General features: G+C 62.7%; 55 protein-coding genes, 1 tRNA gene and 1 pseudogene (1 of these 57 cut by a window edge). 25 read left to right on the forward strand and 32 right to left on the reverse strand.

Annotated features, from left to right (window positions below; all coding sequences use genetic code 11):
• The first annotated feature begins 73 nt into the window (after positions 1 to 73).
• Both LB519_RS13300 and LB519_RS13305 read left to right on the forward strand, forming a co-directional pair.
• Entirely contained in the window at positions 74 to 1,195 is a 1,122-nt protein-coding gene (locus tag LB519_RS13300; RefSeq protein ID WP_127369901.1) for a carbohydrate ABC transporter permease, read from the forward strand.
• Between the two features lie 26 nt (positions 1,196 to 1,221).
• A complete protein-coding gene (locus LB519_RS13305) occupies positions 1,222 to 2,139 on the forward strand; it encodes a carbohydrate ABC transporter permease (RefSeq protein ID WP_013532185.1) in 918 nt (305 codons plus the stop codon).
• A gap of 50 nt (positions 2,140 to 2,189) precedes the next feature.
• On the opposite strand, the gene LB519_RS13310 is transcribed toward LB519_RS13305, so the two are convergent.
• Both LB519_RS13310 and LB519_RS13315 read right to left on the reverse strand, forming a co-directional pair.
• Complete coding sequence (locus LB519_RS13310; protein ID WP_063167792.1) at positions 2,190 to 2,933, reverse strand: creatininase family protein; 744 nt, start codon at positions 2,931 to 2,933, stop codon at positions 2,190 to 2,192.
• Between the two features lie 3 nt (positions 2,934 to 2,936).
• A complete protein-coding gene (locus LB519_RS13315) occupies positions 2,937 to 3,503 on the reverse strand; it encodes an SIS domain-containing protein (RefSeq protein ID WP_063171947.1) in 567 nt (188 codons plus the stop codon).
• 178 nt (positions 3,504 to 3,681) lie between these two features.
• Between LB519_RS13315 and LB519_RS13320 the strand changes: the two genes are divergently transcribed.
• Positions 3,682 to 4,704, forward strand: coding sequence for an aldo/keto reductase (locus LB519_RS13320; RefSeq protein WP_063167791.1), 1,023 nt, complete (start codon positions 3,682 to 3,684; stop codon positions 4,702 to 4,704).
• A 144-nt stretch (positions 4,705 to 4,848) separates the two neighbouring features.
• On the opposite strand, the gene LB519_RS13325 is transcribed toward LB519_RS13320, so the two are convergent.
• The 4 genes from LB519_RS13325 to clpP form a co-directional block, all read right to left on the reverse strand.
• Positions 4,849 to 5,121 (reverse strand): HU family DNA-binding protein, encoded by a 273-nt coding sequence (locus tag LB519_RS13325; protein WP_006201846.1) that lies wholly within the window; start codon positions 5,119 to 5,121, stop codon positions 4,849 to 4,851.
• 298 nt (positions 5,122 to 5,419) lie between these two features.
• Positions 5,420 to 7,831, reverse strand: coding sequence for an endopeptidase La (gene lon, locus LB519_RS13330; RefSeq protein ID WP_013532189.1), 2,412 nt, complete (start codon positions 7,829 to 7,831; stop codon positions 5,420 to 5,422).
• Positions 7,832 to 8,137: 306 nt separating this feature from the next.
• Positions 8,138 to 9,412, reverse strand: coding sequence for an ATP-dependent Clp protease ATP-binding subunit ClpX (gene clpX / locus LB519_RS13335; protein WP_013532190.1), 1,275 nt, complete (start codon positions 9,410 to 9,412; stop codon positions 8,138 to 8,140).
• A 297-nt stretch (positions 9,413 to 9,709) separates the two neighbouring features.
• Positions 9,710 to 10,339, reverse strand: a complete 630-nt coding sequence (clpP, locus tag LB519_RS13340) for an ATP-dependent Clp endopeptidase proteolytic subunit ClpP (RefSeq protein ID WP_013532191.1) — start codon at positions 10,337 to 10,339, stop codon at positions 9,710 to 9,712.
• Between the two features lie 338 nt (positions 10,340 to 10,677).
• Here clpP and LB519_RS13345 point away from each other — a divergent pair, with 338 nt between their 5' ends.
• Complete coding sequence (locus LB519_RS13345) at positions 10,678 to 11,268, forward strand: hypothetical protein (protein WP_024504594.1); 591 nt, start codon at positions 10,678 to 10,680, stop codon at positions 11,266 to 11,268.
• A 49-nt stretch (positions 11,269 to 11,317) separates the two neighbouring features.
• Positions 11,318 to 12,697, forward strand: a complete 1,380-nt coding sequence (locus LB519_RS13350) for a pyridoxal phosphate-dependent decarboxylase family protein (RefSeq protein WP_224620222.1) — start codon at positions 11,318 to 11,320, stop codon at positions 12,695 to 12,697.
• 25 nt (positions 12,698 to 12,722) lie between these two features.
• Here the strand turns inward: LB519_RS13350 and LB519_RS13355 are convergent, their stop codons facing one another.
• Positions 12,723 to 13,826 (reverse strand): NAD(P)/FAD-dependent oxidoreductase, encoded by a 1,104-nt coding sequence (locus tag LB519_RS13355; protein WP_224620223.1) that lies wholly within the window; start codon positions 13,824 to 13,826, stop codon positions 12,723 to 12,725.
• A 104-nt stretch (positions 13,827 to 13,930) separates the two neighbouring features.
• On the opposite strand from LB519_RS13355, the gene LB519_RS13360 reads away from it, so the two are divergent.
• Positions 13,931 to 15,181 (forward strand): cytochrome P450, encoded by a 1,251-nt coding sequence (locus LB519_RS13360; RefSeq protein ID WP_224620224.1) that lies wholly within the window; start codon positions 13,931 to 13,933, stop codon positions 15,179 to 15,181.
• 277 nt (positions 15,182 to 15,458) lie between these two features.
• Entirely contained in the window at positions 15,459 to 16,343 is an 885-nt protein-coding gene (locus LB519_RS13365) for a GyrI-like domain-containing protein (RefSeq protein WP_224620225.1), read from the forward strand.
• 54 nt (positions 16,344 to 16,397) lie between these two features.
• Here the strand turns inward: LB519_RS13365 and LB519_RS13370 are convergent, their stop codons facing one another.
• From LB519_RS13370 to LB519_RS13400, 7 genes are all read right to left on the reverse strand, one after another.
• Positions 16,398 to 16,748 (reverse strand): cupin domain-containing protein, encoded by a 351-nt coding sequence (locus LB519_RS13370; RefSeq protein ID WP_063167787.1) that lies wholly within the window; start codon positions 16,746 to 16,748, stop codon positions 16,398 to 16,400.
• 6 nt (positions 16,749 to 16,754) lie between these two features.
• Entirely contained in the window at positions 16,755 to 18,035 is a 1,281-nt protein-coding gene (locus LB519_RS13375) for an O-acetylhomoserine aminocarboxypropyltransferase (protein ID WP_224620226.1), read from the reverse strand.
• 226 nt (positions 18,036 to 18,261) lie between these two features.
• Positions 18,262 to 18,783 carry a CoA-binding protein gene (locus LB519_RS13380; RefSeq protein ID WP_013532199.1) on the reverse strand — a complete coding sequence of 174 codons (522 nt, stop codon included), beginning with the start codon at positions 18,781 to 18,783 and terminating at the stop codon, positions 18,262 to 18,264.
• Complete coding sequence (locus LB519_RS31310) at positions 18,770 to 19,534, reverse strand: GNAT family N-acetyltransferase (protein WP_224620227.1); 765 nt, start codon at positions 19,532 to 19,534, stop codon at positions 18,770 to 18,772. The genes LB519_RS13380 and LB519_RS31310 overlap by 14 nt, the downstream gene beginning before the upstream one ends.
• Positions 19,531 to 20,313 (reverse strand): AAA family ATPase, encoded by a 783-nt coding sequence (locus tag LB519_RS13390; RefSeq protein ID WP_224620228.1) that lies wholly within the window; start codon positions 20,311 to 20,313, stop codon positions 19,531 to 19,533. The genes LB519_RS31310 and LB519_RS13390 overlap by 4 nt, the downstream gene beginning before the upstream one ends.
• Positions 20,313 to 20,735 (reverse strand): VOC family protein, encoded by a 423-nt coding sequence (locus LB519_RS13395; RefSeq protein ID WP_224620229.1) that lies wholly within the window; start codon positions 20,733 to 20,735, stop codon positions 20,313 to 20,315. Before LB519_RS13395 ends, LB519_RS13390 begins: the two co-directional genes overlap by 1 nt.
• A 10-nt stretch (positions 20,736 to 20,745) precedes the next feature.
• The gene (locus LB519_RS13400; RefSeq protein WP_224620230.1) at positions 20,746 to 21,567 is read right to left on the reverse strand and encodes an enoyl-CoA hydratase; all 822 of its coding nucleotides are present in this window, start codon (positions 21,565 to 21,567) and stop codon (positions 20,746 to 20,748) included.
• A gap of 154 nt (positions 21,568 to 21,721) precedes the next feature.
• Between LB519_RS13400 and LB519_RS13405 the strand changes: the two genes are divergently transcribed.
• The 3 genes from LB519_RS13405 to rpsI all read left to right on the forward strand — a co-directional run bounded on the left by LB519_RS13405 (position 21,722) and on the right by rpsI (position 23,350).
• The gene (locus LB519_RS13405) at positions 21,722 to 22,186 is read left to right on the forward strand and encodes a PaaI family thioesterase (protein WP_027162402.1); all 465 of its coding nucleotides are present in this window, start codon (positions 21,722 to 21,724) and stop codon (positions 22,184 to 22,186) included.
• A gap of 215 nt (positions 22,187 to 22,401) precedes the next feature.
• Positions 22,402 to 22,866 carry a 50S ribosomal protein L13 gene (rplM, locus tag LB519_RS13410; protein ID WP_013532205.1) on the forward strand — a complete coding sequence of 155 codons (465 nt, stop codon included), beginning with the start codon at positions 22,402 to 22,404 and terminating at the stop codon, positions 22,864 to 22,866.
• Between the two features lies 1 nt (position 22,867).
• Entirely contained in the window at positions 22,868 to 23,350 is a 483-nt protein-coding gene (rpsI, locus tag LB519_RS13415; RefSeq protein WP_023810272.1) for a 30S ribosomal protein S9, read from the forward strand.
• Between the two features lie 192 nt (positions 23,351 to 23,542).
• Here rpsI and LB519_RS13420 read toward each other — a convergent pair whose 3' ends face one another.
• The gene (locus LB519_RS13420; RefSeq protein WP_224620231.1) at positions 23,543 to 24,442 is read right to left on the reverse strand and encodes a LysR family transcriptional regulator; all 900 of its coding nucleotides are present in this window, start codon (positions 24,440 to 24,442) and stop codon (positions 23,543 to 23,545) included.
• A gap of 91 nt (positions 24,443 to 24,533) precedes the next feature.
• On the opposite strand from LB519_RS13420, the gene LB519_RS13425 reads away from it, so the two are divergent.
• On the forward strand, positions 24,534 to 25,421 hold the full coding sequence (locus LB519_RS13425; protein WP_063171941.1) for an aldo/keto reductase family oxidoreductase: 888 nt from the start codon (positions 24,534 to 24,536) through the stop codon (positions 25,419 to 25,421).
• Positions 25,422 to 25,472: 51 nt separating this feature from the next.
• On the opposite strand, the gene LB519_RS13430 is transcribed toward LB519_RS13425, so the two are convergent.
• Both LB519_RS13430 and LB519_RS13435 read right to left on the reverse strand, forming a co-directional pair.
• Complete coding sequence (locus tag LB519_RS13430; protein ID WP_224620232.1) at positions 25,473 to 26,531, reverse strand: glycerophosphodiester phosphodiesterase family protein; 1,059 nt, start codon at positions 26,529 to 26,531, stop codon at positions 25,473 to 25,475.
• A 96-nt stretch (positions 26,532 to 26,627) separates the two neighbouring features.
• On the reverse strand, positions 26,628 to 27,836 hold the full coding sequence (locus LB519_RS13435) for an acyltransferase family protein (RefSeq protein WP_224620233.1): 1,209 nt from the start codon (positions 27,834 to 27,836) through the stop codon (positions 26,628 to 26,630).
• A gap of 123 nt (positions 27,837 to 27,959) precedes the next feature.
• Between LB519_RS13435 and speB the strand changes: the two genes are divergently transcribed.
• The 3 genes and pseudogenes from speB (at position 27,960) to LB519_RS13450 (ending at position 30,763) form a co-directional block, all read left to right on the forward strand.
• Positions 27,960 to 28,967 (forward strand): agmatinase, encoded by a 1,008-nt coding sequence (speB, locus tag LB519_RS13440; RefSeq protein WP_013532211.1) that lies wholly within the window; start codon positions 27,960 to 27,962, stop codon positions 28,965 to 28,967.
• Positions 28,968 to 28,997: 30 nt separating this feature from the next.
• A complete protein-coding gene (gene argC, locus LB519_RS13445; protein WP_013532212.1) occupies positions 28,998 to 29,924 on the forward strand; it encodes an N-acetyl-gamma-glutamyl-phosphate reductase in 927 nt (308 codons plus the stop codon).
• Positions 29,921 to 30,763: pseudogene (locus LB519_RS13450) on the forward strand (aminoglycoside phosphotransferase family protein). The gene argC and the pseudogene LB519_RS13450 overlap by 4 nt, the downstream one beginning before the upstream one ends.
• Positions 30,764 to 30,788: 25 nt before the next feature.
• Here LB519_RS13450 and LB519_RS13455 read toward each other — a convergent pair.
• On the reverse strand, positions 30,789 to 31,880 hold the full coding sequence (locus tag LB519_RS13455; protein WP_224620234.1) for a COX15/CtaA family protein: 1,092 nt from the start codon (positions 31,878 to 31,880) through the stop codon (positions 30,789 to 30,791).
• Between the two features lie 199 nt (positions 31,881 to 32,079).
• Between LB519_RS13455 and LB519_RS13460 the strand changes: the two genes are divergently transcribed.
• Positions 32,080 to 32,295: a DUF2842 domain-containing protein gene (locus LB519_RS13460; RefSeq protein WP_013532215.1), complete on the forward strand. Its 216-nt coding sequence runs from the start codon at positions 32,080 to 32,082 to the stop codon at positions 32,293 to 32,295.
• A gap of 15 nt (positions 32,296 to 32,310) precedes the next feature.
• Here the strand turns inward: LB519_RS13460 and LB519_RS13465 are convergent, their stop codons facing one another.
• Positions 32,311 to 33,369: a polysaccharide deacetylase family protein gene (locus tag LB519_RS13465; protein ID WP_224620235.1), complete on the reverse strand. Its 1,059-nt coding sequence runs from the start codon at positions 33,367 to 33,369 to the stop codon at positions 32,311 to 32,313.
• Between the two features lie 91 nt (positions 33,370 to 33,460).
• Between LB519_RS13465 and LB519_RS13470 the strand changes: the two genes are divergently transcribed.
• Together LB519_RS13470 and LB519_RS13475 are read left to right on the forward strand one after the other, a co-directional pair.
• On the forward strand, positions 33,461 to 34,684 hold the full coding sequence (locus tag LB519_RS13470) for a GNAT family N-acetyltransferase (RefSeq protein ID WP_224620236.1): 1,224 nt from the start codon (positions 33,461 to 33,463) through the stop codon (positions 34,682 to 34,684).
• A gap of 4 nt (positions 34,685 to 34,688) precedes the next feature.
• On the forward strand, positions 34,689 to 35,525 hold the full coding sequence (locus LB519_RS13475; protein ID WP_224620237.1) for a GNAT family N-acetyltransferase: 837 nt from the start codon (positions 34,689 to 34,691) through the stop codon (positions 35,523 to 35,525).
• A gap of 46 nt (positions 35,526 to 35,571) precedes the next feature.
• Here LB519_RS13475 and LB519_RS13480 read toward each other — a convergent pair whose 3' ends face one another.
• Positions 35,572 to 37,842, reverse strand: coding sequence for a GumC family protein (locus tag LB519_RS13480; protein ID WP_224620238.1), 2,271 nt, complete (start codon positions 37,840 to 37,842; stop codon positions 35,572 to 35,574).
• Between the two features lie 260 nt (positions 37,843 to 38,102).
• Here LB519_RS13480 and LB519_RS13485 point away from each other — a divergent pair, with 260 nt between their 5' ends.
• The 6 genes from LB519_RS13485 (at position 38,103) to LB519_RS13510 (ending at position 44,179) form a co-directional block, all read left to right on the forward strand.
• Complete coding sequence (locus tag LB519_RS13485; protein ID WP_013532220.1) at positions 38,103 to 38,666, forward strand: polysaccharide biosynthesis/export family protein; 564 nt, start codon at positions 38,103 to 38,105, stop codon at positions 38,664 to 38,666.
• A gap of 10 nt (positions 38,667 to 38,676) precedes the next feature.
• Positions 38,677 to 39,807 carry a glycosyltransferase family 4 protein gene (locus LB519_RS13490; RefSeq protein ID WP_127368454.1) on the forward strand — a complete coding sequence of 377 codons (1,131 nt, stop codon included), beginning with the start codon at positions 38,677 to 38,679 and terminating at the stop codon, positions 39,805 to 39,807.
• A 94-nt stretch (positions 39,808 to 39,901) separates the two neighbouring features.
• Positions 39,902 to 41,437, forward strand: a complete 1,536-nt coding sequence (locus LB519_RS13495; RefSeq protein WP_013532222.1) for an undecaprenyl-phosphate glucose phosphotransferase — start codon at positions 39,902 to 39,904, stop codon at positions 41,435 to 41,437.
• Entirely contained in the window at positions 41,434 to 42,705 is a 1,272-nt protein-coding gene (locus tag LB519_RS13500) for an O-antigen ligase family protein (RefSeq protein WP_224620239.1), read from the forward strand. Before LB519_RS13495 ends, LB519_RS13500 begins: the two co-directional genes overlap by 4 nt.
• A gap of 275 nt (positions 42,706 to 42,980) precedes the next feature.
• Positions 42,981 to 43,748 carry an outer membrane protein gene (locus LB519_RS13505; RefSeq protein WP_013532224.1) on the forward strand — a complete coding sequence of 256 codons (768 nt, stop codon included), beginning with the start codon at positions 42,981 to 42,983 and terminating at the stop codon, positions 43,746 to 43,748.
• A gap of 354 nt (positions 43,749 to 44,102) precedes the next feature.
• A tRNA-Pro gene (locus tag LB519_RS13510) sits at positions 44,103 to 44,179 on the forward strand.
• Positions 44,180 to 44,308: 129 nt separating this feature from the next.
• Here LB519_RS13510 and LB519_RS13515 read toward each other — a convergent pair.
• A complete protein-coding gene (locus tag LB519_RS13515) occupies positions 44,309 to 44,770 on the reverse strand; it encodes a YbaK/EbsC family protein (protein WP_224620240.1) in 462 nt (153 codons plus the stop codon).
• 187 nt (positions 44,771 to 44,957) lie between these two features.
• The gene (locus LB519_RS13520; RefSeq protein ID WP_224620241.1) at positions 44,958 to 45,542 is read right to left on the reverse strand and encodes a helix-turn-helix domain-containing protein; all 585 of its coding nucleotides are present in this window, start codon (positions 45,540 to 45,542) and stop codon (positions 44,958 to 44,960) included.
• On the opposite strand from LB519_RS13520, the gene LB519_RS13525 reads away from it, so the two are divergent.
• Positions 45,523 to 46,137, forward strand: a complete 615-nt coding sequence (locus LB519_RS13525; RefSeq protein ID WP_224620242.1) for a hypothetical protein — start codon at positions 45,523 to 45,525, stop codon at positions 46,135 to 46,137. The two genes, LB519_RS13520 and LB519_RS13525, sit on opposite strands and share 20 nt — an antisense overlap.
• A 536-nt stretch (positions 46,138 to 46,673) precedes the next feature.
• Here LB519_RS13525 and LB519_RS13530 read toward each other — a convergent pair.
• From LB519_RS13530 to LB519_RS13560, 7 genes are all read right to left on the reverse strand, one after another.
• Entirely contained in the window at positions 46,674 to 46,976 is a 303-nt protein-coding gene (locus LB519_RS13530; protein WP_013532229.1) for a hypothetical protein, read from the reverse strand.
• Positions 46,977 to 47,061: 85 nt separating this feature from the next.
• Positions 47,062 to 47,601, reverse strand: coding sequence for a MerR family transcriptional regulator (locus LB519_RS13535; protein WP_013532230.1), 540 nt, complete (start codon positions 47,599 to 47,601; stop codon positions 47,062 to 47,064).
• A 125-nt stretch (positions 47,602 to 47,726) separates the two neighbouring features.
• Positions 47,727 to 48,050: an integration host factor subunit alpha gene (locus LB519_RS13540; RefSeq protein ID WP_013532231.1), complete on the reverse strand. Its 324-nt coding sequence runs from the start codon at positions 48,048 to 48,050 to the stop codon at positions 47,727 to 47,729.
• Between the two features lie 103 nt (positions 48,051 to 48,153).
• Positions 48,154 to 49,125 carry a beta-ketoacyl-ACP synthase III gene (locus LB519_RS13545; RefSeq protein ID WP_024504674.1) on the reverse strand — a complete coding sequence of 324 codons (972 nt, stop codon included), beginning with the start codon at positions 49,123 to 49,125 and terminating at the stop codon, positions 48,154 to 48,156.
• A gap of 9 nt (positions 49,126 to 49,134) precedes the next feature.
• On the reverse strand, positions 49,135 to 50,205 hold the full coding sequence (gene plsX / locus LB519_RS13550) for a phosphate acyltransferase PlsX (RefSeq protein WP_024504675.1): 1,071 nt from the start codon (positions 50,203 to 50,205) through the stop codon (positions 49,135 to 49,137).
• Between the two features lie 112 nt (positions 50,206 to 50,317).
• Complete coding sequence (locus LB519_RS13555; RefSeq protein WP_027162417.1) at positions 50,318 to 50,866, reverse strand: YceD family protein; 549 nt, start codon at positions 50,864 to 50,866, stop codon at positions 50,318 to 50,320.
• On the reverse strand, positions 50,863 to 51,411 hold the full coding sequence (locus tag LB519_RS13560; protein ID WP_063167769.1) for a ubiquinol-cytochrome C chaperone family protein: 549 nt from the start codon (positions 51,409 to 51,411) through the stop codon (positions 50,863 to 50,865). The genes LB519_RS13555 and LB519_RS13560 overlap by 4 nt, the downstream gene beginning before the upstream one ends.
• Positions 51,412 to 51,525: 114 nt before the next feature.
• Here LB519_RS13560 and LB519_RS13565 point away from each other — a divergent pair, with 114 nt between their 5' ends.
• Positions 51,526 to 52,038 carry an outer membrane protein assembly factor BamE gene (locus LB519_RS13565; RefSeq protein WP_013532236.1) on the forward strand — a complete coding sequence of 171 codons (513 nt, stop codon included), beginning with the start codon at positions 51,526 to 51,528 and terminating at the stop codon, positions 52,036 to 52,038.
• Between the two features lie 272 nt (positions 52,039 to 52,310).
• On the opposite strand, the gene LB519_RS13570 is transcribed toward LB519_RS13565, so the two are convergent.
• The 3 genes from LB519_RS13570 to LB519_RS13580 form a co-directional block, all read right to left on the reverse strand.
• Positions 52,311 to 54,452: a sodium-translocating pyrophosphatase gene (locus LB519_RS13570; RefSeq protein WP_127365843.1), complete on the reverse strand. Its 2,142-nt coding sequence runs from the start codon at positions 54,450 to 54,452 to the stop codon at positions 52,311 to 52,313.
• Positions 54,453 to 54,691: 239 nt separating this feature from the next.
• Positions 54,692 to 55,441: an ABC transporter permease gene (locus LB519_RS13575; RefSeq protein WP_013532238.1), complete on the reverse strand. Its 750-nt coding sequence runs from the start codon at positions 55,439 to 55,441 to the stop codon at positions 54,692 to 54,694.
• Positions 55,438 to 56,089: the 3' portion of an ABC transporter ATP-binding protein gene (locus LB519_RS13580; RefSeq protein ID WP_013532239.1), read on the reverse strand. 287 nt of this gene lie beyond the right edge of the window; 652 of the gene's 939 nt are visible here — the last part of the coding sequence; the start codon falls outside the window, past its right edge — the gene reads right to left on this strand; its stop codon occupies positions 55,438 to 55,440. The genes LB519_RS13575 and LB519_RS13580 overlap by 4 nt, the downstream gene beginning before the upstream one ends.

Below are 56,089 nucleotides of genomic sequence, written 5' to 3' on the forward strand. Positions count from 1 at the left end.
GTGGTCCGGCGGCAACGCCGGACCACTTTAGACAGGCTCCGGCTCCTCGAGAGCCTTCAAACGGGCGAGATTTGTGGCTGACCAGACATCGACCGCGAACCCGTGGCCGGCAGATGCCGGCACTTCCGATCTGATCTCTCCAGGCCGTAAACGCCTTGGCTGGGCGCTGATGGCCGCTGCGACGCTTGGCCTGCTGGCGACGATCGTGCTGGAGATCCTCTACAAGGGCAGCCCCGATACGATCGGCTTCGAGACCTGGCGCCCCGTCGTCTATGCCTATGTTCTGTGGGGCGTGGCGATCGGTGTCGGCCAGGTGCTGACGCGCGGCGAAGACGGCCAGCGTGCCCTGTTTCTGCTGCCGGCGCTGCTGTTCACCATCGCCATGGTGATCTTCCCGACGCTGTTCGGTTTCTACATCGCACTCACCGACTGGAACCTCAGTTCCTTCAGCGGCCGCCGGTTCAACGGGCTCGACAATTTCTGGCAGATGCTGGGCGATCCCTACTACCGCAACGCGCTGTTCAACATGGTGCTCTACGTGCTGGCGGTGGCGGTCGAATATGTCATTGCCTTCGGCTTGGCGCTGCTCCTCAATGCCCAGATCCGGGCGCGAAAATTCTTCCGCGTCGTCTTCCTGATGCCGCTGATGCTGTCGCCGGTCGCGGTGTCGTGGATGATCGGCAAATCGCTGATGGAATACAGGTTCGGACCGGCCGCAACGCTGGCGCGCCATCTCGGTTGGGAAAATCCGGCCTTCTTCTCCGATCCGATCATCGCGCGCATATCGATCATGATACTGGATGCCTGGACCTTCATTCCGTTCATGATGATCATGCTGCTGGCCGGGCTGCAGGCGATGTCGCGCGAGGTGCTCGAAGCCGCACGCGTCGACGGCGCCAATGCGTGGCAGACCTTCTGGCAGGTCACCTTCCCGCTGATGCTGCCGGTGTCGGTGACGGCGGTGGTCCTGCGCATCATCTTCAAGCTGAAGCTTGCCGACATCATCATCACCGTGACGTCCGGCGGCCCCGGCGGCGCCACCGATTCCGTGTCGAGCTTCATCTACCGCGAATACCGCGACCGCTCGAATGTCGGCTACGGAACCATGCTGGCGATGGCCTATCTGGTGATCATCGTCGTGTTCGTCACGTGGTTGTTGAAATTTGCCAACCGTTTTGTCCGCAATGTCAATTAAAGCAAGATGGGGGTGAATTGAGCCCGATGAGCGTTCAGACCACCGAATATGTCGCCTCGGAGATCCGCTCGCCGGCGAGCTTCCTCGCCAGCCGCGTCTTCATCTATGGCGCGCTGGCCTTCTGGGCGTTCATCTGCCTGTTCCCGATCTATTGGACGATCACGACCTCGTTCAAGACCGCAGTCGACGTCACGCAAGGCCATCTCATCCCCTTCGTCGACTTCCAGCCGGACTGGAAGGGCTGGCGTTCGCTCGGCCTGTCGCCGGACTCGATCTTCCAGACCTCGACCGTGCGCGAGGAGTTCCTCAAGCGCTTCATGAATTCGGTGATCACCTCGGTCGGCGCGTCGAGCCTCGCCATCATCATCGGCAGCCTCGCCGCCTACGGGCTCACCCGCTATCGCTACCATTTCGCCTGGTTCAAGAACGAGGACATCTCGTTCTTCTTCCTGTCGCAGCTGATCCTGCCGCCGGTGGTGCTGGCACTGCCCTTCCTGGTGCTCTACCGCGAGGTCGGCCTGCTCGACACGCGCATCGGGCTGATCCTGCTCTACACGCTGATGGTGCTGCCGATCGTCATCTGGATCATGCGCGACCAGTTCAACTCGATCCCGGTCGAGCTCGAGGAAGCCGCCCTTGTCGACGGGCTGTCGATCTGGGGCGCGTTCTTCCGCATCGTCATGCCGATCGCGCTGCCGGGCATGGTCGCCGCCTTCATCCTGGCGATGGTGCTGTGCTGGAACGAGTATTTCTTCGCCGCCCTTTTGACCTCGACCGACGCCAAGACGATCCCGGTCATGGTGGCGAGCCAGACCGGCTCGCAAGGCATCAACTGGTGGTCGATGGCGGCACTAGCGACGGCGGCCATCGCGCCGCTCGCCGTCATTGGCATCGCGTTGGAGCGCTATCTGATCATGGGCATGACCGCGGGCGCGGTGAAGTAGCATGGCGCCCTCTTACCTTCTCCCCCTTGTGGGAGAAGGGAAGCCGCGCGCTAGCGTCCCAATATTGCCCGCAGGTGGTCCATGATCATGGCGACGCCCTTCTGCCCGAGCTCTGCCGAAGCATCCTTGGCGCTCGCCGTGTACCAGCCGGTATTGTCGGCGAAGTGATTGGCATCGACAGCCTCCGGGCATAGCGCCAGCATCAGCGAGGTCTCGCCAATGCCGGCATGGTCGAACGGGTACTTGCCGTTCATGTCAGCCGACATCAGCGGATGCACCTGCACCCAGTTGAAGAAATTTTCACCCGCCGCGTGTCCTGAATAATAGTCCGCCATCGCCTGCGACCCCCACCAGCCCTCGCCGCGCTCCTTTTCGAGGAAGCGGAAGATCGCCTGGCGGCCGGCGGCCTTGAACGCCAGATCGGTCGGCATGCCGGCGACAAAGTTCTCGGTCTGGTGGTGGATAATGGCGTGGATGTTGCGGAAGCCGATGCGCAACAGGCTGTAGAACAGCTCCTCGCCGAACGGCGCCAGCGCATTGCCGCCGACCTGCACCGAGCCGCTGCCTTCCGGCGGCGCCACCGCATAGCTTGCCGCACCGTAGTAGAAGGGCGGCAGGATGACGACGTCCTTCTCCTTTTCGAACAGCTCCAGCGTCTTGATGACGGCCAGCGTGTCCATGCCGACGGCCATATGCTCGCCATGGTATTCCAGCACGCCGAGCGGCAGAGCGACCGGCCAATTCTCGGCGATCGCCCTGCGGATCTGGTGTGGCAGCATCAGTTCATAGCGCATGATCTATTCCATGTTGGTGTGGCGGGCGCGCATGGCTTCGGGCGACACGCCGGTCAATTCCCTAAGCTTCAGCACCATCACCTCAAACAGCAGGAACAGCGCGCCTTCGAACACCGAGCCCATCGGCAGGACCGATGTTTTTTGCGCCCCCTGATCGTTGGCCATGGTCTGCGCGGGAATGAGCAGCGTGAAGTCGGCAAGCCTTGCCGCGCTGCCTTCGGCCTGGGCGGTCAGCAGGAGATTGGTTGCACCTGCTTGGCGCGCGACCTGCATCAGGGTCAGCACGGTCGAGGTTTCTCCCGGCCCGGAACTGACCAGGAAGACATCGCCCTGCCCCAGCGGCGGCGTGTTCATGTCGCCGACCACGGAAACCGGCAGGCCCAAATGGTAGAGCCGCATGGCAAAACCCTTGACCTGCAAGGCCTCGCGGCCGCAGCCATAGACGACGATCTGTCGCGCGCCGGCTAGCGTTTTGCAGGCGGCGTCGATCCGGCTTTCGTCGATGCGTGCCAGCACGCCACCCAGCTCCTCAAGTGCGGTCTCGAACAGGCTTTTGCTCTTGTCGCTCACCGCAAACCCGCCATTGAAAAATCACCCTGGTATTTGCCGCTCTTGCTGCCACGAACAGCTTGATTTCGTTCATGCTAGCAACCGCGAAAATGCGTGTCCAACGCGCAGCTATGCTTTTGCCTGATCACAGGCGTGATAGTGTCATGTCAGACAAATCAGGCGAGGCAAACAGCAGGATATGAAGACACGGCATTTCGACCGCATCGGCAATGGCGGCATCAGTTTCACCGAGCTCGGCTTCGGCGCGGCGCCGCTCGGCAATCTCTACCGTGCCGTCTCCGACGAGGACGCCAACGCCACGCTGGAGGCCGCCTGGGCGACCGGCTGCCGCTACTACGACACCGCGCCGCTCTATGGGCTCGGCCTCTCGGAAACGCGGCTCAACCCGTTCCTGCGCGGCAAGAAGCGCGACGACTATGTGCTGTCGAGCAAGGTCGGCCGCATCATGCGTGCCTGCCCGCCCGAAGAGCGCACCGGCATCGGCAAGTTCTTCGACACGCCATCACGCCGCGAGGTGTACGACTACAGCTATGACGGTGTCATGCGCTCGTTCGAAGCCTCGCTTGAGCGCCTCGGCGTCGACCGGATCGACATCCTCTTCGTGCACGATGTCGACATCTTCACGCATGGCAGCAAGGAAGCCTCCGACCGGCGCATCGAGGAGTTCATGCGCTCGGGCTATTACGGCCTGCTGTCGCTGCGCGACCAGGGCGTGATCAAGGCGTTCGGCGGCGGCATCAATGAGTGGCAGGTCGCGCAGACGCTGGCTGAGCGCGGCGACTTCGATCTGTTCCTGCTGGCCGGGCGCTATACGCTCTTGGAACAGGAGGCGCTGACGTCCTTCCTGCCGCTCTGCCAGGCACGCGGCATCGGCATCGTTCTCGGCGGACCCTACAACTCCGGCATCCTCGCAACAGGGCCGAAGCCCGGAGCCTACTACAACTACTCCGAAGCGCCGAAGGACATACTCGACCGGGTCGCCGGGATCGAGAACGTCTGCAAGCGTCATGGTGTCAGGCTGATCGAGGCCGCCCTGCAATTCCCGCTGCTGCATCCTTCAGTCGTTTCGGTGATCCCCGGTGGCCAACGGCCGAGCGAAGTCGAGAGCAATCGCTCGCTGCTCGATGCGAAACTGCCCGCAGCACTTTGGGCGGATCTCAAGGAGGAAGGTCTTATGCGCACTGATGCGCCGACCGCATAAGCCGGCCGCGTCGCGTCAGCGTCGGGCACCAAAATGAAAAGCCGGGCAAGCCCGGCTTTTCTGGTCGCATGAACCGGCGTAGGGCACCAAAATGAAAAGCCGGGCAAGCCCGGCTTTTCTGAGGTCTCTGAAAAGAAAAAACGCTTAGTTGACTGCGTCCTTGAGGCCTTTGCCGGCCGAGAACTTCGGCACGGTACGCGCCGGGATCTTCACTTCGGCGCCGGTCTGAGGATTGCGGCCGGTCGAGGCGGCACGCTTTGACACGGTGAAATTGCCAAAGCCGACAAGCCGGACATCGCCGCCCTTCTTCAGTTCGCCGGTGATCACGGAAAATACCGCATCGACCGCCGACTGCGCGTCACCCTTCGAAATGCTCGCGGCGTCGGCGACAGCGGACACCAGTTCGTTCTTGTTCATAAAAATTCCCTTCCATGAGAACACCGGAACTATCGACTCATCCGGCAGGAAACGGACTTTAGAAAGAAGCGCTCCCGCAACCAAGTCGAAAAGGCAGGAAAAAAGCGGAAAAAGCCCGGAATTCCGGGGTTTTTCACATGAAAAAGCCGGGCGTCAGGCCCGGCTCTCCGTTTGTGCGCTGCAACCTCGACGAAAACCAACGCATGGCCCCGAAAACCGTAGCCGGTTTGCGGCAAGGGCCATGCGCAAGTCTGGGCGTTAGAGCGTCCTTTGTGCGTCCAGATGGACGCCCGGCGCTCTAATGCGCCAGGGACTTTCCAGCGTCGTCGGCACTGTCTGTCGCAGCCGGCGGATTGACCGGCTCGACCCATTCGATCGGCTCCGGCATACGCACCAGCGCGTGGCGCAACACCTCGCCGACACGTGAGACCGGAATGATCTCCATGCCGTTCTTCACATTGTCCGGAATCTCCGCCAGGTCCTTGGCATTGTCTTCCGGGATCAGCACCTTCTTGATGCCGCCGCGCAGTGCGGCGAGCAGCTTCTCCTTGAGCCCGCCGATCGGCAGGATGCGGCCGCGAAGCGTTATCTCGCCGGTCATCGCCACATCCGCCCGGACCGGAATACCCGTCAGTACCGATACAATGGCTGTCGCCATGGCAGCACCTGCAGACGGGCCGTCCTTCGGCGTGGCGCCTTCCGGCAAGTGCACGTGGATGTCGCGCTTGTCGAACAGCGGCGGCTCGATGCCGAAATCGACGGCGCGCGAGCGGACATAGGAGGCCGCCGCCGAAATCGATTCCTTCATCACGTCGCGCAAATTGCCGGTCACCGTCATGCGGCCCTTGCCGGGCATCATGACGCCTTCGACCGTCAGCAGCTCGCCGCCGACTTCCGTCCAGGCGAGTCCGGTAACGACACCGACCTGATCGTCAGCCTCGACCTGACCGAAGCGGAAGCGTTCAACACCGAGGTAATCGGCGAGGTTCGCCGCCGTGATGTTCACCGTCTTCTTCTTCGTCTTCAGGATCTCGGTCACCGCCTTGCGCCCGAGCTTCATCAGCTCGCGCTCCAGGCTTCTGACGCCCGCTTCACGGGTGTAGGTCTGGACGATGGCGCGGATCGCGTCCTCACCGACGGAAAACTCCTTCGGCTGCAGCGCGTGATCGCGGATCACCTTAGGCATCAGGTGCCGCTTGGCGATCTCGATCTTCTCGTCCTCGGTGTAGCCGGCGATACGGATGATCTCCATGCGGTCCATCAAGGGCGCCGGGATGTTCAGCGTGTTCGCCGTCGTCACGAACATGACGCTCGACAGATCGTATTCGACCTCGAGGTAGTGGTCCATGAACGTCGAGTTCTGTTCCGGATCGAGGACCTCGAGCAACGCCGATGACGGATCGCCACGGAAGTCCTGGCCCATCTTGTCGATCTCGTCGAGCAGGAAGAGCGGGTTGGACTTCTTGGCCTTCTTCATCGACTGGATGACCTTGCCGGGCATCGAGCCGATATAGGTGCGCCGGTGGCCACGGATCTCGGCCTCGTCACGCACGCCGCCCAGCGCCATGCGGATGAACTCGCGTCCAGTCGCCTTGGCGATCGACTTGCCGAGCGAGGTCTTGCCGACACCGGGAGGGCCGACGAGGCACAGGATCGGCCCCTTCAGCTTCTTCTGGCGGCTTTGCACGGCGAGATACTCGACGATGCGCTCCTTGACCTTGTCGAGGCCGAAATGGTCGGTATCGAGCACGTTCTGCGCGAAAGCCAGGTCCTGCTTGACCTTGGAGTTCTTGCCCCACGGGATAGACAGGATCCAGTCGAGATAGTTGCGCACGACCGTCGATTCAGCCGACATCGGCGACATCGTCCGGAGCTTCTTCAACTCGGCTTCCGCCTTTTCGCGGGCCTCCTTGGAGAGCTTGGTCTTCTTGATGCGCGCCTCTATCTCGGCGGCCTCGTCGCGGCCGTCCTCGCCTTCGCCGAGTTCCTTCTGGATCGCCTTCATCTGCTCGTTCAGGTAGTACTCGCGCTGCGTCTTCTCCATCTGGCGCTTGACACGCGAGCGGATGCGCTTCTCCACCTGCAGGACGGAGATTTCGGCTTCCATGAAGCCCATCGCCTTTTCCAGCCGCTCCTTGACCGAAAGCGTGGCCAGCATCTCCTGCTTCTCGGGGATCTTGATGGCGAGATGCGAGGCAACCGTGTCGGCGAGCTTGGAGTAGTCGTCGATCTGGCTGGCAGCACCCACCACTTCGGGCGAGATCTTCTTGTTCAGCTTGACGTAATTCTCGAAATCGGTGACGACCGAACGCGCCAGCGCCTCAACCTCGACCTCTTCCTCTTCCGGCTCGACCAGCGCCGCGGCGCGGGCCTCGTGGAAATCGGGACGGTCGGTGAACGAGACGATTTTCGCACGCGAGGCGCCCTCGACCAGAACCTTGACGGTGCCGTCGGGCAGCTTGAGCAATTGCAGCACATTGGCGAGCGTGCCGATGTCGAAAATGGCATCGGGCTCGGGATCGTCATCAGCGGCATTCATCTGGGTGGCAAGCAGGATCTGCTTTTCCTGACCCATCACCTCTTCCAGCGCCTTGATCGACTTCTCACGCCCGACGAAGAGCGGAACGATCATGTGCGGGAACACCACGATGTCGCGCAGTGGGAGAACTGCGAAGACGCCGTCGCTGGGTGCCTTGGATACTTTGGCCATTGTCCAACCTTTCATGTCGCGGCCGCTAATTGAGCCAACCGCGAATCTTATATTAACGACCGGGGATCGTTCCGCCTACCACCGTTTGTGACGGGAGTTTTACAGCACAGAAATCGGGCACCTCGGCCTTCTCCAGTTAGTTGGATGCACGACCCCCAAAGATCAAGGGGCGTGTCCAAATCCGCACTCCCAACCCGTCCGCGAGTGACACATTTGCGACGCCAGCCCGTACGCCGCGCAAAACCGCTGTGCGACAGCAAAACGGCGCCTTGCGGCGCCGTTTCAGAATTTCGCTGCGGGCTCATGTCAGGCGCTGACATTGCCCTTCTTTTCCTTCTGCTCGGAGTAGATGTAGAGCGGCCGGGCACTGCCGGTCACCACCTCCTCCGAAATCACCACTTCGCGCACGCCTTCGAGTGCGGGAAGCTCGAACATCGTGTCGAGCAGGATCGCCTCCATGATCGAACGCAGGCCGCGCGCGCCGGTCTTGCGCTCAATAGCGCGCTTGGCGATCGCCGAAAGAGCGTTCTCATGGAAGGTCAGGTCGACATTTTCCATCTCGAACAGCCGCTGATACTGCTTGACCAGCGCGTTCTTCGGCTCGGTCAGGATCTGGATCAGCGCCGGTTCGTCGAGATCTTCCAGCGTCGCCAGGACCGGCAGACGGCCGACAAACTCAGGGATAAGACCGAACTTCAACAGGTCCTCGGGCTCGACCAGGCGGAAAACATCGCCAGTGCGGCGATCCTCCGGCGAAGCGACGACCGCGCCGAAGCCGATCGACGTCTTGCGGCCGCGATCCGAGATGATCTTGTCCAGCCCGGCGAAGGCGCCGCCGCAGATGAACAGGATGTTGGCTGTATCGACCTGCAGGAATTCCTGCTGCGGGTGCTTCCTGCCGCCCTGTGGCGGCACGGAGGCGACGGTGCCTTCCATGATCTTCAAGAGCGCCTGCTGCACACCCTCGCCCGACACGTCGCGGGTGATCGAGGGATTGTCCGACTTGCGCGAAATCTTGTCGATTTCGTCGATGTAGACGATGCCGCGCTGGGCGCGCTCGACATTGTAGTCGGCCGACTGCAACAGCTTCAGGATGATGTTTTCGACGTCCTCGCCGACATAGCCGGCTTCGGTCAGCGTCGTCGCGTCAGCCATGGTGAACGGCACGTCGATGATGCGGGCCAGCGTCTGCGCGAGCAGCGTCTTGCCGCAACCGGTCGGGCCGATCAAAAGGATGTTGGACTTCGCCAGTTCGACATCGTTGTTCTTGCCGGCATGCGCGAGGCGCTTGTAGTGATTGTGGACCGCCACCGACAGCACGCGCTTGGCGTAGGGCTGACCGATGACATAGTCGTCGAGAACCTTGAGGATCTCCTGCGGTGTCGGCACGCCTTCGCGCGACTTCACCATCGAGGTCTTGTTCTCTTCACGGATGATGTCCATGCAGAGTTCGACGCACTCGTCGCAGATGAAGACCGTCGGACCGGCGATCAGCTTGCGCACTTCGTGCTGGCTTTTGCCGCAAAACGAGCAGTAAAGCGTGTTCTTGGAATCGCCGCTGTTGTTGCCGACCTTGCTCATTTTCATGTCCTTTCATGGCCGCCCGCCGATGGTCTGGCTGAAAGGGCGCATACTCTATCTATCGCGGGAATCCGCCGCCGCCAGTGTGTCCCGGCTCCCGCAACGCATTCCGTACGAAACACAAATCAGAAAACGTGGCAATGATTCGCGACAACCCCGCATAAAGCTAAGCCGCCGAAACTCAACATAGCCTTAACGTAGGCAATCCTGTCCCCCGAGGGAACAGCCAATTGTGGCCGAAATGCCGCAAGACGCGCCAAAAGCGCGTGATGGTGCCATCCAACTGCCAACTTGCCTTTATGCCAGCGCCCCTTCGGCCGCCTCGCGCGACGAAATGACCTTGTCGATGAGGCCGAAATCCTTGGCTTCGTCGGCGGTCATGAAATGGTCGCGGTCGAGCGTTTTCTCGATCTCTTCATAGCTCTTGCCGGTGTGCTTGACGTAGACCTCGTTGAGGCGACGCTTCAGCTTGATGATATCCAGGGCATGGCGCTCGATGTCGGACGCCTGGCCCTGAAAGCCGCCGGAAGGCTGGTGAACCATGATGCGGGCGTTCGGCGTGGCAAAGCGCATGTCCTTGTGACCGGCAGTCAGGAGCAGCGAACCCATCGAAGCCGCCTGGCCGATGCAGAGCGTCGACACGGCCGGCTTGATGAACTGCATGGTGTCGTAGATCGCCATGCCCGAGGTGACGACGCCGCCCGGCGAATTGATGTAAAGGTTGATTTCCTTCTTCGGATTCTCAGCTTCGAGGAACAAAAGCTGCGCGCAGACCAGCGTCGCCATGCCGTCCTCGACCGGACCGGTGATGAAAATGATGCGCTCCTTGAGGAGGCGCGAGAAAATGTCGTAGGCCCGCTCGCCGCGATTGGTCTGTTCGACCACCATCGGAACGAGGTTCATGTAGGTTTCGACGGGGTTCTTCATCAGGTATCTCTTATCTCGCGGTGGGATTCCGGCGCCGGGAATGCCGGCAGATCGGGCAGAATCGGTTCTGGATCGTTATTCCGTAAATAGGATGCCGGCTCGTCCTTGTGCAAGGCCGACCCCTCCTAGCCATCTGGGTAAGTCGAATCAAGCTTTCTGACCAAGGATTCGCGGCGGCGGATGCTTCCGCGGGTCCGGAGCCGCATCGCCGGCCCCGCAACGTAGCAGTTTCTTAACCGCGTCACTTAACGAAATGCGCCGAAACCGCTTTTTTCCGAGACGGCTTCCTCTACAATTCAACGTTGAACTTATGCATAGAGTTCAACAGGGGGAGTGTCATGCCCGGGAAAACCGCATGCTTCACCATTGCCGGCCTGACCGTGCTCGGCACGATTTCGCAGACGGCGGCCGGCGGCCGCGCCGTCGAATGTTATGAGCCGGTCCGCAGTCCGGCCGTCTATGACACGGTCTATGAAGACGTGATGATCAGTCCGCCCGGTCAGCAGGTCGACTATATCGCCCCTATCTTTGGCACGCGCGAGCGCGTCGTGATGACCGTTCCGGCGCAAGTGACCTACCAGATCGTACCGGCCGTCACCCGCACCGTCTACCGTACGGTCCGGGTCGATGGCGGCGGCTATTCCTGGGAATGGCGCGTCATCCATGGCCGCAAGGTGCTGTGCAAGGTATGGCACAAGGCGCGCTACGAACGCGTCGCAGAGACCGTCGTGATCCAGCCCGAACGCACGCGGCGCGTCGTCATTCCCGCACAATATGACAGCATCGCCGAGGAGGTGCTGGTGCGGCCGGAACAAAGGCGCGTCATCGATGTCCCCGCCTCCTACCAGACCGTCGCGCGTCGTGTGTTGGTCCGGGAAGGCTCATCCAGTTGGCGGCGGGTGCATATTCCCAGGCATTGCCAGGATTAGCGCGCATGGCGTACCCTGCTTCGCAGCGGATCTCCGTTGGGCTGAGGGCATGCGCGACCTGGAAATTTCCAATCAGGAATTGTCAGACCTTGCCGAAGAAGCCTTGGCGCTTGCCAAAGCTTATTGGGCCTCCCTCGAGGAACGTCGGACGTATCCCACGACCAGCGGCAAACAGACGACGGAACTCTTCTCGCGGCCTTGGCAGGAGAGCGGTCGTGGTCGGGAAGTCTTGCAGGATTTCAAGTCGATAGCGGAGCATGTGCGGCCTTCAACCGGCAGGTTCTTCGGTTATGTCGTCGGCTCCGGCGAACCGATCGGCGCGCTGGGGGAATTGCTGGCTGCGGTGCTCAATCAGAATGTGACGTCGTGGCGCTCGGCACCGGCTGCGACATCGATCGAACGCGCCGTCGTCGAATGGTTGGCGGAGGCTGTCGGTTGCCCCGGATTTACAGGCAGCCTGTGCGGCGGCGGCTCGACGGCGAACCTCATGGCCCTGGCGATGGCGCGGGAAGCGAAGCTGCCAGCCAACGAAACAGGCGTGCGACCGTGCGTGATCTATGCTTCCGAGCAAGTGCACATGTCCATTCCCAAGGCCGTCGCGCTGTTGGGGATCGGTAGAAAAAATCTCCGTTTGATCCCTGTCGACGACAAATTCAGGATGCGGACGGATGCCCTCCAGGCAGCTATTGCCGCCGACCGCGGCATCGGCAACATGCCCATCGCCATCGTGGCCACGGCCGGCACCATCATCTCCGGTGCGATCGATCCCCTTCCCGAAATCGCAGACATTGCCCGCAGGGAAGCGTTGTGGATGCATGTCGATGGGGCCTATGGGGGACTGGCGGCCCTGACCGTCCCGGAAAAGTTCCAGGGACTGTCTTTGGCGGATTCGCTGTCGCTCGATGCGCACAAGTGGCTCTATCAGCCACTCGATTGCGGCTGCCTGCTCAATCGCCACCCAGACATTGCGCGCACGACTTTCTCGCACAGCGACGACTACGTCAGGATATTGAGCGAAGACCCAACGGAAGCATTTGCATTCTTTGAAGAGTCGATCGAACTGTCTCGGCGCTTCCGTGCGCTGAAGCTCTGGATGTCGCTGCAGTATCACGGGCGCCGTGCCTATCGCGAAGCCATCGCGCGCGATCTCCACCATGCCCAGATGCTGGCACAGGCAATCGCTTCGCAGCCGGAGCTTGAGCAGCTTGCGCCGGTATCGCTAAGCGCGGTCTGTTTCCGTCACCGCTCTAAGGACAATGAAGCGATCCTGCGCCGTGTGATCGCGCGCGGCCGCGTGTATCTGTCGAATGCAACGATCAACGGTCAATTCGCGCTGCGGGCGTGTTTCGTCAATCACAGGACGACCTTGGATGACGTGCGGGCGATTGTGTCCGAAGTCATTGCCGCCGCAGACGAACTCAATCATTGAACCGCTGCGGATTTGGCCTCGTGTTTCAGGCGACCTCCGCCCGCAGCCATGCCTTCAGACCGGCGATATCCCCATCGCCGACAGCAGCGGCAACGCGCCTGCCGACCGCCGCGCCGAACTTGTAGCCGTGGCCGGAGCATGCCGAGACAACAAGGCATTTGCCCTTTCCATGCGCCATGAATTTTTCCTCTGATGTGAAAGTGTAGGCGCAGGTGACGACCTCGGTCACACGATACTCCGCGATGCGGGCGATCGGCGGCGAAAACAGGTTGCGGATCGCCTCGCCCTCGCCCGCCACCGGCTGACGGTTCCAATCGGCGTCGCTGGTCGGCACCTTGTGCAGCCCGGACCCGAACTTCGTGCCAGCGCCGCCGGAGGGCGGGATCACATAGCCGTCGATCGCGCCGCCGACATCGAGCACGACCGGTGCCGCCTGCCAGGCCGCCTTGAGGTCGGCCGGCGGTTCGACATAGGCAAGTGCGGTTCGATAGGTCTTCAATTCTCCGTCCAATTCCGGAAACAGTTTTAGCACCCAGGCGCCTGCGGCGACGACGATGCGGTCGGACTGCATCGTCTCGCCGCTTTCGAACACGATGTGGCCGGCTTCGGCGTCGACCTCGACGACCTTGCTGTTTTCGTAGACATTGGCGCCGTTGGCGCGCAGCCACTTTGCCAGGCCGGACGCGATCTTGCGGCAATGCAGCGCGCCGCCTTCAGTCGAGAAATAGGCATAGCGAAACGACCCGGCTTCCAGAAACGGCCAGCGTTTCACGGCTGCATCGGGCTCCAGCAGTTCGAACGGAAAATTGCCTTCTTCCAGGCCCTCGCGATATTCCTCGGCCTCGTCGCCAGGCTCGCGCGAAATGCAGACAAATCCTCTGGGATCGAGATGGTTTTCGCCGAGGTCGGCCCACATCTCGTCCCAGGCCTGGTAGGCTTCGGTGATCAGCCGGCCGTAGCCGGTCCCCGCGCGGTAAGCGCGGCGGATGATGCGGTGGTGGTCGCCCGAGGCGGCCAGCGGGTTGGGGATCGGCCCCTGCTCGACGATCGAAACGCTGTGACCCGCCTTGACCAGCGACCACGCCGTCGAGAGACCGGCAATACCCGCGCCGACAACGATCACATTCATCAGATCAGACTTTCCGCAGCCTTGTCGGCTGGCTCAACGCATTGGGTTGCGGGCGCCAACATACGGTCTGGAACCGGACTGGCAAGCCGCGCTATTGGTCTGGCATGAGCAAATTGACGCCACCTGCACTGGCCTTTGATCCAGCCACTCGACATCTGCGGCTCGACCCGCACGAGCCGGCTTTTTTTCAAAACCCTTATGATGCCTATGCTTTCCTCCACGGCGTATCGAATGCCTTCTTCTGGGAAGAATTCGGCTTCTGGTGCTTTGGCGGCTTCGACGACGTCAACCGGCTGCTGCGCGACCGCCGTTTCGGCCGCCAGAATCCGGCCGGCATTCCAGACAGTCGCGGTATCGGACAGGACCGTAGCCATCTCAGGGCTTTCGACGGCATCGAAGCCAATTCGATGCTGGAACTGGAGCCACCCGTGCACACGCGGCTCAGAACACTGGTGAACCGTGCTTTCGTCTCACGTCAGGTCGAACGGCTGCGGCCGCGCGTCGAAGCGCTCGCCAACGAACTGATCGACCGTTTCGAACCGGGCAAGACGGTCGACCTGCTGCCCGCCTTCGCGGCGCCCTTGCCGATCACCATCATTGCCGAAATGCTCGGTGTGCCGGTCGACATGGGGCCGCAACTGCTCGACTGGTCGCACCAGATGGTTGCCATGTACATCCATGGCCGCACGCGCGCGATCGAAGAGACGGCCAACCGCGCCGCGGGCGAATTTGCCGATTTCCTGCGTTTCCATGTCACCGAGCGACGCAAGAACCCTGGCGACGACCTGCTGTCGCTGCTGATCTCGGCGCAGGAGGACGGCAAAAAGCTGTCGGAGGACGAGATGGTGTCCTCGGCGATCCTGCTGCTCAATGCCGGTCATGAAGCGACAGTGCATCAGACCGGCAACGCTGTCCGTTCGATCCTTATGCAAGGCGGCGATGTCAGCCGCTTCTTCGGCTCACCCGAAGCGACCGCGGCAACGGTCGAGGAATGCCTGCGCTTCGACGCGCCGCTGCACATGTTCACGCGCTATGCCTACCAGGAGATCGAAGTCGCGCCTGGCATTGTCGTGCAGCCGGGCCAGACGATCGGGCTGATGCTGGGCATGGCCAATCATGACCCGCGCGCCTTCGCCGAACCGCAAGCTTTCCGGCCCGATCGTCCGGACCAGAAGAACGTGTCATTCGGCGCCGGCATCCATTTCTGCATCGGCGCGCCGCTGGCCAGGCTAGAATTGCAGGTGTCGCTGAAAACCCTGTTCGAACGGCACCCGAAGCTGCATCTTGCCGAAAGGCCAAGCTTCCGCGACACTTACCACTTCCATGGGCTGGAAAGGCTCGCCGTCGGCTTTTGACGAAGCGCGGATTTGGTCGCCGGCCTATTCCAGCCATAGCGCCAGCAGCAACCACAAGGTCGGCTCACCGGACCGCCCACGATGCCCTTCCACGACAAGGCACCGGAAGCTGTCTCAGCCAGTTCCAGCGAAATAGTCATACGCAGGCAGCACAAGCTTGGGGGAGAGCCTGAAGGCCGTTGCTGGCAGCCCCTGTCGATCCATGCCAAATCGCAAGATCGGTCGAGCGCGATATATCCGGAAAGGCCTAACTGGTGTCGTCACGGAGAAAGAGACGTTGAAGGCCGCACTTGAAAACTACCAAGCCCGAATGCAGCGGGTGCTAGACCATATAGATCAGCATCTGGATGACGATCTGGGGCTGGAGGCGTTGAGCGGTGTCGCGGCGTTCTCGAAATATCATTTCCACCGGCAGTTCACGTCCACCTTCGGGGTGTCCGTGCATCGCTATGTCCAGCTCGCCCGCATGAAGCGTGCTTCGTACAGACTTGCCGAAAGTGACGCCCAAAGCGTCACCGACATAGCCATGGATGCCGGTTACGACGCGCCGGATGCCTTCGCCCGCGCCTTTCGGCAACGGTTCGGACAATCGCCGTCGTCGTTCCGGAAGTCTCCCGACTGGGGGTCGTGGCTCATGGCCTTCGGGCCCCTCGAAAAAGCAAGGAACACGCTTATGCAGATAATCTTTGAACACGACGACGTGACGATCCGCGATGTGCCCCCGACGCCGGTGGCGATCATGGAGCACCGCGGAGACCGGGCGACGCTCCAGGACACCATCCAGCGGTTCATCGCCTGGCGTAAGGCGGCGGGCTTGTCGCCCGAGACAAGCCCGACCTTCAACGTCTTCCGTTCCGAAAGGGAGCCCGCGGTCCCGGCTGACTACAGCATGGACATTTGTGCCGGGACAGACCGGCCGATCGAGGCGAATGACGGGCAGATGAAGGCTGGCGTGATCCCCGGCGGGCGCTGCGCGGTGCTGCGCTACCCTGGCAATACCAACAATCTCGAACCCGCAGCACTTTATCTTTATCGTGAATGGCTTCCGGCCAGCGGCGAGGAAGCACGCGACTTTCCGATCTATTGCCAACGACATCTGTCCCACTTCCCGGAGGGCCCGCTACGCGAAGTGGTCGTTGAACTCTTTCTGCCTCTGAAATAGCTCGGCAGGACAGCGGTTTGTCCCCCCGATCGCGAGCATCATGGCGACGCGAGATCAAAGCTTGATCACATACTCCTTGCGAGTCGTTTCAAGCACTTCCCAGCTGCCCTTGAAGCCGGGCTTCAGCACAAAGCTGTCGCCGGTCTTGACGGTGCGCGCTTGCCCACCGTCCTCCGCGATCACCGAAACGCCGGACAGGATGTGGCAGAACTCCCACTCGTCATAGACGATGCGCCATTTGCCCGGGGTCGATTCCCATATGCCGGCATAGAGGCCGCCGTCGCGCTCCTCGACATTCCAGGTGCGGAATTTGGGATCGCCCGAGATCAGCCGGTCGGGCGCCGGTGCACCCTGTTCGGCGTCGACAGCGTCGACGCCGATGGAAAGAAAGTTTGACTCGCTCATGATCGATCAGACCTTGGCTAGCGCCTGTTCGAGGTCGGCGACGATGTCGTTGACGTCCTCGATGCCGATCGAAAGCCGCACCGTGTCCGGTCCTGCGCCGGCCTTGATCTTCTGCTCGTCGGAAAGCTGGCGATGCGTTGTCGAGGCCGGGTGGATGACCAGCGACTTGGTGTCGCCGACATTGGCCAGGTGCGAGAACAGTTCGAGCGCCTCGACGAATTTGACGCCCGCGTCATAGCCGCCCTTCAGCGCGAAGGTGAACACGGCGCCGGCGCCAAGTGGTGAGTACTTCTTCTGCAGCGCGTTGTTCTTGTCTGAGGGCAGGCCGGGGTAATTCACCGATGCGACCTTGGGGTGGTTGGACAGCCAGGCGGCAACGGTGACGGCATTGTCGCAGTGGCGCTGCATGCGCAGCGGCAGGGTTTCCAGGCCGGTCAGGATGAGGAATGCGTTGAACGGGGAGATCGCCGGGCCGAGATCGCGCAGGCCGAGCACGCGCGCGGCAATGGCGAAGGCGAAATTGCCGAAGGTTTCGTGCAGGACAAGACCACCATATTCGGGGCGCGGTTCCGACAGCATCGGGTATTTGCCCGATTTCGACCAGTCGAAGGTGCCGCCGTCGACGATGGCGCCGCCGATCGAATTGCCATGGCCGCCGATGAATTTGGTCAGCGAATGGACGACGATGTCGGCGCCATGCTCGATCGGCCGGATGAGGTAGGGCGAGGCCAGTGTGTTGTCGACGATCAGCGGCAGGCCGTGCTTGCGCGCGATGTCACCGATCTTCTCGATATCGACGAAGGTGCCGCCCGGATTGGCGAGGCTCTCGATGAAGATCGCCTTGGTCCTGTCGTCGATCTGGCTCTCGAAGGTCGAGATGTCATTGGTGTCGGCCCAGCGCACCTCCCAGCCATAATTCTTGAAGGCATGGCCGAACTGGTTGATCGAACCGCCGTAAAGCTTGTTGGCGGCAACGAAATTGTCGCCCGGCTGCATCAGATTGTGGAACACGATCACCTGCGCCGCATGGCCGGAGGCGACCGCGAGTGCCGCCGTGCCGCCTTCAAGGGCCGCCATGCGCTCTTCCAGCACCGCCTGGGTCGGGTTCATGATGCGGGTGTAGATGTTGCCGAAGGCCTTCAGCCCGAACAGCGACGCGGCATGGTCTGCATCGTCGAAGACGAAGGAGGTCGTCTGGTAGATCGGCGTGGCGCGCGCGCCGGTCGCCGGATCGGGCTTGGCACCGGCGTGGACGGCGAGCGTGTTGAAACCTGGCGTGCGGGTCACTGAAAACCTCCCTTTTGAAACTCTTGAAATCGCCGGGCATTCTTGGCGAAGCATGAGCGCGAATGCAAAGAAGAAAATACCCTTCGGCTAGCGATCTGCGGCCGAGGCCCGAGAAAATGCGCTGGCCTAAGGAATAATTTTGCGCCTAAGGCGCATCGCGCGTCAGGCCTTGCTTTTGGTGCACGTCGTTATCCCAAAACCGCTGCGCACTTTTGAGCGACGTGCACTACTTCTGCCGCACGCCGAAACTCTGGAATCCCGACCGCATCAGCGGCTTCTTCGACGACAGCACGCCGGAATTGACGCCGGTCCAACCGATCTCGCCGGACAGCTTGCCATATTCGATCTTGGGGCAGCGGTTCATCACCACCTTGATGCCGGCGGCCTCGGCGCGCGCGGCTGCTTCGTCATGGCGCACGCCAAGCTGCATCCAGATCACTTTCGGCAAGGGATCGAGCCGCAACGCCTCGTCGACGATGCCGGGCACCGCCGCCGGCGCGCGAAAGATGTCGACCATGTCGATCGGCTCCGGAATATCGGCGAGCCTCGCATAGGTCATCCGGCCGAGGATCTCCTTGCCGGCCTGGCCAGGATTGATCGGAAACACCGAAAATCCCTTGGCCAGCAGATATTTCAGCACGAAATAGCTTGGCCGCACATCATTGGCGGACGCGCCGACCATGGCGACGGTCTTCACCGAATTGAGGATGCCGGCGATGTAGCTGTTGTCGTAACTATCGTGGTTCATGCGGCTTCCTGCGGTAGTGATAGCGGTAAAGTTCACGGCTGAACCCAAGCGAGGCGTAGAGGGCGCGAGCCGGCGTGTTGTCGGCCACCACCTGCAGGCATGCAGCTGACGCACCCGTTTGTCGTGCCCAGTCGATCAGGACGCCCACCGTCTTGCGGCCCAGGCCTTGCTGCCTGAAACGGCCGTCGGTTTCAACCGATTCCACCACAAGCAGCCCATTGCGGATGACGCCATAGGCCAAGGCGGCAATTTCGCTGTCTCGTGTACAGGACACGAACGCCCGGTCGCCGACGATCAGTCCGGTCATCTCGCGAAAGACGCGGCGATCGATGTCGTCATAAGCCTCCATGCGGAAGCGCGCCGCGAGCCAGTCTTCGCCTGGCACAGGCGAAACAGCGACCCGCTCGTCGCGGACTTCAGCCAGATCGCCGATCCCGGCATGGAGATGGATCGTCCCGCCTTCCGGCTGGTAGCCGCGATGGTCGAGTGCGGTTTCGAGCTCGGCGGCGATATCAGGCACTCGGAACATCGGCGCCTGACCGTGGCCGACGTAGAAGGACTCTGCGGCGTCGATCACTTTGTCGGGCGCGCCGCGCTCGACGCGCAATGGGTTCGCAGAATTGGTGCGCCGGATCCGTCCGCCCGATCGCCGTAGAAGCCAGCCATCAACCACCGTCTCGGTCGCCGCCGGCCAGCCTTCGCGGCACGCCTGCTCGACGCGCCAGTTGAGGTCATCATCGCCGGCGCTCACGCGTCATCCTCCCGCAGCGCTTCCTCCATAAAGGCCTGCGGATCGGTGCAGAAGTCGCGCATCATGCGAAAATGATCGGTATCGCTGAAATCCGTGGGATCGAGCCCGAAGCGGCTGATGCGGAACAGCCGCGCGCCAGGACAAGCCATCAGCAGCGGCGAATGCGTCGCCATGATCACTTGCGCGGTGCCCGACTGGTCCATGCGCCGCAGCATCTTGAGCAGCTCGATCTGTCGCGACGGAGAGAGCGCACTTTCGGGTTCGTCGAGGATGTAGATGCCTTGCCTGCGGCAGCGCTCCTCGAAAAAGCGGATAAAGCCCTCGCCATGCGACCAGGACAGGAAGTCCGGCGGCGGTGGCCTGAAAGGGTCTTCCAGCGCCGCCTGATCGAGATAACGGGCCACGGAGTAAAAAGATTCGGCGCGGAAGAACCAGCCGGCGGTGACTTTCGGCAGCCAGTGGCCACGGAATGTGTTTGCCAGCGCGGCACCACTCTTGTCGATGGCACCGGAATGGTCGACCGGTCGATAGCCCTTGCCGCCGCCGGCTTCGTCGTAGCCGGCCAGCGCGCCGATCGCCTCGAGCAGCGTCGATTTGCCGGTGCCGTTTTCTCCGACGATGATAGTGATCGGCGTGGTGAATTCGAGCTCGAACTCATGGCCGCGAAATAGCGGCAGGTTCCAAGGGTATTTTTCCCAATCCCCAACCCGCGTGGGATCAAGCAGGATGCGCTTCAGATACGGTGCCTTGAGCCGCGTCAGCTGCCTGCGGTAGGCCATCAATCAGGCAGCGAAATCGTGCCGTCTTCGGCGATCGGAAAGGCCGGATTGTGCGCCACTTCCCAGGCATGCCCGTCCGCGTCGGCGAAATAGCCGTACCAGCCACCCCAGAAGGCGCGGCCTGCCGGCTTGACGATGCGGCCGCCGGCTTTTTCCGCCCTGGCGAGCACGTCGTCGACTTCGGCGTCGGAGCGGGTGTTGTAGGCGAGATAGACGGCCGACGGTGCCCCGGCGAAGGCGATGCCGGAATCCTCTTCGGCGCTGGCGCGCGGGAACAGGCCGAGGATGATGCCGCCCATCTGGAAGAAGGCGACACCTTCGGTGATGCCGGCATGACGGGTCAGGCCCATCGTCTCGTAGAAGCGCACCGCGCGGTCGAGATCGTCGGTCGCGATGGTGATGATGGAGATGCGTGGTTCCATGACGTTCTCCCTATTCGTCCGTCCATTCCGGTTTGCGCTTGCCGATGAAGGCGCCGATGCCCTCCTCGGCGTCGCGTGCCAGCATGTTCTCGACCATGATGCGGCCGGTATAGGCATAGGCGTCGGCCAGCCCCATCTCGGCCTGCGCGTAAAAGGCCTCCTTGCCGGTCTTGACCACCAAAGATGATTTGGAAGCAATGGTTTGCGCGTATTTGGTGACGATCTGATTCAGGTATTCGCGCGGCACGACGCGGTTGACTAGGCCGAATTCCTTGGCGGTTGCCGCATCGATCGTCTCGCCGGTCAACAGCATCTCCATCGCATGCTTGCGCGAGACGTTGCGCGACAGCGCTACCATCGGCGTCGAGCAGAACAGGCCGATATTGACGCCCGGCGTGCAGAAAGTCGCCTCATGCGAAGCGATCGCAAGGTCGCAGCTGGCGACCAGTTGCAGCCCGGCGGCGGTGGCGAGGCCGTCGACTTCCGCGATTACCGGCAAGGGATGCCGCACGATCGCCTGCATCAGCGCGGCGCAAGCCGCAAATGTTTCTGCAAAGAAGGCCTTGCCGCGATCGGCGTCGGCGCGCCGCGCGGTCATTTCCTTGAGATCATGGCCGGCGCAGAACACCTTGCCGGCAGCCGACAAGGCGATGACGCGAACGGCCTTGTCGGCCCTGGCGCGCTCGAGTTCGGCCGTCAGCGCCGCCATCACCGCCAGCGACAGCGCGTTGGCAGGCGGATTGGCGAGTGTGAGGCGCAGCACGCCCTTGTCCAGTTGTGCAACCACCGGACCCTCAACGGCCGCAGGCTTGATGGCAAGGATTTCGGCCATGGCTAAGGTTCTCCGCGATTCCGCTGGGGCTGCCAGACTATCTAATACCGGATCAGGTTTCGTCCAACACCGATCGCTTGCGCCAAGGGACGAAGGTTGTCAGAAATGCCGCGCTGCGCTCATACAGGCCTGGCGCAAAGCGAGAGACTAAGACATGCCCGCCCAGACCAACCTCAAGCCCGTGCTGACCGCGCAACAAGTCAATGCGCTGATGGAAACCGTCTATCCGCAGCTCAATGAGCAGTTCAAATATTTCGAGGCGATCGACGTGTTCCCGGGCGGCTGCACCGTGCGGCTCAACGCCGGCGAACGGCATTTGCGTCCCGGCGGCACGGTGTCCGGCCCCTCGCTGTTCACGCTGGCCGACATTGGCGGCTACGTCTGCGTGCTCAGCCATGCCGGGCCGGATGCGCTTTCGGTCACCGTCAACCTCGACATCAATTTCGTGCGCAAGGCCGAGGCAGGACCGATCGACGGCCATTGCCGCATCCTGAAGCTGGGAAAGAGCCTGATGGTGTTCGACATCGACATCGTTGCCGGCCCAGACGGACACACGGTGGCGCATGCCACCGGCACCTATTCGATCCCGCCGAAGCGGAATGGTGATGTGGTAAAATAATACCTTTTGTTCAAGCTATTGTTTTTGCTACATTTTACCTGATATCTACCTTTTCGTTCGCCTTGACGCGGTCACCACCCTCGCCTATAAGCCTCCACGAAGCAGCGGCCCGCAAAGGCCGCCGTTTTGTTATTGGCGGCGGGCAAGCGCCTTTCGCCAATCCAAGCAACAAGAAACGCCTTCTCTTATGAAGGTCAGAACCGAGAGCAGAAAACATGACAACCTTTTCGCAGAAGCCTGCGGATGTGGTGAAGAAGTGGATCCTGATCGACGCCGAAGGTCTCGTCGTCGGTCGTCTGGCCACTGTCATCGCCAATCATCTCCGCGGCAAGCACAAGCCGACCTTCACCCCGCACGTCGACGACGGCGACAACGTCATCGTCATCAATGCCGACAAGGTGGTGTTCACCGGCAAGAAATTCACCGACAAGGTCTATTACTGGCACACCGGCCACCCAGGCGGCATCAAGGAGCGCACCGCGCGCCAGCTGCTCGAGGGTCGTTTCCCCGAGCGTGTCGTCGAGAAGGCCGTTGAGCGCATGGTCCCGCGTGGCCCGCTCGGCCGTCGCCAGATGAAGAACCTGCGCGTCTATGCAGGCGCCGAGCATCCGCATGTCGCCCAGCAGCCCGTCGTGCTCGACGTGGCCAAGCTGAACGCCAAGAACAAGAAGGTCGCATAAGATGGCTGAGCTTTCCTCGCTCGCAGAACTGGGCGCCGCCACCGGCAACACCAATACCCAGCCGGCGGCCCCCGTCCACGTCCAGAAGCTCGACAAGTCGGGCCGCGCCTATGCCACCGGCAAGCGCAAGAACGCCATTGCGCGCGTCTGGGTGAAGCCGGGTTCCGGCAAGATCATCGTCAACGACAAGGAATTCGCGACCTATTTCGCGCGTCCGGTCCTGCAGATGATCCTCAACCAGCCGATCATCGCCTCCAACCGCGCCGGCCAGTACGACATCGTCGCGACAGTCGTCGGCGGCGGTCTCTCCGGCCAGGCTGGCGCCGTGCGTCACGGCATCTCCAAGGCGCTGACCTACTACGAGCCGACGCTGCGCGCCGTGCTCAAGAAGGGCGGCTTCCTGACCCGCGACAGCCGCGTCGTCGAGCGCAAGAAGTACGGCAAGGCCAAGGCCCGTCGTAGCTTCCAGTTTTCCAAGCGCTAAGCACTTCGCAGCTTCAGACAATCGAAAAGGCCGCCTCCGGGCGGCCTTTTTGTTTGCGGCTCGGCAGTCACCCCACCCACGCCTACGGCGCGACCTTCCCATCGAGGGGAGGTAAAGAGCACGGCGCCCTACCTCCCTCAATGGGAAGGTCGGCGCGGAGCGCCGGGTGGGATGATGGCGCCGGAAAACAGGTCAGGCCTTGCCGCCCTTGATATAGTCGATGAACGCCCGCAGCGGGGCCGGAACCAGGCGCCGGCCGGGATAATAGAGAAACGGTCCGGGAAAACTCTGCCACCACGGTTCGAGCACGGGCTCAAGAGCGCCGCTGTCGAAGTAAGGGCGCAGCCAGCCCTCGAACAGGCCGATGATGCCGGTGCCGGCAATAGCCGCGTCGACGGCAAGATCCGTCGCCCCGCCGATCCGCACGATCAAGGGGCCTGTCGGATCGACCCGCACCACCTCGCCGTCTCGCTCGAATTCCCACGGCAGCATCGCACCGCTGGCAAAGCGCCCACGCACGCAGGAGTGGCCAAGCAGGTCGCTCGGGTGTTGCGGGCGGCCATGGCGATCAAGATAGGCAGGGCTGGCGGCCGTGGCGAAACGCTGCACGCGCGGTCCGATCGGCACCGCGATCATGTCCTGCTCCAGCCGCTCGTCATAGCGGATGCCGGCATCGCAGCCGGCCGCCAGCACGTCGACGAAGTTCTCGTCGGCGATCACCTCCAGCCGGATACCGGGATAGGCGGCGAGGAAACCCGGCACGATATCGGGCAATATCAGCCGCGCAGCACTGACCGGCACGTTGAGACGCAACGAGCCAGCCGGCCTGTCGCGAAAGCCGTTCACCACGTCCAGCGCCGCCTCCACCTCCGACAGCGCAGGGCCGAGCCGCTCCAGCAGGCTGAGGCCCGCCTCGGTCGGGACAACGCTGCGCGTCGTGCGGTTGAACAGCCTGACACCGAGCTGCACTTCCAGGCGACGCACCGCCTCACTCAGGCCGGAGGCGCTGCCGCCGCTCGCACGCGCGCCGTCGCGAAAGCCGCCGGCGCCCGCCACCGCCACGAAGGCATTCAGATCGCTGAGGTCCATCATTGTTCGCCATTCCGCACGGCCTGTGTGGATTGTACCGGATTATCACGAGGTTGGGCAGCGCCTATCTCTGCCTCCTCATAGGAGATCAATCATGCCCAACATCCAACAATCCGGCACCTTCGCCCCCGCCACCTTCAAGCTTGGCAGCCGCACCGTGAAGCGGCTCGGCTACGGTGCCATGCAACTCGCGGGACCCGGCGTGTTCGGGCCGCCCAAGGATCATGACGCGGCATTGGCCGTGCTGCGCGAGGCGATTGCGCAAGGCGTCGACCATATCGACACCAGCGACTTCTACGGTCCGCACGTCACCAACCGGCTGATCCGCGAGGCGCTGGCGCCCTACCCCCAAGATCTCGTCATCGTCACCAAGATCGGTGCCCGGCGCGGCGCGGATGGATCGTGGCTGCCGGCCTTTTCCGCGGAAGCGCTGACCCAGGCGGTGCACGACAATCTCAGCAATCTCGGGCTCGAGGTGCTCGACGTCGTCAACCTACGCATCATGTTCGATACCCATGGCCCCGCCGAAGGATCGATCGAAGCGCCGCTTACCGTGCTGGCCGAGCTCCAACAACAGGGTCTGGTCAGGCACATCGGGCTGAGCAACGTGACGCCGGCGCAGATCGCGCAAGGACGGGGGATCGCCGAGATCGTCTGCGTGCAGAACCAGTACAATCTGGCGCATCGCGGCGACGATGCCCTGATCGACGATCTTGCCCGCGATGGCATCGCCTATGTGCCGTTCTTCCCGCTCGGCGGCTTCAACCCGCTGCAATCCTCCACCCTGTCGGAAATCGCGGCGCGCCTCGGCGCCACGCCAATGCAGGTCGCGCTCGCCTGGCTGCTGCGCCGCGCGCCCAACATCCTGCTGATCCCCGGCACATCGTCGGTCGGGCATCTCAGGGAGAACCTCGCTGCGGCTGAACTGGAATTGCCACAGGATGCGCTCAGCGAACTGGACGGCGTGGCGCTAGCGGCTTGAAGCTAACCAATCTCCCCCCTCGTGAGGGAGATTGGCAGCGTCAGCCGCCGCTTAATTGATGCTCGCCGTATTCGCCGGCTCAACCGGCCGCGCCTCGTCGGCATAAGGCACGCGAAAACCATTCGCGGCCAGCCAGTCGATTGCCGCCTTCGGCTCGTCGGTCTGGATGATGGTGGCGCCGCGATCGGCCCAGAAACCCCAGCTTTCGCGCGGCAGGCTGGCCTGCACCGCCAGTTCGTCGCCGCGGCCGCCGGCGAGGAAGCCGCCCGGTTTGTTGGCGATGGCGTAGGTGTCGGCCCAGATGTGCCAGTTGCCCCTCACAGCGGCCGCGCGCATGCGCGTGCTGAACAGCGGCCCGCCCGTCTCGGTCAGCATCTCGGCGCCTGCCCGCCAGTTGATCAACTCGATCGCGCGCGGCGAGAAGGCGCGGTCGACCGTCCCGGCGAAACCGGCGTCATGCACCGCGTCATCGGCGATGATCGGCATGAACTGGAAGCCGCCGCCAATGGTCTCCATGGCGGCCTTGACCGTGGAAATCCGTTGTGAATTCCACAGGTTCTCCTTGACGATGACCTGTTCGGCCATGCCGAGACCGCGAGCGACCGCAATCATGCCCGGGAGGGCGCCGACGTCGAGCTTGTTGTCGAGGTTGATGAGGATGCGGTTTCTGGTCGCCATCAGCATCTCGTGCAGCGTCGAGACTGTTTCACCTGTCGCCGCACCGGTGCCCTCGACCACCAGCCGGCATGTCTTCAGTTCGGCCAGCGTGTACATGACCACCTCGCCCTTGCAGGTCGTGGTGCGGTCGAGCCAGCTGTCATGCATGACGACGAACTCGCCGTCCTTCGAGCGCCTGATGTCGACCTCGACGATTTCGGCGCCCATGGCGATCGAGCCCTCCACGGCGGCAATCGAATTTTCCGCGTAGAGCGTCTTGCCGGCCTGCATGCTGCCGGCGCGATGCGCAGCCACCATGACGTGATCGCGCCATTGGTTGGCATGCTCGAAGCGGTCGAGGATCTGTCTGGCGCGGGTCTCGCCGGCCAAGGCCTGGCCAGAGGCGGCTGCCACGGCCGTGTAAAGCAGAAAACTCAGCCAGATGGTCCGCATCGAGAATCGCTCCTTGCCGGATCGACACCCGGATAGGCGACGCCCGTGACATCTGGGTGAACGAAGCCGGCTAGCGGAATACTCGCAGCAGGTGCGTCAGATGCGTATCGAGAGCCTGCGGAACCACGCCATGGCCGGCATCTCGACAAAACGCCAGGTGATCCAGGAGGCGGCAATGGTAGCGGCGAGCATGACGACGATCGCCACCGCCCCCGTCCAGCCGGCACCGAAGCCGGTGGCAGGCTGGCCGCGCAGCATGAAGTCGCCGATCAGGCCAAGGCCGAGCTTGCGCTCGACGAGCCCGGCGACGTTGATCAGGCGCGCCTGGACGAAGATGTGGACCATGTAGATCGAATAGGACAGCGCGCCGAGCGTCAGCATGAACGGGGCTCTGAGCAAGGCGCTGATCCAGCCACCCTCATGGGCGAACAGAAACAGCGCCAGCGCGAACACCAGGGGTGCCGCGATGCCGAAGTCATTGTCGCCCGCCAGCGAAACGAAAAGCACGATGACGGCCACCATGACGATTTCGGCAAGGGTCCAGTCCATGCGCGGGCCGCCCCTGGCGAGAGCCTGTCGCGCCCCTGCAATGGAATCATGCTGAAACCAGGCCAGCAAGGCGCCGAGCGAGAAGCCGTACAGGCAACGGATGAAGCCGAAATCGAAGGACACATCCATATGATGGGTCGAGAAGCCGAGCAGGAACAGCGGCGCGGTGACGGCGGCCGCGACGAACCATATCCAGGCGCGCGCGCCGGCGACGAAGACCACGCCGGCAAACAGGAGATAGGCGAAGAACTCGGCCGAAATGCTCCAGCTCGGCGCATTCCAGGTCAATTGATCCTCGAAGCCGACACCCTGCAGCAGAAGGAGATTGGCAAGCAGGCTGTTGAGGTCGAAGCCGCCGGTGAAGGGGGCAGCCCCCGTGCCGTGCAATTGCGGCAGCATCAGCCGCAGCAGCTCGAAACCGGCGAAGGCGGCAAGCATGAGCAGATGCAGCGGGTAGATGCGGCCGAAACGGACCAGGGCGAAACGCGCGACCTGTCCCGGCTGGTTGAGCCGATCGCCGTAGCTGCTGGCGATGACGAAGCCGGAAAGGACGAAGAAGAAATCGACGAACAGGTAGGACGAACCGATGAAGGCGCTTTGCGAAATCGTCGAACCGGTAGGAAAGTGAAACAGCGCCACCAGAAGCGCGCAGATGCCGCGCCACGAATCGAGGACCAGGAAGCGTTCGCCGGCGACCGTGCCGGTGTGGGTCGACGCCGCGGCACGGGTGGGGTTGAGAAACGCGGTCTGCGTCATGATGATACAATCCTGTCTTGCCGTGGCACTCGGGCAGCGCCATTCCGTCTCGCCAAGCTATGACTGGCATCTTCCGTGCCGGTTCTGTAGTTGTTGCAACCCGATGAAAAACGAGGATCCGTAATGGCGAACCACACCATCGACAACGCCTTCACCGCCCGTTCCAAAACGGGCGCCGCGTTTGAGCCGACCTATTCCGGCGCGCTGTCGTTCATGCGGCGCAAATACACCAAGGACGTGAAGGGCGCGGATGCGGTGGTGTGGGGTATTCCCTTCGATGCCGCCGTCACCAACCGGCCTGGCGCCCGCTTCGGGCCGCAGGCGATCCGCCGTGCCTCGGCGATCCTCGACAACGACCCGCAGTATCCCTTTTCACGCGATCTGTTCGAGCATCTGGCGGTCGTCGATTACGGCGATTGCCTGCTCGATTCGGGCAACCATCAGAAGACGCCCGGCACGATCGAGCGCGAAGCGGCGAAGATCCTCAAATCAGGCGCCTTCCTGTTGACGCTCGGCGGCGATCATTTCGTCACCTGGCCACTGCTCAAGGCGCATGCCGCCATCCATGGTCCGCTCGCTTTGGTGCAGTTCGACGCCCACCAGGACACCTGGCCGGACGACGGCAAGCGCATCGACCACGGCTCCTTCGTCGGTCGCGCCGTCAAGGAAGGCATCATCGATCCCGACCGGTCGATCCAGATCGGCATCCGCACCCATGCGCCCGACACTTTCGGCATCAAGATCCTCCATGGCCATGAAATCGAGGAGATGCGGGCGTCCGACATTGCCTACGCCATTGTCGACCGCACCGGCGGCAAGAAGACCTATCTCACCTTCGACATCGACTGCCTCGATCCGGCCTATGCGCCCGGCACAGGCACGCCGGTTGCCGGCGGGCCGTCCTCGGCCAAGATCCTGTCGACGCTGCGCCAGCTCAACCAGATCGATATTGTCGGCGCCGATGTCGTAGAGGTTGCGCCGGCCTATGATCACGCCGATATAACGGCAATCGCCGGCTCGATGGTGGCCATGCAATATCTCGGTCTGCTTGCTGAACGGAAAGCCCGGCTTGAAGAGCTGAACAACGGCAATCACAATGGTGCCGCAGTGATTCAGGGTCAGGGCATATAGTCTTGAAAACTCAGGGAATTTGAACAACCCATGAAACCGAAAATCTTCATCGACGGCGAACACGGCACCACCGGCCTGCAGATCAGGGCGCTGCTTGCCGAGCGCGGTGATCTGGAGATCATTTCCATCCCCACCGAGCGTCGCAAGGAAACGGCGGCACGTGCCGAGTTCCTCAATGCCGCCGATGTCGCTATCCTGTGCCTGCCCGACGACGCGGCGAAGGAAAGCGTCTCGCTGATCGCCAACGACACCACCAGGGTCATCGATGCGTCGACCGCGCATCGCGTGGCGGAGGGCTGGGCGTATGGTTTCGCCGAGATGGACAAGGACCAGGCAAAGGCGATTGCCTCGGCAAAGCGCGTCGCCAACCCAGGCTGCTGGCCGCAGGGACCGATCGCGACGCTACGGCCGCTGGTCACAGCAGGCCTGCTGCCGGCCGATTTTCCGATCACCGTCAACGGCATTTCGGGCTATTCCGGCGGCGGACGGCCGATGATCGAGGACTACGTCGCCAAGGGCGAGGACGCCTCGGAATTCCTGCCTTACGGCCTCACCCTGCAGCACAAGCACGTGCCGGAATTGAGGGCCTATGCAAGGCTGTCGCATGATCCGATCATGCAGCCGGCGGTCGGCAATTTCGCGCAAGGCATGATCACCGTGGTGCCATTGCAACTCGGCGGCCTCGACCATGTGCCGACCGGTGCGGAGCTGCATGCGGCGATTGCCGACCATTTCGCCGCCATCAAGGGCGGTGTGGTCGAGGTGGCGCCCTATGCGCATTCGGAGCGCATGCCGGAGATCGATCCGGAGATCTACAACGGCACCAACCGGATGAAGGTCTATGTCTTCGCCAACGACAAACGGGCGCAGGCCCTGCTGCTGGCGGTCTACGACAATCTCGGCAAGGGCGCCTCGGGTGCCGCCGTCCAGAACATGGATCTGATGCTCGGCCTCTGATGGACACGCCAGCCTTTCCGGCGCGCTGGAAAGTCAGCGCGCCCGAACTTATTGCCGAGACCTTTTCGAGCCGCATCTGGAAGGTTTTGCGCGAAGACGGATCGCCGGCGATCGTCAAGGCGCTGAAGCCTTTCGATGACGTCGCCGACGAGTTGCGCGGAGAGCACTATCTCGCCTGGCGGCGCGGCGAAGGCGCGGTGCGTCTGCTCGGCCGCGACGGCCACAGCATGCTGCTCGAATATGCCGGTGAAACCCTGCTGCAGCAGGTTCTCGACGAACAGGGCGACTTTGCCGCGACCGCAATCGCGGCGGAGGTGATGGCAAAACTGTTTTCACGGGGGAAAGCCCCCTACCCGTCCGAGCTTCAGCCGCTCCGGGAACGCTTCGCCAGCCTGTTCGACAAGGCGAATACCGATCGCGACGCCGGCCTTGACAGCCTCTATGTCGAGGCAGCCGTCATCGCCGAGCGGCTGCTGGCCGATCCGCAAGACATCAGGCCCCTGCATGGCGATCTGCATCACGAAAACATCCTGCACGGGCCGCGCGGCTGGCTGGCGATCGATCCGAAGGGCGTGCTCGGCGATCCCGGCTTCGACGCGGCGAACATGTTCTACAACCCGCTCGACCGGGACGATCTCTGCCTCGATCCGGAGCGGATCGCTGATATGGCCGAGATCTTTGCCAGAACACTGAGCCAGACACCGACCGCTATCCTCGATCATGCCATTGCCTGTGGATGACTGTCGGCGTCCTGGCATCACGAGGACGACAATGCGGTCGAGGAGAATCGCGAATTGTCGATCGTCAAGGCGATCCGGGCGGTGCGGGCAGGCTTCTGATCCGACCCAGTAGATCGGCTCGGGATCAGCCCCTGAGCGCTATCCCCGTCGGCAAGGGATAGGCGCCCTTGGTGCCACGCCAATGGGCTGCTGCAAAGCCCAGCACGATCAGCGCAAACCCCTGATGGGTCAGCGCCATATGCAGCGGCACATGCATGAGCAGCGTGCCGATGCCGATCGAGGCCTGCGCCAGCACCAGTAGAAACAGCAGCGTCGCGCGGCGCGCATGCGTCGAGCCTGGCAGCCGCCGGCGCGTGGCGATCATGTGCCACAAGGCCACGACGAATACCGTGTAAGCGCCAAGCCGATGGACGAACTGCACCGTCTTCGGGCTCTCGAAGAAGTTGCGCCATGCCGGCTCGAGGATCAGCAGATCGCCGGGAATGATCTTGCCGTCCATCAGCGGCCAGGTGTTGTAGCTCAGGCCCGCATCGAGCCCGGCGACCAGGCCGCCGAGATAGATCTGGATCAGCGCCAGCAGCACGATGAAGCCGGCCAGCCTCTGCGTCGACCTATCGGCGGCAGGCTCGGAATGCGGCGCCAGGCCCCGCGCGACCACCATGGTGGCGGTGAAGATCAGCGCGGCAAGCGTCAGGTGGGTCGCCAGCCGGTACTGGCTGACGGAGACCCGGTCGACCAGGCCAGAGGCCACCATCCACCAGCCGATGGCGCCTTGCAGGCCGCCAAGCAGCAGAATGCCCACGAGTTTCGGACCCAGGCCGCGCTCGATGCGGCGCGTTGCCCAGAAAAACAGCAGCGGCAAGGCGAAGACCAGGCCGACGCTGCGCGCCAGGATGCGATGCGCCCATTCCCACCAGAAGATCGATTTGAACGCTTCGATGCTCATGCCCTTGTTGAGCTCGGCATATTGCGGGATCTGCTGATAGAGCTGGAATTCCTCCTGCCATTCGGCATCGTTGAGCGGCGGGATTACGCCATGGATCGGCTTCCACTGCGTAATCGACAGGCCGGAATCGGTGAGCCTGGTGGCGCCGCCGACCAGCACCAGCGCAAACAGCACCAGAAGCACCACATAGAGCCAGGCGCGCAGCAGCGCCCGGTTATGCAGGTCGCGGTCGCGGGCGACGTATGGCGCGGCAGCTGATATGGCAGCCATGATCTTGTCCCGGCAGGTTGATTTGGCGGATTGGTGGACCATCGCACCCGTGCTGGCAAGACCATCCGGCGCGGCACGCCGTCGCGCCGCGTCTCACCGGTTGCGCAGTCTCGCCTCAAGGCCTATGCGAGGCCGTTACCCCCTTGAGCCTGCCAGGCCGCCTGTGCAAATTCCGGCATGCTCGATCAGGAGACCAACCATGCCCCTGCGCCTGAAAAAGCTGATCGGAATGTTTCTGCTGGTGGCGCTGGTCATCATCTATGCGCTGGTCGCATCGATCTTCGCGGTCGCCCGGCTGTCGGAGTCGGGTCCGTGGGTGCATTTCCTGTTCTTCCTGCTCAGCGGCCTGCTCTGGGTGCTGCCGGCAATGGGCATCATCAAATGGCTGATGCTGGAGCCGAGGGCCAAGCGCTAGGCGAAACCGCCAGCGTCAGATGGTGACGACCATCTTGCCGGCATTGGCGAGCGGCGTCGTCACGCCCGACAACATGGTGCGAATGTGGGCGAGGCTCTGATAGCGGCCGTTGACGGAAATGCGCGGCAAAGCATGCAGGAACCCGGCATGTTCGGCGCGCAGCACGCCGTGGCGCGTCGTCACGGCAGAGGTGTAGCCTGCGTCACGGGCAAAGCCGACTTCGCGACAGCCTACGGCACTCGCATAGCCATAGGGGTAAGCGAAATGGCGGGGCTCTTCGCCCAGTTCGGCCAGCAACATGGCGCGCACGGCGCCGATCTCGTGCCGGGCATCGGCTTCGGAGAGCCGCTTCAGATTGCTGTGGTTGATCGTATGGGCGCCGATCGTCACCAGCGGATGCGCGGCGATGCGGCGGATTTCGTCCCAGTTCATCAGTGTCCGCAGGCGCGGACCGTCGGCGTCGATGCCATTTGCGCGAGCCAGATCGCGCAACACCGCCTGCAGGTCCTCCTCGCGGATTTCGGAGGTGAGATAGGCGTGCAGGCGTGCATTGGCCTGCAGCTTCTTCGCGGGGGTCGAGCAATCGATCGACAGCGGACCATTCGGCCGCGTCAGCATCAAGGTATCGCGCGCGTTGACGATGTCCTCGACAACGTCCCACCACAGGTCGGCTGTGCCGTTGATCAGCCCGGGCGCGACATAGATGGTCATCGGCGCGCCGTGCTTCTCCAGCACCGGCAGCGCCTCGACCATATTGTCGCGATAGGCATCGTCGGCGGTGATCGTGGCAAACTGACCGCCTTTGCCGCCCGCCTTGATGCGCTCGACGGCTTCGTCCATGGAGACGAAGGCATAGCCATGCGCCTTCATGTCGGCGATCATGGCATCGAGGAACCCGGGCGCGATATTCAGATGCCGGTTGACGCCGTCCGGCTTTTCCGGCGTCGCGGTAACACGGTGCAGCATCAGGATGGCGCCAATGCCGCCGATGAACGGCTTGGCCAGCGGTGCAAGGCCGGTATAGCGGGCGACGTTCAGCGCCAGTTTCCGGATTGCCTCCCCGCCGTCGATCATTCATTCACCTTTTGCGCCTAGGCTGATCCAAGCACGGAATGCGCCTATGCGAACCCCCAAATCGCGACCAATACGCCCTAAGGATTGAGGTATGGTTGACGCAACTGCGTCATTTGACGGCAATCGGCTTGCGGCAACCGAGGCATCGTCGCGCGCCTTGCCACGGGACCGTGCCGGCCTGTCGATCTCGGTGGCGTCCACGGACGGACTGGCGGCCTATGCCGAGTTCTGCCGCTCGGCTCTGTTTGGTCCGGCGCAGAGTGCTGCCTGGATCCTGAACTGGGCGGCCGAGACACGACCGGACCTGCTCGTCGCGACGCTGAGTGCCGAGGGCAAACCGGTTTTTTCGCTGGCGCTGGAGGTTGCCTCGAAGGGGCCGTTCCGGATCGCCCGCTTCATGGGTGGGCGCCACGCCAACGGCAACTTCGTCGCCGCGGACCCGAACTGGCTGGCCAAGGTGGATATGCCGGCCCTCCGGTCGGTGCTGGCGGCCATCGCCGAGGCACGCCCGGACATCGATCTGGTCGCGCTCGAGCGGTTGCTGCCCGATCTCGAGGGCGTCGCCAATCCGCTCGCATCGCTTGACCATTTTTCCAGCCCCAATCTGTCGCTGGCCGTCGATCTCGCCGGCGGCTTCGATGCGCTGCTTTCTCGCGCCAGCGGCAAACGCAAACGCAAGAAGCACCGGTCGCAGATCCGGAAATTCGAGACCGTCGGCAGCCACCGGCGCATCGAGGCCCGCACCCCCGACGAGGTCGACAGGCTGCTCGACGCCTTCTTCGAGATGAAGGAACTCCGCTTCCGCAAGATGGGCATCGCCAACGTCTTCGGCGACGCGCAGGTGCGCGGCTTCTTCCGCGCGCTGTTTTCGCAAGCACTTAGCGAGGACAAGCCTTCCTTCGTGCTGCACGGGCTCGAGGTTGCCGGTAAGCTGCGCGCCATTACCGGTTCAAGCCGCTCGGGCAAACGCCTGATCTGCGAATTCGGAGCGATCGCCGAGGACGATCTCGGGCACGCCAGCCCCGGCGACTTCCTGTTCTTCGACAACATCCAGGAAGCCTGCGAGACCGGTTTCGAGGTGTATGACTTTTCGGTAGGAGATGAGCCTTACAAGCGGCTGTGGTGCGATATCGAAACGCGGCATTTCGAAGTGCTGGTCCCCTTGACCGTGAAGGGCCGCATGCTGGCGCTGACGCTTCGGCAAGGCGCGCGGCTGAAAGCCTTCGTCAAGAACAGCCCGACGATCTGGAAGCTGACCAAGGTACTGCGCCGCAAAGCCGCCGGCCAGGCGGCGCCCTCGGAAGAAGATAGCTAACGTAATGACGCCGATCATCCGCACACTGTCCCTGCAGGAACTGGCGCTTCTCGTCGACTGGGCAGCCGCGGAAGGCTGGAATCCGGGTCTTGAAGACCCGGCGATGCTCCAGGCGGCGGACCCCGAAGGCTTCATCGGCGCCTTTGTCGGCGACGACATGGTCGCGGCAATTTCGGCCGTGGCCTATGGCAGCGAATTCGGCTTCATCGGCCTCTACATCTCCCGGCCTGACATGCGCGGCATGGGCTACGGCAAGACGGTGTGGGACGCCGGCATGACAAGGCTTGCAGGCCGGACCGTCGGCCTCGACGGCGTCGCCGAGCAGCAGGCCAATTACCGGCGCAAGGGCTTCGCGCCGGCCTACGAGACCGTCCGCTTCACCGGGCGCAAGGCAGGCCCGGCGGCCAGGGCCGATGGGTTGCGGACGATTACAACGCAACTCCTGTCCGATGTCGTCGCCTATGACGCCCATTGTTTTCCGGCGCCGCGGCGGGCCTTCCTGCAGCGATGGCTGCAAGAACCGCATCATGGGTTGGCGGCAATCGGTTCGCGCGGCGTCACTGGCTTTGGCGTGGCGCGCCGGTGTCGATCCGGCTTCAAGATCGGCCCGCTGTTTGCCGACGACATGGAAATCGCTTTGCAACTCCTGGAGGGACTGGCCGGTGCCTGTGAGGGCGGCGAGCTGCATATCGACGTCCCCGCCGATAACACCGGTTTCATAACTGCGCTCGATGCGGCCGGCTTTGCGCCGACCTTCACCACCAGGCGCATGTACAAGGGGCCTGCCCCGGAACTGGACCGGCAAAGGGTGTTCGGCGTAACGACCCTGGAACTGGGCTAGATCGGGCGAACCGCCGAACGGCTCCGCCAGGCGATCCGCGGCTCTCTCAGGCGGCGGCAGTGCGCCGTCCCGGCACCGGATTGCCGGGCGGTTCGTGGCCGAGCGGCGTCACCAGCGTCAGGTCGGGATAGCCGTTCTCGATCAGCTTGACGGCAGCCTGCGTCACCTCGTCGTCGGCCTCCAGCATGGAGAGAAAGACCTCGGTGGCGTCGCCGGTCAGACGGCCGATGCCCTGCGCGTCGGCTGGTCCGCATTCGACCACGACCAGATCATAAGCCGTTGTCAGCGATTGCATGATGATCGGCAGCCGGTCGGCGGCGCGCATGGCGCGGACCGGATCGGCGGTTCCGACCGGAATGACGTGACAGTCCGAGTAGAGATCGGCATGGATGACGTCACTGAACTGCGCTTCCGAAGCGAGCAGGTTGGTGATGCCGGGAAAAAGTCCGCTGTCCAGCATCGGCCGCGAGGCGGCCCCCGACGCGGTGAGGTCCAGCAACAGCACGCGCAGCCCGGCGTCGGCGACTTCGCGCGCCACCAGGATCGCCGATGCAGCCGCCTCGTCGCCTTCCGGCGAGACGAATATGGCGCGCGCCGCACCGCTTGAGATCAGCTTTTCGGCAGCCCTTTCGATGTCGATCTCGCCCAGGGTGGAGCGCGCCGGTTCGGGCTCGACAACCGTCTGCTCTGTCGCCGCCGTAGCGGGCATTGCGACCACATCCGGCGCCTCGGCCATGGCCGGCATCGCAGCGGCATAAGGCTCCGCATCGGCTTCATGCGCAGGTTCAGGCAGTTCCTGGTGAATGAAGGGTTCCTGGAAGACGGCAGGCTCGGGGCGGACAAATGGCTTGGCGGCCGGCGTCTGCGCCACATGGGGCATCGCGACCTCATCGATCCGTTCGAAACGGGAACCGCTCGCCGGCCGCATCGCGCGGCCTGAGAACAGCTCCCGCAGAAGCGTCACGATGGCCATGATCAGCAGCGATGCGGCGAAAGCCGCGCCGACGATGGGCCCCACCTTCGGGAAATAGGCCTCGGAGGGAACCGACGCCTTCGAGGCGATCCGGGCGTCGACCGGCAGATAGTTGCGGTCCTGGCGCGAAGCGGCTTCGCGGTAGTTGGTCAGGTAGAGTTCGAGTTGCTGCCGCTTGGCGGTCGCGTCGCGCTGCAGTGCGTCGAGGTCGACCTGTTGTTCGCCGGCCTGCGCCGAAGCGGCTTTCAATGTGTTGACGTCGGCGACGAGCTGGTTCTCGCGGGCCTTTGCCGTCTCGGCCTGCATCAACAGGCCTTTCATGATCTTCTGGGCCTCGCTGCGGATCTGCGCGTCGAGATCGGACAGTTGCGATTTCAGCGCGCGAATGCGCGGATGATTTCCAAGCAGCGTCGTCGACAGATCGGCGATGTTGGAGCGCAATTCGACCTGTCGCTCACGCAAGCGCTGGATCAGGTCCGACGACAGAACCTCCGGCACTGCGTCCAGCGAACCGCCATTCTGCAGCGCCCTGCGCACACCGTCGGCGGTCGCTTCGGCCGCAGCGCGGTTGGCGCGCACTTTCGACAGTTCGCTCGACAGTTCCGAAAGCTGCTGGGTGGCCAGCACCGAATTGTTGCCACCCATCAGAAGATCGGACTGGGCGCGATAGGCGGCGACCTTCGCCTCCGCATCCTTGACCTGCCGCTGCAGGTCGGCGATCTCGGGCGCCAGGAAGTCTGCCGCGGCGCTGTTCGATTCGAGCTTTGCCGCCCCTTGCCCCGCTATATAGGCGGCAGCGATGGCGTCCGGTATGGCGGCCGCGAGCTTGGGATCTTCCGATGAGAACTCGACGGCAATGATGCGGGTCTTCTCGACGCCGTAGACGTTGAGCTTCTCGTGCATTTTCTTGAGCACGCGCTCTTCCGTCGGAATTTCCATCGGGTCGCTTTTCAGGCCGACCAGAACCAGAGCGCGGCTCAGCGCCGACATGTCGAGCGCTTCATTGAACTCGGGCAGTTTTTCCAGCCCAAGCTTTTGCGAGACCTGCTTGAGGATTTCGTTGGAGGAAATGATCTGGACCTGGGTGGCGACGCCCTGCTCGTCGAGAATAGGCTTGTCGGTGTCGTTGTTGTTGCTGGCCGGCCGCGTGTAGATGGATTCGCGCGGCGCGATCTCCACCTGCGTCTCGGCCTTGTAGTGCCGGGTTGCCAGCGAGGCGAAAGCAAAGGCCAGCCCGGTCGCCAACAGGACGACGAGGCCTATACGCAGCCAATTCCTCGCCAGGCTGGCGAAGAGCTGCCTGAGATCGACATCGACATCTGCGGCCGCGGACTGAACGGACATGCATCCCTACTCCGATACTGGGTCAGCACGCACCGTAAACAACTATGGTAACTCAGCCGTTAAGATCGCGGTAAGTTTCCGTTAGGGTTTACTGGCGGGCGACAAACAAAACCGCCAGAAATCGCAAAAACTCTTGCCGATGCGCCACGTGTCGGCCGCTCCCTTTACCGGCCATTAACCCTAACAGGATGATAACGGGCCTCGATCCCTGATGTTTGCTGCGACGCCGCAGCGGCCCAGTCGAAGGTACTTGTCCGGTCATGAAAAGCACTGCTTCCCTGTTTCGCGCGCTGCTTGCCGTATCGATGCTGGCTGGCTGTTCCAGCTACCGGCCGACGCCGGCCGCCTTCCATGAGGTGCTCGATCAGCCCTACCGTCTTGGCGCCGGCGATCGCGTCCGCGTCACCGTGTTCGAGCAGGACGGGCTGACCAACACCTACAGCGTCGATCAATCCGGCTATCTCTCCTTCCCGCTTGTCGGCGCCATACCGGCGCGCGGACACACCGCGCAGCAGATGGAAAAGGAGATCGCCGACAAATTGCGGCAAGGCTATCTGCGCGATCCCGACGTTTCGGTCGAGATCGACCGCTACCGGCCGATCTTCGTCATGGGCGAAGTGGGTGCCGCCGGCCAATACTCTTACGTCCCCGGCCTGACGGTGCAGAAGGCAATCGCCATTGCCGGCGGCTTCACGCCGCGCGCCAACCAGGAAAGCGTCGACATCACCCGCGACATCAACGGCAAGGTGATGACCGGCCGCGTGGTCACCTCCGACCCGCTGCTGCCGGGCGATACGGTCTACGTCCGCGAACGCCTGTTCTGACAGATACCAAGTGGCGGACAGGCTCAGGATCGTCCATTGCTTTCGCTCACCCGTCGGAGGAATTTTCCGGCATGTGCGCGACCTGACCGAGGCGCAGGTCGCCGCCGGTCATTCCGTCGGCATCGTCTGCGATTCGACGACGGGCGGCGCGTTCGAGGAACATCTGTTCGAGCAGATGAAGAACATGCTGGCGCTCGGCATTCATCGCACGCCGATGCAGCGCCACGTCGGTCCCGGCGACCTTGCCTCGGCCTGGCGCACGTACAGGATCATCAAGGAATTGCGGCCGGACGTACTGCACGGACACGGCGCCAAGGGTGGCGCCTATGCCCGTCTGTTCGGCTCGTTGTTGCGGGTATCAAGGTCTCGCGTAGCCCGCCTTTATTCGCCGCATGGCGGCTCCCTCCACTATGACGAGAACACGACCACCGGAAAGCTGTTCTTCGCGCTCGAGCGCTTCATGGCTCGCTTCACCGACTATCTGCTGTTTGTCTCGGACTATGAGCGGCGGACCTATCGCCACAAGGTCGGCGAGCCGCCCATTCCCAACACCCTCGTCTATAACGGCCTGCGCGCCACTGAATTCGAGCCGGTGATCACCGCGCCGGACGCAGCCGACCTGCTTTATATCGGCATGATGCGCGACCTGAAGGGGCCGGACATCTTCATCGACGCATTGGCGCTCGCCGGCCCACGGTTCGGCCGCGCGCTGACCGCGGTGATGGTCGGCGACGGCGACGACCTACCGCGTTACCACGGGCAAGTGAAACGCCTCGGGCTCGAGCGCCATGTCCGCTTCCTGCCGCCGATGCCGGCCAGGGAGGCCTTTGCCCTTGCCGCGCTTATCATCGTTCCTTCGCGCGCCGAAGCCATGCCCTATATCGTCCTGGAAACGCTTGCTGCGGGAAAGCCGATGATCGCAACAGCGGTCGGCGGCATTCCGGAGATATTCGACACCGGTTCCCCTGCCCTGATCCGACCTGACCCGATCGAGCTCGCCGAAAGGATGAGCCAGGCGCTGGCCGACCCGGCCGCCTATCGCGACCTGATGCCGGATGAGGCCGACCTCAAGGCACGCTTCGGCGCCGATGTGATGGCCGCCGACATCGAGAACGCCTATTTCGCCGCGCTCGACAGGTAGGCGCAGGACCAAGCCGTTCCAAAGCCGTATGTTGTTTCAAGGGTTTCTTAGCTCTCTTTTGCTATGACCGAGGGGAAGCTTGCGGAAAGCCCTCATGAACGAGATCGACCCCGCGCGCCGCTTTTCAGCAGAGGCGGTGCGTAAATTCGACGGCCCGGCCGATGGCGACACGCCAAGCGGCATGAACGATGTCGCGCGCCAGGTCGCCTCGCAGTACCGGCGCGATACGATGTCGCCGATCATGGTCAGCGGTGTCCTGCGCATGGTCGAATTCGGCTTGCTGTTCCTGTCCGGGCTCGCCGTCTATTTCCATTATGTCGGGTTCTTCAATTATCTCGCCTGGCAGTATCCGGTAACGATCGCCGCCGCGTCGTTCCTTGCCGTGGTGCTGCTCGACGTCACCGACTGCTACCAGATCGTCGCCCTGATGCGGCCGATCGCCAATTTCGGCCGCGTGCTGCTGGTCTGGGCCGGCACTTTCGCCCTCATGGCGCTGACGGCGTTCGTCATGAAGATGTCGGAAAACTATTCGCGCCTTTTGTTGGGCAGCTGGTTCGTCATCGGCTTCGTTCTCATCTTCGGCCTCAGGCTGGTAATGTCGAAGCTGATCCGGGCCTGGGCGCGCGATGGCCGCATGGAGCGGCGCGCCGTCATCGTCGGCGGCGGCAAGGCGGCGGAAATCCTGATCCGCTCGGTCGAAAAGCAGCCCTACAACGATATCCGCATCTGCGGCATCTTCGACGATCGCGGCGACAAGCGCTCGCCGCCCATCGTCGCCGGCTACCCCAAGCTCGGCACCATTTCGGAACTGATCGAATTCGCCCGCATCGCCCGTATCGACATGCTGATCGTATCGTTGCCGCTGACCGCCGAATCGCGCGTTCTGCAGTTGCTGAAGAAGCTGTGGGTGCTGCCGGTCGACATCCGGCTGTCGGCGCATTCCAACGCACTGCAGTTTCGCCCGCGCGCCTATTCCTACATCGGCGCGGTGCCGATGCTCGACATCTTCGACAAGCCGATCAACGACTGGGATTCGGTCGCCAAGCGCGCCTTCGACATCGTCTTCAGCCTGATCGGCATCGTCGTGTTCTCGCCGGTGATGCTGGCGACCGCCATCGCCATCAAGCTCGACAGCAAGGGGCCGGTTCTGTTTCACCAGAAGCGGCACGGTTTCAACAACGAGATCATCGAGGTCTACAAGTTCCGTTCGATGTATACGGACAAGGCCGACCCGACCGCCAAGCAGACCGTGACCAAGAACGACCCGCGCGTCACCCGCGTCGGCCGCTTCATCCGCAAGACCTCGATCGACGAGTTGCCGCAGTTCTTCAACTCGCTGCTCGGTTCGCTGTCGCTGGTCGGCCCGCGTCCGCACGCCATCGCCGCGCAGTCGCATAACCTGCTCTACAACGAGGTCGTCGACGGCTATTTCGCCCGCCACAAGGTCAAGCCCGGCGTCACCGGCTGGGCGCAGATCAATGGCTGGCGCGGCGAGATGGACACCAACGAGAAGATCCGCATGCGCACGGAGTATGATCTCTACTACATCGAGAACTGGTCGCTGCTGTTCGATTTGCGGATCCTGTTCCTGACGCCGCTCCGGCTGCTCAATACGGAAAACGCCTATTGAGCGCGATCAGCCATGATCTGCCGCGCGCGGCGGTCAACGCCAAGCTGATCGCGCTGATTTCCTCGGGCGCGGTCTTCATCGGCATTCTGCTGTCCGGCTTCGTCATCAGCGAGCCGGCGCCCTATGAGCTCTACATGGCGGGGCTGATTGCCATCTGGGCGCTTTTCGGCTTGCGGATTTCCCGCGCGGCAACGCCGCTGCTGGTGCTGCTGGTGACGATGAACATCGGCGGCATGATCTCCATGACGCAGATGGCGGACCTCGCCAACACGCCGCTCTATCTCGCCGTGTCGCTGTTTCTCGCCTTCAGCGCGGTGTTCTTCGCATCGATCACAGCCGTACAGCCGAGCCTCTACCGATTGATCTTCATTGCCTATGTGGTTTCGGCCGTGGTCACCTCGCTGCTTGGCATTGCAGGCTACTTCCATGCCTTTCCGGGCGCCGAGATGTTCACCAAATACGACCGTGCCGCCGGCGCCTTCCAGGATCCGAACGTGTTTGGACCGTTCCTGGTGCTGCCCGGCATCTATCTGCTCTATTTGCTCCTGACCGGACCGGTGACGCGCATGCCGCTGCTGGCGGTGCCACTGCTGATCATCACCGCCGGCATCTTCTTTTCCTTCTCGCGCGGCGCCTGGGGCATGTTCGCCGTCTCGGCCGTCCTGCTCACCGGCTGCCTGTTCCTGCAGAGCGCCAGCGGCAAGTTCCGGCTGCGCGTGGTGGTGATGACGATGGCCGCGCTGGCATTGCTGGTCGTCGCCATGATCGTCATCCTGCAGCTGCCCGGCGTATCGGAGATGTTCTCCAACCGTGCCCATCTCGAACAGAGCTACGACACCGCCCGCCTCGGCCGCTTCGCCCGCTACGGCATCGGCTTCCAGATGGCGATGGAGCATCCGTTCGGCATCGGCCCGCTGGTCTTCGGCACGATCTTCGGTGAAGACACCCACGACATCTGGCTGAAGATGCTGATGGATTATGGCTGGCTCGGCTTCGTGTCGTTCCTCGCGCTCGTCTTGTGGACGATAGCAGCCGGCTTCCGCATCCTGCTGCGCGACCGGCCGTGGCAGCCCTATCTCCTGTGCGCCTACGTCGCCTTCATCGGCAATATCGGGCTCGGCACCTTCATCGACATCGACCACTGGCGCCATGTCTACCTGCTGCTCGGCCTGATCTGGGGCGCCATCGCGCTGGAATACCGCCACCAACGGCTGTTGCGGCCTGCCTTGCAGGGCTCGCCGGCACCGGCATACAAGTCGCGGGAGTGAGAGGGCTTCACGTTGGCCTTCGGTGGAGATCCGGCCCGCTCTACATCACGACGAAGACAGCTTCGAGAGCTTCCCGAATACGAAGTTTCTGATGGATTTCCTGACTAGGCGCTCTACATGCGCTTTACTCGGCTTCATTTGCGTTTTGAAGCGTCAGGCCAGTGTAGATCGAGTGCTCGACGGACGGTTGGTCCATGGCAAAAATATGCGGTTGTGGCAAAAACATCACATAATTTCATTTCGCTCCCGGCTATTGTTGTTCCCGAGGGAATTACTTGGGTTGGGAGAAATACGTGAATAGATTCTTAGCAGTTCTCGCGGTTGCCGCCCTGTCGGCAAGCACCGCGTCAGCAGCAGACATGTTGGCCCCGGTTGCGGGGTCGGCCTATGACTGGAGCGGCCTCTATGTCGGCGGCCATCTCGGCGTTGCCAATGGTGACATCACGGCAACGGATATGACCGAGCCAAACGGTGGGTTCTTCACCGACCTCGTTCCGGCGGGAACAGAAGGATTTGACTTCAACAAAGCCGGCGTCGCCGGCGGTATCCATGCAGGCGCGCAATGGCAGTGGGGACAGTTCATTCTGGGCGGCGAAGCGACCTGGACGGCAACGGGCATCCGCAAGACCATCACCAGCCCCTATTTCCCGGACAGCGACACCGAGACCGCCAAAATCTCGAATTATGCCACGGTCGTCGGCCGCGTCGGCTACGCCTTCGATCGCGTGCTGATCTATGCCAAGGCTGGTTATGCCGGCGGCAAGGTGGATTTCCGCGCCCGAGACAACGACGCCCTGGTGACCTACGAAAAGAATGAGTGGCAGAACGGCTATGCGCTCGGCGCTGGCATCGACTATGCCCTTACGAACAACCTCTCGCTTGGCGTGGACTACACCCACGTTGACCTCGGCCATAAGACGAGCACGGGCGACAACGTGTTCGATGATGGCACTCTCGGCGACAATCCCGAGACCTATCGCACAGAGGCAAAGGTCGATGCCGTGATGGCCCGGCTAACCTACAAGTTTGGAATGGGTCAGTAGTGCATCGACATCATTTTCGCGGATCAGATCTAGCGTCAGGGGAGCTCGTCAGCGCTCCCCTTTCCTCGTAGCCTACATATTCCTTCGAACATTCTGGCGATTGAACGAAGTCTTGAACTTCTTTGGGCAATTGCAGCCTAGAGCGGTGCAGGCTATGCCCTTCCAGGGCAAGACAAAGCACGTAGTGTGTCCGCCCTCGGTGACCGGAACCTAAGCAGCACTTGCGGTATGATTTGTCGGTGTGACTTTCGGTCACCAAAGGCACACCGGGACACCGTCTGTTCCCATTTCACCAATTTCAGCGAATTCGCCTCTTGCTTCTGAACCCTTGAGAATATAGGGCTTTCCGCGGTCCGGAGTGTAGCGCAGCCCGGTAGCGCACTTGACTGGGGGTCAAGGGGTCGTCGGTTCGAATCCGGCCACTCCGACCATTTTAGAAGCAGGACTTGCCCCCAAAAGTCCGCCTTTCCAGATGCCCGGTCAGTCTGGCCAAATCTCGGATCGGGATAAAATCCCGGAATGTATTCTCAATCGCCTTGCTCGAACTTCGGTTGGGCCCCCTACCCCTGGCACACATCCACCCACTCAGCGCCGATTAGCTCAACCATGCGCTGCGGGCTGATCCGCACCGCCGCATTGGTGGCGCCGGCGGCGGGAACGACCTCGTCGAATTCGCGCAGCGATGCGTCGCAATAGACCGGCAGCGGCGCCGGCAGGCCGAACGGGCAGACGCCGCCGACCGGGTGGCTCGTCGCTTCGACAACTTCCGCCGCGTCGAGCATGCGCGGCTTGCCGCCGAACTGGTCCTTGAACTTGCGGTTGTCCAGCCTGGCGATGCCGCTGGTCACCACCAGCATGGTGCGCTCGCCGACGCGCAGGCAGATCGTCTTGGCGATCTGCGCCGGCAGCACGCCATGCGCCTCGGCCGCCAGGGTCACCGTCGCCGAGCTCGCCTCCGTGACGATGACGTCGATATCAGGCGCGTGGGCGGCGAAGAACGCACGAACTGAGTCCAGGCTCATATCGAAAAACCCATGGTTCAAAAACTTGAAGGACGGCGGATTGCTGTCCAGCAGCCGGGGCCGCCGCGCATATAAGCACGCGCGGCATACAAATCGGCAAGCGCCAGGCTGAAGCAGACGCTGCGGCAGGTACAAAGAAACCCGCCAAGAGGGCCTTGGCGGGTTCTCTGGAATGCCTGGTGCGGGTCTACGCCAGCGATCGACCTTGCGCCGCCGGCGGCGCAGCCGGGGTGATCAGAGCTTCCTGGGGAAGGTGAAGCGCGGACACAATACGACGCAGCTTCGACGGATCGGTCACTCTGCCGCTTTCGATATCCTCAATCTCGTCCACCGCCAGGCCGCATGTCAGGGAGAGCTCTTCCACGCTGTAACCGCGGGTCTCCCGCATCGCTCTGAGGGTGTTGTAATCTGGCCCGCTCCCGTTGGTTGCCGGTTCGGAGTGGGGTTCGCTTTTCGCATTATGGGGCATTGGCAACTCCATGACTGAAAGAGTTTGATCAAATGAGGAGTGTTGCCTGAGACGGTCGGGAAGATGCCCTCTCACTGGTGATTTGCCAAGAGCCAAAATGGCCGTCACGGGATCGTGAACCGGGTGCCTGGCGCGGCCTCTGGCGCACACGTCGCGATCAAGTTGTTTTGAAGGCCTGATTGGCCTTTTGCCGGCAGTTTCGCCGCGCCCATTCGTTATCTCCGGGTCGCTGGCGCGAAACCATCCGGTTCCAGCCAGTTCTTTCCCGGAAGGATTTTTTGCAATGAACTTGAAGACAGTCATGGTCGTGCTCGGCACGATTTCCAGCCTTTCCGTCGCCGGCGCGGGCGCCGCCCAAGCCGCGGGCGCGCTGCGTGTGCGCGGCACGGTGGTCAGTTTTAAGCCCACGCTGCTCACCGTGAAAACCCGCCAGGGCGATACCGACGCGATCAAGCTCAAGGCCGGCTGGAAGATCTCGGGCGTCGCCAACGCCTCGGCAACGGGCATCAAGCAGGGCGATTTCCTCGGCATTGCCTCCGTTTCGAAAGCGGATGGCGGCAGCGGCGCCCTGGAGGTGGTGGTCTTTCCGGCCGCGCTGAAAGGCACCGGCGAGGGTGACCGCCCTTGGGACCTGCAGCCAAACAGCCGGATGACCAACGGCACCGTCGCCGACGTTACCGATGTAAGCGGGCGATCCGTCACGCTGACCTATGACAATGGCCAGACCAAGAAGATTTCGATTCCCGACACCACCCCTGTCGTCACCTTCGCGCCGGCGACGCCGACCGACCTCAAGCCGGGTGCGACGGTCTTTGTCACCGCTGAGCGGGGCAGTGACGGCGCACTCAGCGCCAGCCGCGTCGTGGTCGGAACCAACGGCGTCGTGCCGCCGATGTAGTCGGACAGGCGGCCAATGGGCCGCCTCTCGATCTTGCCGTGCATGGTGGCGGGAGGCTGGATTGGGCAGAAACAGTCCAGAAACAAAATTCTACAATCGGGAAATACTGACGAAAAAATTCAGGCGCGTAATTCCATTCGCGGCGGCCGGGCTATCGCCCCGATCCATATGCGCCCGCGAAACAAAAGGAAACGATCCATGAAGAAGTCCCTCCTCTCGGCCCTCGGGCTTGCAGTTGCATTGGCTTTCACGGTGCCCGTCATCGGCGCGACGAGTGCGGATGCGGCGCCGATGGCAAAGCATCATCGTCACCACCATCATCATCGCCACCATGTCCGCCATCACCATCATCACCGCCACCACCACCATGTGATCGGAAACAAGGCCTAAGCACCGCAGACTGCCACCGAGAAGAGCGGCCTTGGCTTCCTGTCCAAGGCCGGTCGTCTCTTGGCATTGCGGCGCGTCAGCTCGACACGATTTGGGCGCACCGTCGAATGACGGCGCCAGCTATCTCCACCATCAGAAGCACCGCCTCAGCGCCGGCTGAACAGCAAACTGGCGACAAGACCGAGCACCACAAGGCCGACAGCGGCGGCAGCCGCCGGATGGTCGCGGGCCGACCTCTCGATCACCCTGCCCTGTTTGCGCAGTGCCGGCATGGCATCGCGCAGACGCCCCGCAAGATCGGAATAGGTGTCGAAGGCTGCATCGCGACCGTCCTCGTAGTAGGCGCCGCCTCGCCTTGCCACAGCCCTCTTCAGGCTGGCCAGTTCTTTGGTGAGAGCCGCGACCTGCCTGTCGAGATCGATGTCCGAGAGGGTCGAAAATGATGCCATGATGTGTTTCCTTCACTTGCAGAAGGAAACGTAACGCCTCACCGGAAGACGGGTTCCGGTTTCGAACTATCGCGTCGGGCTGCGGTCAGCGCACCTGATCAAGCAGGCGCTTGCATTCCAGGAGATCGAACAGCGCCTCCTGCAGCAAGGCCCTGTTGTCGCGCGAGAGTTTCGAGGCATCCGGCTGCACCGGACCGTCCTCGTCGCTCTTGCCCAGGCCGAAAAAGCGACGGCTGGGTTTGACGCGCGGCTGGCCGACCAGTTCGTCGTCCATGCTGCGCGGCTGGGCCGCCGACGTCAGCGGCACCTGGTCAGCCTGCCTTCGCTGCGAGATCGCCTCGACGGCGGCCATGTCGCCATTGCCGATGGCAACCAGGAAATGGTTGCCGTTCTCGCGCAACAGCTTCTGCACGCCCTTGATAGTGTAGCCCTGGTCGTAGAGCATGTGACGGATGCCCTTGATCAGCTCGACATCCTGCGGCCGGTAGTAACGACGGCCGCCGCCGCGCTTCATCGGCTTGATCTGGTTGAAACGCGTTTCCCAGAAGCGCAGCACATGCTGCGGCAAATCGAGATCTTCGGCGACCTCGCTGATGGTACGAAAGGCGTCGGGGCTCTTGTCCATGGGCGAATCCTCACGCTGGACGATGATCCGGCCTAGCTGCCGAATCGGGGCTTATTTCAGCGGTTTATGAAGCAATATTCAAGCCCGGCGTCATGGCGGCGGCGGTTTTCAACCGCGCTGTAGGATTACTTGCCGCTTTTGGCCTTGCCGCTCTGATGGGAGCGCAAGATACGGCTCTTCAGCACGTTGGACGACTTGAAGGTCATCACCCGACGCGGCAGGATCGGCACTTCCTCGCCGGTCTTGGGATTGCGGCCGATACGCTCGTTCTTGGAGCGGACGTGGAATGTCGCGAAGGACGACAGCTTCACCGTTTCGCCGCGCACGATGGCTTCGCAGATTTCATCCAGCACCGCTTCGACGAGTTCGGCCGATTCAGTGCGCGACAGGCCGACCTTCCGGTAAACTGCCTCGGCAAGGTCGGCGCGCGTAAGTGTCTTTCCCCCCATGCGACCGTCCCATCAGCTCAAAACATAAAATTCGGCACAACAACGGCAGAGCCTAAGTAATTGATCCGTCAAGGTCAAGGACCGAAACTGGACCGTTCGGCACTTACCAGCGAACCAGGACAGCGCCCCAGGTGAAGCCGCCACCCATCGCTTCCAGGAGGACGAGATCGCCCTTCTTGATGCGGCCGTCGGCAACGGCCACCGACAGCGCCAACGGCACGGAAGCAGCCGAGGTGTTACCGTGCAAATCGACCGTAACCACCACCTTTTGCTCAGCTATCCCGAGCTTCTTGGCGGAAGCGTCAATAATTCGTTTATTGGCCTGGTGCGGCACGAACCAGTCGAGATCCTCGGCTGAGATACCGGCTTGCGCAAACGTCGCCTCGATGACGTCGGTGATCATGCCGACCGCGTGCTTGAAGACTTCGCGGCCCTCCATCCGGAGATGGCCGACCGTACCCGTCGTCGACGGCCCGCCATCGACAAAAAGCTTGTCCTTGTGCGTGCCGTCGGAGCGCAGGCTGGCCGCCAGAACGCCATGGTCGGCGATCGTGCCCGCGCCCTCGCCCGCTTCCAGGATCATGGCACCGGCGCCGTCTCCGAACAGCACACAGGTCGACCGGTCGCTCCAGTCGAGAATGCGCGAGAATGTTTCGGACCCGATCACCAGGACACGCTTGGCCAGGCCGCCGCGGATGTAGAGATCGGCGGTGGTCACGGCATAGACGAAACCCGAACAGACCGCCTGCATGTCGAAGGCAAAGCCGTGATGCATACCGAGCCGGTTCTGGATCTCGACGGCGGTGGCCGGAAACGTGTTGTTGGGCGTCGAGGTCGCCAGCACGATCAGATCGATGTCGGCGGGCGTGAGGCCCGCATTGGCAAGTGCGGCACGTGCCGCCGCTTCCCCCAGCGAAGCGGTCGTCTCGTCATCGCCCGCGATGTGGCGCTGGCGAATGCCGGTGCGCTGGGCGATCCACTCGTCGGAGGTCTCGACCATGCCTTCGAAATCGGCATTCTTCATGATTCGGCGGGGCAGCGCGGCGCCCGTGCCGCGCACGACTGATCTGATCAAAGTTCTTTCCTATTCCTTTGCGTCGGTGACGACGTCGGATTTCCTAGATGACAGGGCGCGCGGGTTGCGCGCATGAAACAGGTCCAGATCGGCCTCGATACGGTCGAGGAGGTTGTTGCGGACCATGTCATAGCCGAGTTCGATCGCGGCGGCGAACCCGTCAGAATCAGCACCGCCATGGCTTTTGACGACGATCCCGCTCAGCCCCAGGAAAACGCCGCCATTGGAGCGGCCGACATCCATCTTTTCGCGCAAGCGGTTGAAGGCGCCCTTAGCGAAGACGTAGCCGATCCTGGCCATCAGGGTGCGGCTCATCGCGGCGCGCAGATAACCCGCTATCTGGCGCGCCGTGCCTTCCGCGGTCTTCAGGGCGATGTTGCCGGCGAAGCCCTCGGTCACCACAACGTCGACCGTGCCCTTGCCGATATCGTCGCCCTCGACGAAACCGTGATAGTTCATCGAGGCCATGTTGGCTTCGCGCAGCATGCGCCCCGCCTCCTTAACCTCTTCCTGGCCTTTGATCTCCTCGACGCCGACATTGAGCAGGCCGACGCTGGGCCGGGCTATGCCGAAGACCGAGCGCGCCATGCCGGTGCCGAGAATGGCAAAATCGATGAGCTGTTGCGCATCGGCCCCAATGGTCGCGCCGACATCCAGCACCACGCTTTCGCCGCGCAATGTCGGCCAAAGGGCTGCGATCGCCGGGCGATCGATGGTGGCCATGGTGCGCAGGCAGAACTTCGACATCGCCATCAGCGCACCGGTGTTTCCCGCGGAAATGCAGGCGTCGGCCGTGCCGGCCTTGACCGCTTCGACGGCCTTCCACATCGATGACTTCCAGCGGCCGTGGCGCAGCGCCTGGCTCGGCTTGTCGTCCATCCTGACCGCAATTTCGCAATGGAAGAATTCGCTGATCTCGGCAAGCTTGGGAAATTTGGCGAGCTCCGGGCGCACGACCTCCTCACGCCCGAAGATGACGAAGCGGATGTCGGGACGACGGGTCGCGACCGTCATGAGCGCTGGAATGACCACGGCTGGTCCGTGATCGCCGCCCATGGCATCGATGGAAATCCTGATCACGCGGTATTTGTCTCACGGTTAGGCGGCAGGTCGTTTAGCGACCGCGAAGGTTCGGCGAAAATAACGGTTTTGGGCTGCCACACAACCGACTTTTCCGTCGCGGGCGAGCTTTTCAGGATTTTCCCAGCAAGGATCGCAGTTTTTGCTGAAATTCATTCTCCGCCGGTTCGGTCTCGCTGCCGGCGTTGAGCGATGCGCCCTGCTTACGCGGATAGGGGTCGATGGCGAGCCCGAAATACTGTTCGGCGAGTGCCCCGACATCGATCGTGTCACCGGAAAATGTCTCTGGACTGTCAGGGCCTTCCGCGTCGAGCAGGATCTCGCCGCCACCATCGAAACCCTGCCGTCCAAGCTTGGAATCCTCGGGCAGCAGCAGCGCTTCGACCGGTTCGTCGATATGCGCTTCGACAGGCTCGAGCGTGACGATGCAGGCCTGGGTGATGTCGGCTTCGACACGACCGCTTATCTTCACGCCATTGCGCTTCCACGACGCGACCAGAAGCTCGGCGCGATAGGATTCGACCGAAATCAACCCGTGCTCCTCGGCCAGTGCCGCACGCTGTGCGGCATCGGCTTCGATAACCAGCGGCAGGCCCTTTTGCGGCAGGCGCGTGATGTTTGCACGGAAGGAGACCGGGCTTTGCGGGTCCACATGCTTCATTGTTCAACCTCCTTGGCGGCGGGAAAGGTCAGCGTGCCGGAGACAATCGATTCGGATGTCTGCGCGGCCAGATGATTGCGCGCGTCGGTAACATAGTTGGCCAGCAGCGATGCCTCCAGCCAGGCGCCCGCGTCGGGCCGGACATTGCGGGCAAGAGCCGCGGTCAGCGCTTCATGGTCGTTTCTTTCCAGGGCATCGTCATAGGCAGCGGTTCGGCCATAAAACATCTTTGCCAGCTTTTTCATGCGTTTGGGCACGCCAACGTCGCCAATGCCCAATTCCCGCAACGAATGGTCGACGTCGAGGAAGAACTCGTCGATCAGCACCTGGGCGACCTCTTGCGCCGCACCGCTCTCACCGCGCAACCTGTGCTGGAACAGGAACATGTGCAGCGACAGCATCTCGAAACGGCCAAGCGGCGTGTCTGGCACATTCCAGTGGGAATAAAACACCGTCTGCCGCGCCGCCGCCACGATTTGTGCGTAAAGCGCCTCGGTGATAGCGCGGTTGGCGTAGCGTTCGCGGCCAAAAAAGCGCTGGAACATTGGGGATGGTCTCCTGGGGACCGTTTGTTGAAGTGGGCTTGTTGCATCGGCAAGCAAGCTGGTTTACCGGTTTCGCGGCCCAGCGCAAGTTGCGGCCAGCTAATGGAGTTGTTGTTGCGCGCGCTGAATTTCAAGTCGACCTTCTCGTCCAGGCCCGCCGGCGCGATCTCGCTGCTGATGATCGTTTCGGCACTATCGGCCTGCCACACCTCCAAGATGATCGGCGACCTCAGCCCGAGTGAGACGCTGACGCAAGGTTACGTCATAGACCAGCAGGCAATCGACCTGGTGCCGGTCGGTTCGAGCCGCGAGCAGGTGCTTCTGGCGCTCGGCACGCCGTCGACGACCGCGACGTTCGACAACGAGGCCTTCTATTACATTTCGCAGACGCGCAAGCGCTACGTCGCCTTCGACAAGCCACGGCTCATTGATCAGCATGTGCTGGCGGTCTATTTCGGCGCCGATGGCCGCGTCACCCAGATCGCCAATTACGGGATGAAGGACGGCAAGATGTTCGACTTCATCTCACGCACCACACCGACCGGCGGCAAGGACCAGAACTTCCTCAGCCAGATCATCAACGGTGCCAGCAAGCTGGCACCTAGCATTCCGGGCGGCGGCGCCTAATTCCTTTCGGCTTCCATTCCTGGAGCCTCATCATCTCAGGCGACCAAAAACCCGCGGGAGCGATCCTGCGGGTTTTTGTTGTGGCCTCGATCAGGGCAAGATCCCCGTATGTTTGCCGGCGATGCTTAAGCCGTCGAAACCCAAGCCGGTAGATGAGATACCGGCGCATTTACCGCATGCAAGAGATCGGCTTGTTGACGCGTCGACATGGCTTTGCTCAACAAAAAACCCGCGGGATCGCTCCCGCGGGTTGTTTCGGGCTGAAGTCTAGATCAGCCGTGCGCGAGCACGGCCAGCAGCAAGAGCGCGACGATGTTGGTGATCTTGATCGCCGGGTTGACGGCGGGGCCAGCGGTGTCCTTGTAGGGATCGCCGACCGTGTCGCCGGTCACCGAAGCCTTGTGCGCCTCGGAACCCTTGAGATGCTTGACGCCGCCCTTGTCGACAAAGCCGTCTTCGAAGGACTTCTTGGCGTTGTCCCAGGCGCCGCCGCCAGAGGTCATCGAGATGGCGACGAACAGGCCGTTGACGATGACGCCGAGCAGCGAGGCACCCAGCGCTGCAAAGGCGGACGCTTTCGAGCCAGAGATCAGCAGCACGCCGAAATAGACGACGAGCGGCGCCAGCACCGGCAGCAGCGACGGGATGATCATTTCCCTGATTGCCGCCTTGGTCAGAAGGTCGACCGCGCGGGCGTAGTTCGGCTTCGAGGTGCCGGCCATGATGCCCGGATCCTCGCGGAACTGCTTGCGCACCTCCTCGACGATGGCGCCCGCCGCACGGCCGACGGCCGTCATGGCGATGCCGCCGAACAGATACGGGATCAGCCCGCCGAAGATCAGGCCGGCGACGACGTATGGGTTGGAGAGATCGAAGGAGATCTCGCCCATGCCCTGGAAGTAGGGATATTTGTCGCCATTGGCGGCGAAGAACTTCAGGTCGTTCGAGTACGCGGCAAACAGCACCAATGCGCCGAGACCAGCGGAGCCGATGGCGTAGCCCTTGGTCACCGCCTTGGTGGTGTTGCCGACCGCGTCGAGCGCGTCGGTGGAGTGGCGCACTTCCTTGGGCAGGCCGGCCATTTCGGCGATGCCGCCGGCATTGTCGGTGACCGGGCCGAAGGCATCGAGCGCAACGATCATGCCGGCAAGGCCGAGCATCGTCGTGACCGCGATCGCCGTACCGAAGAGGCCGGCAAGCTGATAGGTCGAGATGATGCCGCCGACGATGACGATCGCCGGCAGCGCCGTCGATTCCAGCGAGACCGCGAGGCCCTGGATGACGTTGGTGCCGTGACCGGTGACCGACGCCTGGGCGATGGAATTGACCGGGCGCTTGTTGGTGCCGGTGTAGTATTCGGTGATGACCACGATGAGACCGGTCACCACGAGGCCGATCAGGCCGCAGATGAACAGGTTCTTGCCGGTGATGACCATGCCGGCGACCGTGCCGACCTCACCCCAGCCGAGCGTCACCTGGGTGGCGACGCCGAGGCCGACGATGGACAGCAGGCCAGTGACGATCAGGCCCTTGTAGAGTGCGCCCATGATCGAGCCGTTGGAACCGAGCTTGACGAAGAAGGTGCCGACGATCGAGGTCAGGATGCAGGCGCCGCAGATGGCGAGCGGATAAAGCATGGCCGCACCCAACACGGCGGTGCCGCCAAAGAAGATGGCAGCCAGAACCATGGTGGCGACGACAGTCACCGCATAGGTTTCGAACAGGTCGGCGGCCATGCCGGCGCAGTCGCCGACATTGTCGCCGACATTGTCGGCGATCGTGGCCGGGTTGCGCGGATCGTCTTCGGGAATACCGGCTTCGACCTTGCCGACGAGATCGCCGCCGACGTCGGCGCCTTTGGTGAAGATGCCGCCGCCGAGACGAGCGAAGATCGAGATCAGCGATGCGCCGAAGCCGAGCGAGACCAGCGAGTCGATGACGATGCGGTCATTGGGCTGGAGGCCCATGAAGTGGGTCAGGATGAGGTAGTAGATCGACACGCCGAGCAAGGCGAGGCCAGCAACCAGCATGCCGGTGATGGCGCCCGATTTGAACGCGATGTCGAGGCCGGCAGCGAGGCTGTTCGATGCGGCCTGCGCCGTGCGAACGTTGGCGCGAACGGAGACATGCATGCCGATGAAGCCGGCGGCGCCTGAAAGCACCGCTCCGATCAGGAAGCCGATCGCGGCGGTGATGGACAGCAACCACCAGGCGAGCACGAGGACGACGACGCCAACGATGGCGATGGTAGTGTACTGACGCGCCAGATAGGCTTGTGCGCCCTCGCGGATAGCCGCGGAGATTTCCTGCATGCGTGCATTGCCCTGATCGGCCGCAAGGACCGAACGTGTCGCCCAGATGGCGTAAAGGATTGAAAGCAGGCCGCAGGCGATGACGGCGGAAATAATTGTCATTGCCGGATTTTCCTCGAGTGATGGCCCAAAAGAACCCCTCCCTGGGCCGTTGAGACAAAGACCGGATTCCGAGCACGGAATCCGCCTCTTCGCAGCGGTGTATGCGAAACAGGGCTGCGAACGTCAAGATATTGTTCGGTTTTTGCCCGGCTTTCGCCCAAATGGTTGGGACCAGGCGGCGGCTGCCGTCAGCACCCTGCGATTAGATCGATTGAAATTAGCCCTGACGCAGGGCGCGGCTACTCTGCCTCCCGGCCCATCCGGCGCGCCGTGTAGCGCTCTATGGCCGACAGGCCGTCATAGATCAGCACGGCAAGGGCTGCCACGATCAGGCCGCCCTGGAGGATGAAGGCGAGATTGTTGGACAACAACCCGGCGATGATCACTTCGCCCAGCGTTTTGGCTGCTACGGTCGAACCGATGGTGGCCGTGGCAAGGCTGATCACCACCGACAGCCTGATGCCGCCGAGAATGATCGGGGCGCTGAGCGGCAGTTCGACCTTGGTGAGCCTTTGCCAACCGGTCATGCCGGCGCCGCGCGCCGCCTCGACGACATTGGCAGGTAGCGTCGTCAGGCCGGTCAGCGCGTTCTCGAAGATCGGCAGCAGACCGTAGAGAAACAGCGCGATCAGTGTCGGCTTCTCGCCGAAGCCGACGGCCGGCACGGCGAGTGCCAGCACCGCCACGGGCGGAAAGGTCTGGCCGATGTTGACCAGGCTACGCGATAGCGGCAGGAATTCGGCGCCGGCCGGCCTGGTGACCAGGATGGCAAGCGCCACCGCAACGATGGTTGCTGCCACGGTGGCGATCAGAACCGTGCGCAAATGCAGCAATGTCAGCGTCAGCAGGCTGCCCTGGTTGTAGATCACCGGCGCATTGTTTTCGGTCAGCGGCTTCAGCAGCGGCACGAACCAGCCGGGATTGGTGACGAAGGCAACGAGCAGCATCACCAGGGCAAGTCTGAGCAACGATGGAAGCCAGGCCTTCATGCCGGCCTCGCCGCGCGCTTCACCAGCCCGTCGACGGTGACGCGGCCAAGCGGCTTGCCATCGGCGCCTTTGACCGGCAGCGCCGGCCGGCCCGTCCACAACAATTCGGCCAGCGCGTCACGCTGGCTGGCGTCGCCGGGGATCGCCTCGCCTTCGGCGGAGCCCTTCTCCACGGCATCGCGGACCCGGCCGAGCGACAGCAACCGGAACGGCCTTTCGCTGGCGCCGACCAGGGTCTCGACGAAGGCGCTTGCCGGCTTTGCCAGGATCTCGGCGGGCTTGGCGTATTGCACCAGCTTGCCGGCATCCATGACCGCGATCTTGTCGCCCATATGCACGGCCTCTTCCATGTCGTGGGTGACCAAAATGATGGTGGTGCCGAAGCGCTTCTGGATCGCCAGCAGATCCTCCTGCGCCTTGTTGCGGATGATCGGGTCGAGGGCGCCGAACGGTTCGTCCATCAACAGCACGTTGGGCTCGGCGGCGAGCGCGCGGGCAACGCCGACGCGCTGTTGCTGGCCGCCGGACAGTTCGTGCGGGTAGCGCGGCCCGAAGGCTTCGGGGTCAAGCTGATAGAGCGTCATCAGTTCGTCGACCCGGGCCTTGATGCGGTCCTTGTCCCAACCGAGCAGCACCGGCACGGTGGCA

This window comes from Mesorhizobium sp. AD1-1 (assembly GCF_020164655.1).
Lineage (GTDB): Bacteria > Pseudomonadota > Alphaproteobacteria > Rhizobiales > Rhizobiaceae > Mesorhizobium > Mesorhizobium ciceri.

Excerpts from the sequence above, each read along its gene's own strand:
- LB519_RS13305 (WP_013532185.1), top strand. The coding sequence starts at position 1,222 with ATGAGCGTTCAGACCACCGAATATGTCGCCTCGGAGATCCGCTCGCCG.
- LB519_RS13310 (WP_063167792.1), bottom strand. The coding sequence starts at position 2,933 with ATGCGCTATGAACTGATGCTGCCACACCAGATCCGCAGGGCGATCGCC.
- LB519_RS13320 (WP_063167791.1), top strand. The coding sequence starts at position 3,682 with ATGAAGACACGGCATTTCGACCGCATCGGCAATGGCGGCATCAGTTTC.
- LB519_RS13325 (WP_006201846.1), bottom strand. The coding sequence starts at position 5,121 with ATGAACAAGAACGAACTGGTGTCCGCTGTCGCCGACGCCGCGAGCATT.
- lon (WP_013532189.1), bottom strand. The coding sequence starts at position 7,831 with ATGGCCAAAGTATCCAAGGCACCCAGCGACGGCGTCTTCGCAGTTCTC.
- clpX (WP_013532190.1), bottom strand. The coding sequence starts at position 9,412 with ATGAGCAAGGTCGGCAACAACAGCGGCGATTCCAAGAACACGCTTTAC.
- clpP (WP_013532191.1), bottom strand. The coding sequence starts at position 10,339 with ATGAAGAACCCCGTCGAAACCTACATGAACCTCGTTCCGATGGTGGTC.
- LB519_RS13345 (WP_024504594.1), top strand. The coding sequence starts at position 10,678 with ATGCCCGGGAAAACCGCATGCTTCACCATTGCCGGCCTGACCGTGCTC.
- LB519_RS13350 (WP_224620222.1), top strand. The coding sequence starts at position 11,318 with ATGCGCGACCTGGAAATTTCCAATCAGGAATTGTCAGACCTTGCCGAA.
- LB519_RS13355 (WP_224620223.1), bottom strand. The coding sequence starts at position 13,826 with ATGAATGTGATCGTTGTCGGCGCGGGTATTGCCGGTCTCTCGACGGCG.
- LB519_RS13360 (WP_224620224.1), top strand. The coding sequence starts at position 13,931 with ATGAGCAAATTGACGCCACCTGCACTGGCCTTTGATCCAGCCACTCGA.
- LB519_RS13370 (WP_063167787.1), bottom strand. The coding sequence starts at position 16,748 with ATGAGCGAGTCAAACTTTCTTTCCATCGGCGTCGACGCTGTCGACGCC.
- LB519_RS13380 (WP_013532199.1), bottom strand. The coding sequence starts at position 18,783 with ATGAACCACGATAGTTACGACAACAGCTACATCGCCGGCATCCTCAAT.
- LB519_RS13390 (WP_224620228.1), bottom strand. The coding sequence starts at position 20,313 with ATGGCCTACCGCAGGCAGCTGACGCGGCTCAAGGCACCGTATCTGAAG.
- LB519_RS13395 (WP_224620229.1), bottom strand. The coding sequence starts at position 20,735 with ATGGAACCACGCATCTCCATCATCACCATCGCGACCGACGATCTCGAC.
- LB519_RS13400 (WP_224620230.1), bottom strand. The coding sequence starts at position 21,567 with ATGGCCGAAATCCTTGCCATCAAGCCTGCGGCCGTTGAGGGTCCGGTG.
- LB519_RS13405 (WP_027162402.1), top strand. The coding sequence starts at position 21,722 with ATGCCCGCCCAGACCAACCTCAAGCCCGTGCTGACCGCGCAACAAGTC.
- rplM (WP_013532205.1), top strand. The coding sequence starts at position 22,402 with ATGACAACCTTTTCGCAGAAGCCTGCGGATGTGGTGAAGAAGTGGATC.
- rpsI (WP_023810272.1), top strand. The coding sequence starts at position 22,868 with ATGGCTGAGCTTTCCTCGCTCGCAGAACTGGGCGCCGCCACCGGCAAC.
- LB519_RS13420 (WP_224620231.1), bottom strand. The coding sequence starts at position 24,442 with ATGATGGACCTCAGCGATCTGAATGCCTTCGTGGCGGTGGCGGGCGCC.
- LB519_RS13425 (WP_063171941.1), top strand. The coding sequence starts at position 24,534 with ATGCCCAACATCCAACAATCCGGCACCTTCGCCCCCGCCACCTTCAAG.
- LB519_RS13430 (WP_224620232.1), bottom strand. The coding sequence starts at position 26,531 with ATGCGGACCATCTGGCTGAGTTTTCTGCTTTACACGGCCGTGGCAGCC.
- LB519_RS13435 (WP_224620233.1), bottom strand. The coding sequence starts at position 27,836 with ATGACGCAGACCGCGTTTCTCAACCCCACCCGTGCCGCGGCGTCGACC.
- speB (WP_013532211.1), top strand. The coding sequence starts at position 27,960 with ATGGCGAACCACACCATCGACAACGCCTTCACCGCCCGTTCCAAAACG.
- argC (WP_013532212.1), top strand. The coding sequence starts at position 28,998 with ATGAAACCGAAAATCTTCATCGACGGCGAACACGGCACCACCGGCCTG.
- LB519_RS13455 (WP_224620234.1), bottom strand. The coding sequence starts at position 31,880 with ATGGCTGCCATATCAGCTGCCGCGCCATACGTCGCCCGCGACCGCGAC.
- LB519_RS13460 (WP_013532215.1), top strand. The coding sequence starts at position 32,080 with ATGCCCCTGCGCCTGAAAAAGCTGATCGGAATGTTTCTGCTGGTGGCG.
- LB519_RS13465 (WP_224620235.1), bottom strand. The coding sequence starts at position 33,369 with ATGATCGACGGCGGGGAGGCAATCCGGAAACTGGCGCTGAACGTCGCC.
- LB519_RS13470 (WP_224620236.1), top strand. The coding sequence starts at position 33,461 with ATGGTTGACGCAACTGCGTCATTTGACGGCAATCGGCTTGCGGCAACC.
- LB519_RS13475 (WP_224620237.1), top strand. The coding sequence starts at position 34,689 with ATGACGCCGATCATCCGCACACTGTCCCTGCAGGAACTGGCGCTTCTC.
- LB519_RS13480 (WP_224620238.1), bottom strand. The coding sequence starts at position 37,842 with ATGTCCGTTCAGTCCGCGGCCGCAGATGTCGATGTCGATCTCAGGCAG.
- LB519_RS13485 (WP_013532220.1), top strand. The coding sequence starts at position 38,103 with ATGAAAAGCACTGCTTCCCTGTTTCGCGCGCTGCTTGCCGTATCGATG.
- LB519_RS13495 (WP_013532222.1), top strand. The coding sequence starts at position 39,902 with ATGAACGAGATCGACCCCGCGCGCCGCTTTTCAGCAGAGGCGGTGCGT.
- LB519_RS13515 (WP_224620240.1), bottom strand. The coding sequence starts at position 44,770 with ATGAGCCTGGACTCAGTTCGTGCGTTCTTCGCCGCCCACGCGCCTGAT.
- LB519_RS13525 (WP_224620242.1), top strand. The coding sequence starts at position 45,523 with ATGAACTTGAAGACAGTCATGGTCGTGCTCGGCACGATTTCCAGCCTT.
- LB519_RS13520 (WP_224620241.1), bottom strand. The coding sequence starts at position 45,542 with ATGACTGTCTTCAAGTTCATTGCAAAAAATCCTTCCGGGAAAGAACTG.
- LB519_RS13530 (WP_013532229.1), bottom strand. The coding sequence starts at position 46,976 with ATGGCATCATTTTCGACCCTCTCGGACATCGATCTCGACAGGCAGGTC.
- LB519_RS13535 (WP_013532230.1), bottom strand. The coding sequence starts at position 47,601 with ATGGACAAGAGCCCCGACGCCTTTCGTACCATCAGCGAGGTCGCCGAA.
- LB519_RS13540 (WP_013532231.1), bottom strand. The coding sequence starts at position 48,050 with ATGGGGGGAAAGACACTTACGCGCGCCGACCTTGCCGAGGCAGTTTAC.
- LB519_RS13555 (WP_027162417.1), bottom strand. The coding sequence starts at position 50,866 with ATGAAGCATGTGGACCCGCAAAGCCCGGTCTCCTTCCGTGCAAACATC.
- LB519_RS13560 (WP_063167769.1), bottom strand. The coding sequence starts at position 51,411 with ATGTTCCAGCGCTTTTTTGGCCGCGAACGCTACGCCAACCGCGCTATC.
- LB519_RS13570 (WP_127365843.1), bottom strand. The coding sequence starts at position 54,452 with ATGACAATTATTTCCGCCGTCATCGCCTGCGGCCTGCTTTCAATCCTT.
- LB519_RS13575 (WP_013532238.1), bottom strand. The coding sequence starts at position 55,441 with ATGAAGGCCTGGCTTCCATCGTTGCTCAGACTTGCCCTGGTGATGCTG.